General features: G+C 61.0%; 47 protein-coding genes and 2 pseudogenes (2 of these 49 running past the window's edge). 27 read left to right on the top strand and 22 right to left on the bottom strand.

The features are described 5' to 3' along the window. The 5 genes from GN234_RS21805 to GN234_RS21825 form a co-directional block, all read right to left on the bottom strand. A protein-coding gene (locus GN234_RS21805; RefSeq protein ID WP_176689050.1) for a TonB-dependent receptor domain-containing protein crosses the window boundary here: on the bottom strand, positions 1-133 show its beginning. It extends 1,748 nt beyond the left edge of the window; 133 of the gene's 1,881 nt are visible here — the first part of the coding sequence; the start codon lies at positions 131-133; the stop codon falls past the left edge of the window. Positions 134-282: 149 nt separating this feature from the next. Next, the gene (gene dxs / locus GN234_RS21810) at positions 283-2,181 is read right to left on the bottom strand and encodes a 1-deoxy-D-xylulose-5-phosphate synthase (RefSeq protein WP_176689051.1); all 1,899 of its coding nucleotides are present in this window, start codon (positions 2,179-2,181) and stop codon (positions 283-285) included. Positions 2,182-2,295: 114 nt separating this feature from the next. Then, entirely contained in the window at positions 2,296-3,183 is an 888-nt protein-coding gene (ispA, locus tag GN234_RS21815) for a (2E,6E)-farnesyl diphosphate synthase (protein ID WP_116833566.1), read from the bottom strand. After that, positions 3,180-3,422, bottom strand: a complete 243-nt coding sequence (locus tag GN234_RS21820) for an exodeoxyribonuclease VII small subunit (protein ID WP_047229733.1) — start codon at positions 3,420-3,422, stop codon at positions 3,180-3,182. The genes ispA and GN234_RS21820 overlap by 4 nt, the downstream gene beginning before the upstream one ends. A 255-nt stretch (positions 3,423-3,677) precedes the next feature. After that, positions 3,678-4,814, bottom strand: coding sequence for a Fic family protein (locus tag GN234_RS21825; RefSeq protein WP_176689052.1), 1,137 nt, complete (start codon positions 4,812-4,814; stop codon positions 3,678-3,680). Between the two features lie 268 nt (positions 4,815-5,082). Here GN234_RS21825 and GN234_RS21830 point away from each other — a divergent pair, with 268 nt between their 5' ends. The 13 genes from GN234_RS21830 (at position 5,083) to GN234_RS21890 (ending at position 21,296) form a co-directional block, all read left to right on the top strand. Next, positions 5,083-5,871 (top strand): YfaP family protein, encoded by a 789-nt coding sequence (locus GN234_RS21830; protein WP_109756448.1) that lies wholly within the window; start codon positions 5,083-5,085, stop codon positions 5,869-5,871. A gap of 35 nt (positions 5,872-5,906) precedes the next feature. Beyond that, positions 5,907-7,616 carry a DUF2138 domain-containing protein gene (locus GN234_RS21835; protein WP_176689053.1) on the top strand — a complete coding sequence of 570 codons (1,710 nt, stop codon included), beginning with the start codon at positions 5,907-5,909 and terminating at the stop codon, positions 7,614-7,616. Continuing rightward, on the top strand, positions 7,601-8,260 hold the full coding sequence (locus GN234_RS21840) for a DUF1175 domain-containing protein (RefSeq protein WP_109756450.1): 660 nt from the start codon (positions 7,601-7,603) through the stop codon (positions 8,258-8,260). Before GN234_RS21835 ends, GN234_RS21840 begins: the two co-directional genes overlap by 16 nt. After that, positions 8,257-12,825 carry an alpha-2-macroglobulin family protein gene (locus GN234_RS21845; protein WP_176689617.1) on the top strand — a complete coding sequence of 1,523 codons (4,569 nt, stop codon included), beginning with the start codon at positions 8,257-8,259 and terminating at the stop codon, positions 12,823-12,825. Before GN234_RS21840 ends, GN234_RS21845 begins: the two co-directional genes overlap by 4 nt. A gap of 1 nt (position 12,826) precedes the next feature. Then, complete coding sequence (locus GN234_RS21850; RefSeq protein WP_176689054.1) at positions 12,827-14,446, top strand: DUF2300 domain-containing protein; 1,620 nt, start codon at positions 12,827-12,829, stop codon at positions 14,444-14,446. A 3-nt stretch (positions 14,447-14,449) separates the two neighbouring features. Continuing rightward, positions 14,450-15,283 carry a YfaP family protein gene (locus GN234_RS21855; protein ID WP_176689055.1) on the top strand — a complete coding sequence of 278 codons (834 nt, stop codon included), beginning with the start codon at positions 14,450-14,452 and terminating at the stop codon, positions 15,281-15,283. Positions 15,284-15,708: 425 nt separating this feature from the next. After that, positions 15,709-16,290: a YjfI family protein gene (locus GN234_RS21860; protein WP_092258175.1), complete on the top strand. Its 582-nt coding sequence runs from the start codon at positions 15,709-15,711 to the stop codon at positions 16,288-16,290. Between the two features lie 22 nt (positions 16,291-16,312). Continuing rightward, entirely contained in the window at positions 16,313-17,011 is a 699-nt protein-coding gene (locus GN234_RS21865; RefSeq protein WP_003185899.1) for a PspA/IM30 family protein, read from the top strand. Positions 17,012-17,277: 266 nt separating this feature from the next. After that, positions 17,278-18,312, top strand: coding sequence for an ion channel (locus GN234_RS21870; RefSeq protein WP_176689056.1), 1,035 nt, complete (start codon positions 17,278-17,280; stop codon positions 18,310-18,312). After that, positions 18,299-18,961, top strand: coding sequence for a DUF2491 family protein (locus GN234_RS21875; protein WP_176689057.1), 663 nt, complete (start codon positions 18,299-18,301; stop codon positions 18,959-18,961). The genes GN234_RS21870 and GN234_RS21875 overlap by 14 nt, the downstream gene beginning before the upstream one ends. Before the next feature lie 15 nt (positions 18,962-18,976). Continuing rightward, on the top strand, positions 18,977-19,405 hold the full coding sequence (locus GN234_RS21880; RefSeq protein WP_046064802.1) for a DUF350 domain-containing protein: 429 nt from the start codon (positions 18,977-18,979) through the stop codon (positions 19,403-19,405). A gap of 19 nt (positions 19,406-19,424) precedes the next feature. Continuing rightward, positions 19,425-20,126, top strand: a complete 702-nt coding sequence (locus tag GN234_RS21885) for a DUF1190 domain-containing protein (RefSeq protein WP_109756458.1) — start codon at positions 19,425-19,427, stop codon at positions 20,124-20,126. Positions 20,127-20,138: 12 nt separating this feature from the next. Then, positions 20,139-21,296 (top strand): glutathionylspermidine synthase family protein, encoded by a 1,158-nt coding sequence (locus GN234_RS21890; RefSeq protein ID WP_109756459.1) that lies wholly within the window; start codon positions 20,139-20,141, stop codon positions 21,294-21,296. A 141-nt stretch (positions 21,297-21,437) separates the two neighbouring features. Here GN234_RS21890 and GN234_RS21895 read toward each other — a convergent pair whose 3' ends face one another. The 6 genes from GN234_RS21895 to GN234_RS21920 are packed head-to-tail and all read right to left on the bottom strand — an operon-like array spanning position 21,438 to position 27,182. After that, complete coding sequence (locus GN234_RS21895) at positions 21,438-22,370, bottom strand: phosphatidate cytidylyltransferase (protein ID WP_109756460.1); 933 nt, start codon at positions 22,368-22,370, stop codon at positions 21,438-21,440. 1 nt (position 22,371) lies between these two features. Further along, on the bottom strand, positions 22,372-22,992 hold the full coding sequence (locus GN234_RS21900; RefSeq protein ID WP_176689058.1) for a lysophospholipid acyltransferase family protein: 621 nt from the start codon (positions 22,990-22,992) through the stop codon (positions 22,372-22,374). Between the two features lie 9 nt (positions 22,993-23,001). Further along, positions 23,002-23,457 carry a hypothetical protein gene (locus tag GN234_RS21905; protein WP_116833559.1) on the bottom strand — a complete coding sequence of 152 codons (456 nt, stop codon included), beginning with the start codon at positions 23,455-23,457 and terminating at the stop codon, positions 23,002-23,004. After that, positions 23,447-24,790 (bottom strand): phosphatase PAP2/dual specificity phosphatase family protein, encoded by a 1,344-nt coding sequence (locus GN234_RS21910; protein WP_109756463.1) that lies wholly within the window; start codon positions 24,788-24,790, stop codon positions 23,447-23,449. Before GN234_RS21910 ends, GN234_RS21905 begins: the two co-directional genes overlap by 11 nt. Continuing rightward, the gene (locus GN234_RS21915; protein ID WP_116833558.1) at positions 24,790-26,547 is read right to left on the bottom strand and encodes a bifunctional alpha/beta hydrolase/class I SAM-dependent methyltransferase; all 1,758 of its coding nucleotides are present in this window, start codon (positions 26,545-26,547) and stop codon (positions 24,790-24,792) included. Before GN234_RS21915 ends, GN234_RS21910 begins: the two co-directional genes overlap by 1 nt. An 11-nt stretch (positions 26,548-26,558) precedes the next feature. Continuing rightward, positions 26,559-27,182 (bottom strand): CDP-alcohol phosphatidyltransferase family protein, encoded by a 624-nt coding sequence (locus tag GN234_RS21920; protein WP_109756465.1) that lies wholly within the window; start codon positions 27,180-27,182, stop codon positions 26,559-26,561. A 419-nt stretch (positions 27,183-27,601) separates the two neighbouring features. Between GN234_RS21920 and GN234_RS21925 the strand changes: the two genes are divergently transcribed. From GN234_RS21925 to GN234_RS21990, 14 genes and pseudogenes are all read left to right on the top strand, one after another. Next, positions 27,602-28,060, top strand: coding sequence for a GNAT family N-acetyltransferase (locus GN234_RS21925; protein WP_116833557.1), 459 nt, complete (start codon positions 27,602-27,604; stop codon positions 28,058-28,060). 135 nt (positions 28,061-28,195) lie between these two features. Further along, the gene (locus GN234_RS21930; protein WP_176689059.1) at positions 28,196-32,989 is read left to right on the top strand and encodes an RHS repeat protein; all 4,794 of its coding nucleotides are present in this window, start codon (positions 28,196-28,198) and stop codon (positions 32,987-32,989) included. Continuing rightward, positions 32,979-33,296, top strand: coding sequence for a contact-dependent growth inhibition system immunity protein (locus GN234_RS21935; protein ID WP_162893871.1), 318 nt, complete (start codon positions 32,979-32,981; stop codon positions 33,294-33,296). The genes GN234_RS21930 and GN234_RS21935 overlap by 11 nt, the downstream gene beginning before the upstream one ends. Positions 33,297-33,744: 448 nt before the next feature. After that, complete coding sequence (locus tag GN234_RS21940) at positions 33,745-34,998, top strand: cystathionine gamma-synthase family protein (RefSeq protein ID WP_176689060.1); 1,254 nt, start codon at positions 33,745-33,747, stop codon at positions 34,996-34,998. A gap of 134 nt (positions 34,999-35,132) precedes the next feature. Next, positions 35,133-36,563, top strand: a complete 1,431-nt coding sequence (locus tag GN234_RS21945) for an amino acid permease (protein ID WP_176689061.1) — start codon at positions 35,133-35,135, stop codon at positions 36,561-36,563. 57 nt (positions 36,564-36,620) lie between these two features. Then, positions 36,621-37,511: a LysR substrate-binding domain-containing protein gene (locus GN234_RS21950; protein WP_176689062.1), complete on the top strand. Its 891-nt coding sequence runs from the start codon at positions 36,621-36,623 to the stop codon at positions 37,509-37,511. A 16-nt stretch (positions 37,512-37,527) separates the two neighbouring features. Further along, a complete protein-coding gene (thrC, locus tag GN234_RS21955) occupies positions 37,528-38,907 on the top strand; it encodes a threonine synthase (RefSeq protein ID WP_176689063.1) in 1,380 nt (459 codons plus the stop codon). A 12-nt stretch (positions 38,908-38,919) separates the two neighbouring features. After that, positions 38,920-39,358: pseudogene (locus GN234_RS21960) on the top strand (Lrp/AsnC family transcriptional regulator). A 517-nt stretch (positions 39,359-39,875) separates the two neighbouring features. After that, entirely contained in the window at positions 39,876-40,934 is a 1,059-nt protein-coding gene (locus GN234_RS21965; RefSeq protein ID WP_176689064.1) for a homoserine dehydrogenase, read from the top strand. Beyond that, complete coding sequence (locus GN234_RS21970) at positions 40,931-42,343, top strand: aldehyde dehydrogenase family protein (RefSeq protein WP_176689065.1); 1,413 nt, start codon at positions 40,931-40,933, stop codon at positions 42,341-42,343. Before GN234_RS21965 ends, GN234_RS21970 begins: the two co-directional genes overlap by 4 nt. A 688-nt stretch (positions 42,344-43,031) precedes the next feature. Next, positions 43,032-44,306 (top strand): glycoside hydrolase family 68 protein, encoded by a 1,275-nt coding sequence (locus GN234_RS21975; RefSeq protein ID WP_134925988.1) that lies wholly within the window; start codon positions 43,032-43,034, stop codon positions 44,304-44,306. A gap of 595 nt (positions 44,307-44,901) precedes the next feature. Further along, a complete protein-coding gene (locus tag GN234_RS21980) occupies positions 44,902-45,261 on the top strand; it encodes a DUF6124 family protein (RefSeq protein WP_176689066.1) in 360 nt (119 codons plus the stop codon). A gap of 188 nt (positions 45,262-45,449) precedes the next feature. After that, positions 45,450-46,025 carry a hypothetical protein gene (locus tag GN234_RS21985; protein WP_163856478.1) on the top strand — a complete coding sequence of 192 codons (576 nt, stop codon included), beginning with the start codon at positions 45,450-45,452 and terminating at the stop codon, positions 46,023-46,025. Between the two features lie 412 nt (positions 46,026-46,437). Further along, positions 46,438-46,797, top strand: a complete 360-nt coding sequence (locus GN234_RS21990) for a DUF6124 family protein (RefSeq protein ID WP_176689067.1) — start codon at positions 46,438-46,440, stop codon at positions 46,795-46,797. Between the two features lie 131 nt (positions 46,798-46,928). Here the strand turns inward: GN234_RS21990 and GN234_RS21995 are convergent, their stop codons facing one another. The 11 genes and pseudogenes from GN234_RS21995 to eat form a co-directional block, all read right to left on the bottom strand. Continuing rightward, positions 46,929-48,800, bottom strand: coding sequence for a DUF2075 domain-containing protein (locus GN234_RS21995; RefSeq protein WP_176689068.1), 1,872 nt, complete (start codon positions 48,798-48,800; stop codon positions 46,929-46,931). Positions 48,801-48,824: 24 nt separating this feature from the next. After that, the gene (locus tag GN234_RS22000) at positions 48,825-49,208 is read right to left on the bottom strand and encodes a nucleotide pyrophosphohydrolase (RefSeq protein WP_176689069.1); all 384 of its coding nucleotides are present in this window, start codon (positions 49,206-49,208) and stop codon (positions 48,825-48,827) included. A gap of 125 nt (positions 49,209-49,333) precedes the next feature. Continuing rightward, positions 49,334-50,104, bottom strand: a complete 771-nt coding sequence (locus tag GN234_RS22005) for an HNH endonuclease (RefSeq protein WP_176689070.1) — start codon at positions 50,102-50,104, stop codon at positions 49,334-49,336. Positions 50,105-50,661: 557 nt separating this feature from the next. Next, a complete protein-coding gene (locus GN234_RS22010) occupies positions 50,662-51,393 on the bottom strand; it encodes a LexA family transcriptional regulator (protein ID WP_176689071.1) in 732 nt (243 codons plus the stop codon). Positions 51,394-51,589: 196 nt separating this feature from the next. After that, positions 51,590-52,117 carry an inorganic diphosphatase gene (gene ppa, locus GN234_RS22015; protein WP_003205933.1) on the bottom strand — a complete coding sequence of 176 codons (528 nt, stop codon included), beginning with the start codon at positions 52,115-52,117 and terminating at the stop codon, positions 51,590-51,592. 111 nt (positions 52,118-52,228) lie between these two features. Continuing rightward, positions 52,229-53,041 carry a M90 family metallopeptidase gene (locus GN234_RS22020; protein WP_176689072.1) on the bottom strand — a complete coding sequence of 271 codons (813 nt, stop codon included), beginning with the start codon at positions 53,039-53,041 and terminating at the stop codon, positions 52,229-52,231. 6 nt (positions 53,042-53,047) lie between these two features. Then, positions 53,048-53,695, bottom strand: a complete 648-nt coding sequence (locus tag GN234_RS22025) for a DedA family protein (protein WP_109756307.1) — start codon at positions 53,693-53,695, stop codon at positions 53,048-53,050. Between the two features lie 474 nt (positions 53,696-54,169). After that, positions 54,170-54,632, bottom strand: a pseudogene (locus GN234_RS22030) (GNAT family N-acetyltransferase). Between the two features lie 106 nt (positions 54,633-54,738). Continuing rightward, a complete protein-coding gene (gene eutC, locus GN234_RS22035) occupies positions 54,739-55,563 on the bottom strand; it encodes an ethanolamine ammonia-lyase subunit EutC (RefSeq protein WP_176689073.1) in 825 nt (274 codons plus the stop codon). Between the two features lie 11 nt (positions 55,564-55,574). Further along, positions 55,575-56,969, bottom strand: coding sequence for an ethanolamine ammonia-lyase subunit EutB (locus GN234_RS22040; protein WP_109756305.1), 1,395 nt, complete (start codon positions 56,967-56,969; stop codon positions 55,575-55,577). Positions 56,970-57,161: 192 nt separating this feature from the next. Then, positions 57,162-57,671, bottom strand: the final stretch of a protein-coding gene (gene eat, locus GN234_RS22045; protein ID WP_176689074.1) for an ethanolamine permease. It continues 861 nt past the right edge of the window; 510 of the gene's 1,371 nt are visible here — the last part of the coding sequence; its start codon lies off the right edge, out of view; the stop codon is at positions 57,162-57,164.

Below are 57,671 nucleotides of genomic sequence, written 5' to 3' on the forward strand. Positions count from 1 at the left end.
TGCGGGCCTCGACCTGGCGGTTGGCGCTGATCACGATGTCGGGCAGCTTCAGGGCTTGGTCGCGTTCGAAGGTGTCGGCCAGCAGATCAGGGGTGGGGAGCAGGGAAAGAGTGAGGGCTAGGCGCAGTTTCATGGGTGTTCCGTGACTACTTGGTCCGCACAAAACCAATGTGGGAGCGAGCCTGCTCACGATAGCAGTGTGTCAGGCAATACGGATGCCGACTGGTCTACCGCTATCGCGAGCAGGCTCGCTCCCACAGGAGGATATGTGTGGTCTGAAAATTACAGGCCCAGCAGTTGCAACCGCTGGCGCACCGACGTTTCGATCCCGGCCTCATCCAGCCCGCACTCAGCCAGCATCTGTGCCGGCTTGGCATGTTCGACATAGCTGTCCGGCAAGCCCAGGTGCAGCACCGACTTGAGGATGTTCTCCCGGGCCAGGAATTCGCTGACCGCCGCACCGGCGCCGCCCATGATGGCGTTTTCCTCGATGGTCACCAGCAGCTCATGACTGGCAGCGATCTTGCGCACCAAGGCTTCGTCCAGAGGTTTGACGAAACGCATGTCCACCACGGTGGCGTCCAGGGCTTGTGCAACTTTCAAGGCTTCGGCCAGTTGTACGCCGAACACCAGCAGCGCGGTTTGCTTACCTTGGCGGCGGATCACGCCCTTGCCGATCTCGATCGGCTCCAGGTCGGCTTCGATCGTTGCGTTCGGGCCGGTGCCACGAGGGTAGCGCACTGCCGCCGGGCCATTGAACAGGTGCCCGGTGGTGAGCATCTTGCGCAGCTCGTTTTCATCGCTCGGGGTCATCACCAGCATGCCGGGGATGCAGCGCAGGAACGACAGGTCGAAACTGCCAGCATGGGTCGGGCCGTCTTCGCCCACCAGGCCGGCGCGGTCGATGGCGAACAGCACGTCGAGGTTCTGCACCGCGACGTCATGGATCAACTGGTCATAGGCGCGTTGCAGGAACGTCGAATAGATCGCCACCACCGGTTTGGCGCCTTCGCACGCCATGCCGGCGGCGAGGGTCACGGCGTGCTGCTCGGCAATCGCCACGTCGAAATAGCGCTGTGGATAGCGTTCGCTGAACGCCACCAGGTCCGAGCCTTCCTTCATCGCCGGGGTGATGCCCACCAGGCGCGGGTCGGCGGCGGCCATGTCGCACAGCCATTGGCCGAACACGCCGGAATACTTCGGTCCGCCGGCCTTTTTCGGCGCGGCCGCCGGGGCGTCCAGGGGTTCGAGCTTGGTGATGGCGTGGTAACCGATCGGGTCGACTTCCGCCGGGGCGAAGCCTTTGCCTTTCTTGGTGACCACGTGCAGGAATTGCGGGCCCTTGAGGTCGCGCATGTTGCGCAGGGTGGCGATCAACGTGGGCAGGTCGTGGCCGTCGATGGGGCCGATGTAGTTCCAGCCCAGCTCTTCGAACAGCGTGCCGGGAACCAGCATGCCCTTGGCGTATTCTTCGGTACGGCGGGCGATTTCCCAGGCACCGGGCAGGCGTGACAGTACTTTCTTGCTGCCTTCGCGCATGCTGGCGTAAGTGCGGCTGGAGAGGATCTTCGCCAGGTAGTTGGACAGCCCGCCGACATTGCGCGAGATCGACATGTCGTTGTCGTTGAGGATCACCAGCATGTTGGCGTTGACTTCCGGCGCGTGGTTCAGCGCTTCGAAGGCCATGCCCGCCGTCAGAGCGCCGTCGCCGATCACGGCAATGGCCTTGCGCTCGCTGTTTTGCAGGCGGGCGGCAATCGCCATGCCCAGGGCGGCGCTGATGGACGTGCTGGAGTGGCCGACGCCAAAGGTGTCGTATTCGCTCTCGGAGCGACGCGGGAAGGCGGCGATGCCGTCCTTCTGGCGCAGGGTGCCCATGCGCTGGCGACGCCCGGTGAGGATCTTGTGCGGGTAGGCCTGGTGCCCGACGTCCCATACCAGCCGGTCGTCCGGGGTATCGAACACGTAATGCAATGCGATCGTCAGCTCGATGACGCCCAGGCCCGCGCCGAAGTGCCCACCGGTCTGGCCGACCGTGTAGAGCAATTCCAGGCGCAACTCATCGGCCAGGGTTTCCAGCTCGGCTTCACCCAGGCGACGCAGGCCGTCCGGCGTGTTGGCGCGGTCCAGCAGGGGCGTGGTCGGGCGCTTGCGGGGAATCTCTTGGAACGTCGTGGGCATCAGGCGAATCGTTATAGGTATAGAAAGAGGCGGCAGTTTACCTTATGCATCGCAAGCTGCCCACGCGTTGGCCGGAACTTGGCCGATACGCAGTCTAAAGGGGTTGACCCCGTATCAACTGCGGCGTTCGACGATATATCGCGCCAAGTCACGCAACGGTTCGGCCGCCGCGTCAAAGGGTCGCAGCGCGGCCAGGGCCTGGTCACGCAACTCCAGGGCATAGGCCTTGGCGGCGTCGAGGCCGAGCAGGGCCGGGTAGGTCGGCTTGTCGCGGGCGATGTCGGCGCCCTGGCGTTTGCCCAGGGTCTGGGTATCGCTTTCGACGTCGAGGATGTCGTCCTGCACCTGGAACGCCAGGCCAATGGCCCGGGCGTAGGTCTGCAAGGCTTGTAGCTGTGCGGGTGCGGCTCGACCGCTGGCGAGGGCGCCGAGTTTGACGCTGGCCTCGATCAAGGCACCGGTCTTGTGCCGGTGCATGTATTCCAGCGCGCTCTGGTCCAGCTTCAAGCCCACCGAGCCGAGGTCGATGGCCTGGCCGCCGACCATTCCGGCGGGGCCGGCCGCCAGCGCCAGGGCAGTGACCATGTCCAGGCGAGTCTGCGCCGGGCAATCGCTCAGGGCCGGGTCCAGCAGGGCGCTGAAGGCCAGGCTCTGCAAGCCGTCGCCAGCCAGGATCGCGCAGGCTTCGTCGAATTTTTTGTGGGTGGTTGGCTGGCCGCGACGCAGGTCATCGTCGTCCATGGCCGGCAAGTCATCGTGAACCAGCGAATACGCGTGGATCAGCTCCACCGCGCAGGCCGCGCCATTGGCCTGCTCGGCCTGGCCGCCCAGGGCTTCGCACGCGGCATAGGCCAACAATGGACGCACGCGCTTGCCGCCGTTCATCACGCTGTAGCGCATGGCTTCGTACAGGCGCGCCAGTTCCGGGCTTGGAGCGCTGAACAAACTATCCAGTGCAGCATTGACCCGGGCCTGGCTGCTGGCTTGATAGGCGCCGATCATTCAGGCTGGTCCGCGTCGAAAGGCTCTTCGGTCAGCTCGCCATCGCGCTCGAGCAGCAACTGCACCTTCTGCTCGGCCTGGGCCAGCGCCGCCTGGCAGTCGCGAGTCAAGCCGATGCCTTGCTCGAAGGCGGTCAGCGAGTCTTCCAGCGACAATTCGCCGTTCTCCAGGCGCTCGACCAGCGTTTGCAGGTCGGCCAGGGATTGTTCGAAATCCAGTGCAGCTTTTTTGCGGGCCATGGCGGCTATTCCGGTTGACTGTTAAACCGGCGCGACACTAGCAGACATGGGGTTTTGGGGCAAATCAGGGCGGGGTGAATCGAAGCGCAACGGATGAGCTGATACAGGCTACGGCCGACCGGCTTTTGTGGCGAGGGAGCTTGCTCCCGCTGGGCTGCGAAGCAGACCCAAACCTGCAAAGACTTTGCGACTGCTGCGCAGTCGAGCGGGAGCAAGCTCCCTCGCCACAAGGTGTTCCGTCGGCTTGTCGGGTATTCAGTTGGCTGGATAGTTGATTCGGTACCGCGTGCTGCGCCCTCCGCCAGGCATTCGCTCCAGGCAGCCTTTCTCCAGCAGTTCCGTCAGATGCCGGGTGGCCGTCGCCTTGGAGACCTTGGTCACGGCCTGGTATTGAGCAGCGCTGATCCCGTGCTCAAAGCCTTTTTCACCGCCATCGAGCAACCGATTCAGCACTTTGGTCTGTTCAGGCGTGAGTGCCGAAGCGCGATGGGCTTGCCAGAACCGCGTCTTACCCAACACGCTTTCGATCTGCGTCATCGCTTTGTGCAGGCTGCGTAACAGGGTCTGCAGGAACCAGGTCAACCAGGCCGTGATATCCAGTGTGGCTTTCTGACTGCTTTCGAGGATTCGGTAATAGCCGGCGCGGTCTTCCAGGATACTCACCGACATGGCATAGAAACGGATCGCTTGGGCTTCGCCCTGGGCCAGTGCGAGGTCGGTCAGGGTACGGGTGAGGCGACCATTGCCATCGTCGAACGGATGCAGGGTGACAAACCAGAAGTGAGCAATACCGGCACGCAACAACGGATCGAGCTCGGCCTGATGACGACTGGCCTCGAACCAGTCGACGAACGTTTGCAATTGCTGTTCAAGGCCCTGACGAGGCGGCGCCTCGAAGTGAACGGTAGGTCGGTCCAGTCGGCCTGAGACCACTTGCATCGGTTCGGCACCGCGCAACGCACCTACGCGGATCTGCCTATGGGCAAGGTCGCTCGCTTGATCAGGAAACAACCACTCGTGCCATTCCAGCAAGCGCTCGATGGTCAGGGGCTGGTTGAAGTGCCGGGTCGCGTCCAGCAACAGGTTCGCCAAGCCTTCGCTGCGGTGGCTGACCGGCGTGTCATCGACTTGTTCGAGGCCCAGGCGCCGGGCCAGGGAAGAGCGCACCGAGCCGACATTCAATTGCTCTCCTTCGATAGCCGAGGAGGTCACGATGTTTTGCAGCAAGGCATCCAGTTCGTTCTGGACGCTGATCGAAGTCGTGACCGCGCCGGTCATGCCGAGCAATTGACCCTGGGCCTGCACGCATTCGCGCAGCAGCGGTGCCAATGCTTCAGCTTGCCAGTGAAAACCGGGCCAGTCGGGCTGTTGCCAGATCCAATGGAATGCCATGCGCCTGTCCAAAGATGAATGAGCTGAATAATAACGCTATTCGGCTCATTTTGTGAGCCGAATAGATCTTCTATTCGGCTCTCGCAACCCTCAGTACGTGATTTCCCACACAGAATCGCGCGTTCCCCGATTGTTAATAATCCGCCGAATCGCTAACCTTCGCGCCATCTACGGCCCCCTTGCGACGGGGCCTTCAGACGAAACCTGAATAATGACAAGCGCGCTGAGGATTGGCGCCGGGTTGCGTCGTGCATGGCAGGAGGCATACGTGCGTTTTCTTTCTTTATTGATCGTGTTGCTCGGCGCGCCGCTGGCGTGGGCGCAGCCTTCTGCCGAGATGTCGGAGCCGGTGGGCGGCTGGCGCTACAGCGGCTTGCTCGATCGCACTGAAAACCCCCAGGTCGCCTATCCCACGCCGCCCATCGATCGGGGCGTGCAGCGTAATCGCACGATGATCGAGGGCCGGCTCAAGGCCATGGGCACGGCTCGCCAGCCCCACAGCCTGGCGGTCAACGGCAACCCACTGAATCTCTATACCGACGACGAGGGGCGTTTCGCCCGGCCGTATGCGTTCGGCGCCGGCTCCAACAGCGTCGAGGTGCGCAGCTCCGAAGGCCAGTCCCTCAAGCGCGTGCAATTCTATGAAGCCAACAACCTGCGCACCCCGGCGCAGATCCGCGTGGTGCTCGGCTGGGACGATCCCAAGGCCGAACTCGACCTGCATATCGTCACACCCGACGGCCAACATGCGTTCTTCGGCCAGCCGGCGCTGAGCAACGGCGGCGGCCTCGACCCCGATGGCGTCGACGGCCCCGGCCCGGAAATGTTCACCATGACCGCGCCGATGCACGGCACCTACCTGGTCTACGTGAACTATTGGGGCAACTACGGCAGCGGCGGCTACAACTTCGATGAGACCAGCAACCAGAACGAGGTGATCACCTCGCAAATCAACCTGGTGCTCAACGAAAACACCGTCAATGAAAAACGCGAAACCTTTGTCGTGCCCCTGCGTGCCATTGGCGATCTGTTGCTGGTCAAGACTTTCAACTACTAAGTATCCGCTCCACGGATGAACAGGCCCTTGTGAATATGAGCGACAACACTGCTTCCCCGACCACGCCGACACCTGTCGCCAAACCTGGACGCCGCTGGCCGGCGCTGCTGATCGGGCTGTGCCTGGTGGCGGGTGTCGTCGCCGGGATGGGCTGGTTCATGACCAAGCCCAAGGCGCCGCCCATGGAGCTGGCGTTGGAAAAACTCGGACTGAGCCGCCCCGACGGCTTGCTCGAGGCCCATTCCCTGAGCCAGTTGCCCAAGGACCTGTTGGCGGTGCCGTTCCTCAAGGCCACGCTCACCGAGGACTTTGTCTTCTATTACGAGGCCCATGCCGACCGTCTCGGGCTGATCGGCAGCCTGCGCCGGATCATCTATGAGCATGACCTCAAGTTGCAGGACAGCCTGATCGAAGAGCTGTTCGACCAACCGGCCGATGTGGCGCTGTGGCGCGGTGCCGATGGTCGCCTCAAGGATTTCCTGTTGGTGATGGATCGCGGCGGGCTGGCCAAGGTGCTGGAACCGTTGGCCAAGGTCGCCTTGGACGATACGCAGTTGAGCAAGCTCAGCGACCTGAAAGTCGGTGGCGATGACGTCGCGCTCTACCAGCTCAGCTACAACGCCAGCAAATCCCTGCTTTTCGCCTCCCATGGCGACAAACTGGTGGTGCTGTCCAACCCGACCAAGCTGTATGACCCGGCCAGTGGCGCCGCGGTTGAACGGGGCAGCGTTTCGACCACCGCCCTGGCCGCCTTGCTCAATGGCGACAAACTGTTCCCCGAAGCCTTCGGCCTGCCGCCCAAGGCACCAGAGGTCAAGCAGCGCATCTCGGTCAACGCCAGCGTGCTCGCCATGGGCTACCAGCGTTTCATCCCGAACTTCGCCGGCTTGCGCTTCGACATGGATGACAAGGGCTGGCACAGCTTCCTGGCCATGGACGAACTGGAAAACCAACCGGACTTCGACTTCAAGCCGATCTGGCAAGCCATGCCCATGGGCGCCAGTGCCTGCGTAGCCTTGCCCCTGGCTGCCGAGCAGCAGAAACCGTTGCTGGTCAAACTCGGTGCCGACGAAAAAGCCGCCCAGGCCATGGTCGACCATGTGGCCGGCGCGGCGGGCCTGTGCTGGTACGCCGATTCGCGCCTGTACACGCCGCTGTTGGTGGCGAGCCTGAATGAAGACGACGGCAAGCTCGACGCCGACCTGGGCAGCCTGTTCGGTTCGATGGTGGGCGCCTATGAAAACAACGTCGCCGAACATGCCTTCCCGGTGGTCGAGAAGCAGCAGGGCTCGACGCACCAGTGGCTGCGTCAGGTCAGTTCCAATTTCGGCCCGTACCTGGCCAAGGAAGCCGAGCAACCCGACGCGATCACCGGCAAGGCTTTCCTGCGGGTGAGCCTGGCGCGCCACGGTTCGACCTTGCTGTTCTCCCTCGACGACAAGTTGGTGGACAAGGCCCTCGGTACTCTCGACAAACGCTTCCCGCCCATGGCCGACGTGGTACCCAAGGACCTGCTGATGCCGGTCTACTTCGGCCCGGATTCCATCGCACAACTGATGCAGCGCGAAACCCTCGACAGCTTGCCCCAGGACATGGAGCCGGTGTTCTACAACGCCGCGCAAACCTACCTGATCCCGAAACTGCGCACCCTCGGCGGCTATGGCAAATACGCCCTGACCTTGCCGGAAGGCAGCGAGCCGGACGGCCACTGGCAGTGGCTGCCGCTGGAATGGAAAGCGCTGTGACAGGACTGATCCGCACCCCTGCGTTGACGCTGCTGCTGGCCTTGCTGCTCGGTGGGCCCGCGCGTGCTGGCGAGACGCCGGCGCTGGATGTGCAGCAGTCCCAGGTCTTTCGCGCCTGGTTCGTGCGCATCGCCCAGGAACAGCTGACCAGAGGTCCGAGCCCGCGCTGGTATCAGCAGGACTGCGCCGGGCTGGTGCGCTTTGCCGCCAACGAAGCGCTCAAGGTCCATGATGAAAAATGGCTGCGCAGCAATGGCCTGTCCAATCGCTACCTGCCACCGGAACTGCCCCTCAGCGATGCGCAACGGCGCCTCGCCCAGCAATGGCAGCAGGGCGGCGGCAAGGTCGGGCCTTACGTCAACGCCATCAAGCTGATCCAGTTCAACAGTCACCTGGTGGGCCGCGATGTGGCCCAGGCCCGTCCCGGCGACCTGATGTTCTTCGATCAGGGCGACGACCAGCACCTGATGATCTGGATGGGCCGCTACATCGCCTATCACACCGGCACTACAACCCCTACCGACAACGGCATGCGCTCCGCAAGCCTGCAACAACTCATGAACTGGAAGGACACCCGATGGATACCCGACGCAGCCAACCCCAACTTCATCGGCGTCTATCGACTCAACTTTCTCTCCCAATGACCGGTGCCCGCATGCTGCGCTTGTGTTCAAAACTGCCCCTGCTGTTTGCCTTGTTGCTGGCACCCGTGGTTAATGCCGAAGACACCGTGGAACCCAGCGGCTACACGCCGGTGTCCGGTGAAAGCTTCTTCCTGCTGGCCGACAGCAGCTTTGCCAGCGACGAGCAGGCCATGGTTCGCCTCGAAGCGCCGGGCCGCGACTATCGCCGGTTCCGCATGGAGCCCTATGGCGGCGCCGATATCCGTGTCTATCGCATCGACAAGCCGTTGGATTTCCTCAAGCGCCAGAAAAACCTGCACCGCGTAGTCAGCGATGGGCAGTTCAAGGGCGAAGGCCTGTCGAACACCCTGGCGTACCTGTGGGACAACTGGTATCGCAAGTCCCGTCGGGTGATGCAGCGGGCGTTCTCCTACGAGTCCCGCCAGCAAGTGACCGAAGAAGTGCCGGAGCTGAAGATCGGCGACGCCCTGGTCGCGCCGACGCCGTACGACGCGCCGGCACAATTCGCCTTGATCCCGGGCCTGCCGGTGGTCAGCCAGTTCCGTTATCCGCTGTGGCAAGCCAAGCCGATCCAGCCGCCTGCGGGCGTCAACCTGGCCGGCTCGTCCAGTGAGTTCGTCAGCGTCGCGCCGGGCAACGTTTATGTGCCGCTGGGTCAGTTGAAACCGGGCCTGTACCTGGTGGAGGCGCTGATCGGTAAATACCGCGCGACCACCATGGTCTTCGTCTCCAACACTGTGGCGGTCAGCAAGATTGCCGGTGACGAGCTGCTGGTCTGGGCCGCACGCAAGCACGAAGGGCGTTCGGTGCCCAAGGTCAACGTGCTGTGGACCGATGGCCTGGGCGTGATGAGCAGCGGTGCCACCGATGAAGACGGTCTGTTGCGCCTCAAACACGTCAGCCCGGAGCGTTCGTTCGTCATCGGCGAGGACGAGGAGGGCGGGGTATTCGTCTCGGAAAACTTCTACTACGACAGCGAAATCTACGACACCAAGCTCTACGCCTTCACCGACCGGCCGCTGTACCGGCCGGGGGATTGGGTCTCGCTGAAAATCGTCGGCCGTGAATTCAAGAATGCCCGTGATTCGGTGCAACCGACCGCCGCCGACGTCAATGTCAGCGTGCTGGATGCCACCGGCACCGCCCTGCAAACCCTGGCCCTGAAACTCGATTCCAAGGCCGGTACCCAAGGCCGTTTCCAACTGCCGGAAAACGCCGTGGCCGGCGGCTATGAGTTGCGCTTCAGCTACAAGGACCAGCTCTACAGCAGCGCCTTCCGTGTGGCCGAGTACATCAAGCCGCACTTCGAAATCGCGCTCAACCTGGCCAAGCAGGATTACCGCACCGGCGAGCCGGTCAAGGGCAACCTGGTGTTGCTGTACCCGGATGGCAAGCCGGTGGTCAACGCCACGGTGAGCCTGAGCCTGCGCGCCCAGCAACTGTCGATGGTGGATAACGAGCTGCAATACCTGGGGCAATTCCCGGTGGAGCTGACCAGCAGCGAAGTGACCACCGACGACAAGGGCAACGCGTCCCTCGACCTGCCGGCCGCCGACAAGCCGAGTCGCTACACCCTCACGGTGTTCGCCAGCGATGGCGCGGCGTATCGGGTCAAGACCACCAAGGAAATCCTCATCGACCGTGGCGCGGCGAATTTCCGCCTGAGCGCGCCCCAGCGATTCAGCGCCGTCGGCCAGAAGGTCTCGTTCAGCTACGCCAACGAAGGCGGCAACGAACAAGCCAAGGCCGTGACGCCGGGCAGTTACGCCTGGGTGCGCCTGGAAGATCAGAGCACCGGCGAGGGCAAACTGGCGGCCAAGGACAAGGGTTTCAGCCTGACCTTCGACCGCCCCGGCACCTACAACCTGACGCTCAAGGATGACCACGGCCGGGTCATTGGCGCCGCCGCCCATGCGGTGACCGGCGAAGGCATCAAGGCCGTACCGGGCACCGTCGAGATCGTCCTCGATAAAACCGAATACAAGACAGGTGACGAAGCGCTGGCGCTGATCACCTTCCCGGAACCGGTCAGCGATGCGCTGCTGTCGCTGGAACGGGACAAGGTCGAAGCCACGGCGCTGCTATCCAAGGGCGGCGACTGGCTGAAGATGGAAAAACTCAGCGACACCCAGTACCGCGCGCGCATTGCCGTGAAGGATAACTTCGCGCCCAACCTGACCTTCTCGGTGCTGTACACCAAGGGCGGCCAGTACAGCTTCCAGAATGCCGGCATCAAGGTGGTGACGCCGCAGATCGACGTTGCTGTCGTTACGGACAAAGCCACCTATCGCCCTGGCGACACGGTGACCGTGGACCTGAGCACCCAGTTCGCCGGCAAGGCGATCCCGGCGCACCTGACGGTCAGCGTGGTGGACGAAATGGTCTACGCCCTGCAACCGGAAGTGGCGCCGACCATTGACCAGTTCTTCTATCACCCGCGCCGCAACAACGTGCGCACCAGTGCCAGCCTGTCGTTCATCAGTTACGACGTAGCACTGCCGGGCAGCCCCGGCGCGCCGGGCAAGGCCAACCGCAGCGAGCGTGGGGTCAAGGTGCTGGAGCGGCCGCGGCGTGAAGACGTCGACACCGCTGCATGGCAACCGGAACTGGTCACCGATACCAACGGCAAGGCGCGCTTCACCTTCAAGATGCCGGACTCCCTGACCCGCTGGCGCATCACTGCCAAGGCCATCGCCGACGATGGCCAAGTGGGCCAGAAGAAGCAGTTCATCGCTTCGGAAAAACCGCTGTACCTGAAATGGAGCGGCCCGACGCGCTTCCGCACGGGCGACAAGCCGCAACTGGGCCTGTTCGTGTTCAGCCAGTCGGAAAAACCACTGAAGGCCGAGCTGTTGATCCGTTACGCCGGCGCTGAACAGCGCGTGGTCGCGGACCTGAAAAACGGCATCAACTATGTGGCGCTGCCGGCCCTGGAACTGAGCAGTGGCGACTTGAACGTGCAGTTGCAATTGAATGGCGAAACCCAGGACGCCCTGGCGATGCGCTTGAACGCCAGCGGCAATGGCTGGCAAGTCACCCAGAACCAGCGCTTCGACGTGGCCAGCGGCGACACCCCGCTGACCCTGCCGGCCGACGCCAGCGATATTCGCCTGCGCCTGGATGACAGCCCGCAAGCGTTGTTCCGTTCGGCCCTGGATGACCTGCTGAGTTACCCCTACGGCGGCGTCGAGCAGACCGCCAGTCGCCTGCTGCCGTTGAGCATCGCCTACCCGACCCTGGCGTCGAACCCGCAAATCCGCGACCGCCTGCGGTTGATCATGCAAAACAGCCGCTTGCGCCTGGTGCAGATGGCCGGCCCGTCGGCGAGCTTCACCTGGTGGGGCCAGGACGGTGAGCCGGATGCATTCCTCACCGCCTATGCCTATTACGCCGACTGGCACGCCAGCAAGGCCCTGGACCTGAGCCTGCCACCGGAACACTGGCAGCGGGTGCTGGAGGTCTACGCCAAGCAGGCCGGTGATACGCCGCTGCTGCAACGGGCGCTGATCCTGTCGTTCGCCAAGCAGATGCAACTGCCGGTGAACACCTTGCTCAGCGGCCTGATGGATGATTTGGCGAAGGCCAGTGAAGACAGCACCGAGAGCGTTTTGGACAGCGGCGAAGACAGCCTGGTCATGAATGCGCCGGACTCTGCCCTGGGCTTGGCCAGCGCTCGCGTGCTGACCGCGTCCCTGGCGAAACAGGCGAAGGTGCCGCTGCCGGCGGCTTTCAGTCGTCAAGCGGAGGCCGCGCAACAGCAACTCGAACTGAGCTCGCAGCCGTTCGTCGAGGCCCTGGTGTTATCGTTGCAGAGCTTCGATCAAGCCCGCGCCACTGCATTGCTGGAACGCGTGTTGCCGCAGCAGTCCACCCTGGAACGGGCCTTGGCCCTGACCTGGTTGCAGCGCAGCATCGAACAGGCCGCGCCGGCTGTGGCGCTGGCGCCGGGTGAAGGCTGGGTCGCCAAGCAGGGTGCGACCGGTGAAACCTACTGGCAGTGGCAGGGCGCGCAGCTTCCGACCCAGCTGACTCTCAGCGGTGCCCAGGAGCGTCCATTGCAAGCGGCCCTGAGCTTCCAGAGCCAGCAACCGTCGCTGGCGCCGATGGCCGTGTCCATCACTCGTCGCCTGTCGCGTCTGGTGCCGGGCGACGAGGCCTTCACCTTCAAGCTCGAGGCCGTGGGTAACAAGCCGTTGTCCAGTGACAGCCTCTACCTGGATGAGGTGATCATCAACAGCAAGGCGTCGACGCCGCTGCGCTACGGCATGCTCGAAGTGCCGCTGCCGCCGGGCGCCGATGTGGAACGCACCACCTGGGGCATCCAACTGCAGGGCAAAGCCGACAGCGAACCGACTTCCCTGGAAAAAGCCCGCTTCGAGCCAGGCCAGATGGCCTACGCAGTGCCGGTGGACGCCCTCAGCGGCGAGCTGCGCCTGCGGCACTTGGTGCGCTTCTCCCAGAAGGGCCAGTTCACCTTGCCTCCCGTACGTTTCACCCAGGTCTACGCACCGCAGCATCAGGCGCGGGAACAGAAACCGGCGCTCGGTCAGGTGACGGTCAACTGACATGCGCAGGCGGTGGTTTGGCTGGCTGTTGTGCTTGATCCCTGCGCTGGCAACGGCGCAGGACGAGCCGTTGCGCCTGGCCTTCGATGGTCAGTTGCTGCGAGTGAGCCAGACCCAGGTGCTGGACCGCCAGCCGTTGCCCGATTCCTTGCAGGCGCCGCTGGGCAGCCTGTGGAAACTGTTCGTCTACGCCTGGCTGGTGGACACCGACGCCCGCGAGCCGGTTTACGAGTGTCGCGGTGAATCGAAGGAAGAGGTCTATTGCTGCAATGCCGGGCAGAGCATCGCTCGCGACCAGGCGCTGGTGAAATCCTGCGGCTTGTATTTCGAGCCGCAGCGGCTCGGGCTTTCGGCCTCGAACTGGCGCGATTACTGGCAGGCCCGTCAGGCGCCAGCGTGGCTGTTGAATTTGCCTGCGTTGCAACCGCAGACGCAGGTGCCGGTCGCGGAACTGCTCAAGGCCTTGGCTACCTTGCCGGCCCAGGACCAGGCGCGCCGGGTGCTGCTGGACGTGGTGCTCAGCGCGGCGGACGGGCGGCTGGTGGGTGAGTTGGGTAGTCGCCTACGGGTCAAGACCTGGAGCTGGCTGGGTGACCAGGGACCTTCCTCTCGACAGGGCGGTTTCGCCGGTTGGCTGGCCGATGGCACCCCGGTGTGGGCTGGCGGACGCGGTACCAGCCAGCAGGTATTGAAGGTGTACGGCGACGGGTTGGCGGCGGCATTGCCCTCGCGCTGGCCGGCGGAAACCGGGCGTTGCGTGGAGGTGGGGCTGTTTGCCCGTTATCCCTGGCAACGGGTGATGGCCGGCGACCGCCCGGCTACACCGGGCCAACTGCGCGGCGATTATCGCGTCGAGTTCAGCAACGGCAACCAGTTGGATATCCACAGCGACGGCGAGTTGTTCCTGATGCCCGGCAAGTTGGTGGCGCGGTTGGACCGGGAAGAGTACGTCGCCCGGGTTCTGCAGCGCGAAGCCAAGGCCGAACCCGCCGAAGCGGCCAAGGCCTTGGCCGTGGCGATCCGCACCTACCTGCTGCAAAACGCCCAACGCAACGGCGACTGCCTGAGCATCGACGACAGCAGCCATCGCCAGCGCGTCGCCCCGCGCCCGGCGGCGCCTGAAACCCGCGCCATTGCCGCCTGGACCAGCGACCTGGTGCTGGCCGGCACCGATGTCACCTACCACTCCGATCAGCCCGGCCCGGACAAACTGTCCTGGGCTCAAGCCGTGGAGCAAGCCAATGCCGGCCAACGCTACGACGCCATTCTGCTGCACGCCTACCCGCGTGCCAGCCTCAGCCGCTGGGACAATCCGGTGGCGTCCTGCGAAGCACTGCCGGCCGCCCAGGACTGGCTGCTGAAACAGCGGCGCGGCTGGCGTGAGCGGCTGGAAAGTGAAGTGGGCTACAACGAAATCAGCGCTTTCGCCGTCTGCCGCGTCGCCTTCGGCCGGCCTTACGTCGACCGCGAACGCCAGCGCATCTACGTGCGCGGCGTGCTGTCGCTGCAAGACCGCCTCGACCTGACTCATGAATATCTGCACCTGGCCTTCGAAGCTCATCCCAATGGCCAGGACGAAAACTATATCGAAGGGCTCGCCCGTCACCTCTTGCTGGAATAGACCATGACACTCCGTTATCCACAGGTCTTGCTGTTGCTCTGCGCCCTGACCGCGTTGCCACCGGCCATGGCCGCCGACTCCATCAGGCTCGACACCCCGGTCGGCGGCTGGCGCAGCGGTGCGCCGGGTGGCGAAGGCGAAAACTACAGCCAGACCGTCAACTACCCGGCCTCGTCAGTCAATACGCCCCCAGGCCAGGCCGACACCGCCCGCATCAGCGGCCAGATCAAAAGCGCGCCCAAGGATGGCAACGCGCCGGGCCAACTCATCGTCAACGGTGTGAGCCTGCCGCTGAAGCTGGATGACGAGGGACGCTTCGACCGGCCGTTCTCGTTCCCCAACGGCAGCAACAGCGTCGAAGTGCGCAGCGCCGACGGCCAGCAGCGCCACCGCACACAGTTCCTTAACACCAGCGGCGGCGCCACTCCGGCCAAGCTACGGGTGTTACTGAACTGGGACAGCGACGGCACCGACCTGGACCTGCACCTCGTCACCCCGGACGGCGCCCACATCTGGTACGGCGACCGCGTCGCCCCCAACGGCGCGGCCCTCGATGTCGACGTCACCACCGGCTACGGCCCGGAGATCTTCTCCATGCCCGCGCCGATCAAAGGCCAATACCTGGTGTACGTGAACTACTACGGCGGCGGTTATCGCAGTGAAGAAGACAGCGAGGAAGGCGAGGGCGGTGGTGAACAAGCGCAACAGGCCCTGACCACGGCACAAGTCACCGTGATCACCGAAGAAGGCACGCCAAACGAGAAAATGGAAACCTTCGTGGTGCCGATGCGGGCGGTGGGGGAACTGACGTTGGTCAAAAGCTTCAGCTATCCGTAAGGCATCGTCGCAGCCACAACTGAATTTACAGCCTGTGGAGATCCCCTGTGGGAGCCGAGCTTGCTCGCGATGACGGTCTAGCATCCAACATCAATGCAAGCTGACCCACCGCCATCGCGAGCAAGCTCAGCTCCCACAGAGGATCTATGGTGGATGCCTGATCTGTGAACGCTCGAAAACCCTGTGGGAGCGAGCAGGCTCGCTCCCACAGGGGTCGTCAATTGCTCCGAAGAAATCTCACGCGTGAGCTATTGTGAGGTTTGGAAACTACCTGTAGTGTTTCTCACGCGTGAGTTTTTCACAGTGGGGTCAGTACCATGCAAACCAGCTCTCCATCGGATCCGCCAGGCGGGCCTGATGACGATTCAATGAGCAGCACGGGAGAGCGCTCCAAGCCCGCCGCGAAAAAACCATCGAGCTTTTACATGAAGCAGATGCGCGCGGGCCTGAGTGCCGCCGGGTATGTGAAACACGAGACTTGGGTGCTTCCCGAAAACCGAAGCCTGCTCAAGCAAATGGAGAAACAGCTACGCCAACCGATTCTGGCTGGCTCATTCATGTCGGAGAATTACATGAGCGCAGGTAATAACTGGAACATCGATCGCCTCTACAGCGCCCTCCAGGCCCTGGATGAAGTGGTCGCGAACGACATCACTCTTTCCCTCGTCCAAGGCTCCGAGTCCAGCATCAAGCTGGAAATGAATGACTTCGGTGGCTTGCCGATCTACATCGCCGTGGTGGGTGATCAGATCATCGTCGATACCGTCCTGGTGGACGTTGAGTCGATCAGCGACGTCGCGGCCTTCAACGACGCCGTGCTGCGCAGCCGGGAAATGTTCCCGCTGTCGTCCATCGGCATCGAGACCATGCCCAACGGCCAGGTGGTCTACAACATGTTCGGCGCGTTGAGCTCCGATTCCAGCCTGACCAACGTCGTGACCGAGGTCAAAACCCTCGTCGACAACGTCCAGCGCGCCAGCGAAGCCTTCGAACGCTTCTTCATTTAATTCGCCGAATAGGAACCATCCAATGACTCAGTCCATCTGGAGCAAGTTGTTCACCGCACTGCGTGGCGGCGCCAACGAAGTCGGCGAATCGATCGTCGACCAACAGGCCCTGCGCATCCTCGACCAGGAAATTCGCGACGCCGACAGCGCGCTGGCCAATGCCAAGCGTGAGCTGGTCACCATCATGGCCAAGCACAAGCTGGCGACTGATCGCGTGGGTGAATACAACGCCAAGATCAAGGACCTGGAAGCCAAGGCCCTGGCCGCGATCCAGGCCAACCGCGAGGACCTGGCGCTGGAAGTGGCTGAAGCCATTTCGACCCTGACCAACGAACTGGACGCCGAGCAAAAGCACGCGACCGAATTCGGCGGTTACGCGGACAACATGCGTAAAGACATCACCAAGGCCGAAAGCCGCATCAAGAGCCTGCGTCAGCAAGTGGACATGGCCAAGGCGCGCGAAAGCGTGCAGAAGGCCCAGGTCAGTGCTTCGATCGCCAGTGGTGGCGCCAATGGCAAGCTGGAAACCGCCGTCGGTACGCTCAACCGTCTGCAAGCCAAGCAACAGCAACGCGCCGCTGAGCTGCAAGCCCAGGACGAACTGGCCGAGGCTTCGACCGGCTCCGACCTGGAGCGCAAGCTGCGCGATGCCGGCATCACGCCGAACGAAGGCAGCGCCAATGCGATCCTGGAACGCTTGAAGAAAAAATCGGCTGAGTAATCGCTGAGCGCACCGAACCCGTGGCGAGGGAGCTTGCTCCCGCTGAGACGCGAAGCGGCTCCAGAAATGGGGCCTGCTGCGCAGTCCAGCGGGAGCAAGCTCCCTCGCCACAATAGTGTCCGGCACGCCATGGATTTAATTGTGGTTCAGGTACTTTTATCCAAGCGCCGCAACAGGTTTAATGCTGTCCGGCCACTACGCTCGAGCCCTCAGACGCCAGAGCGATGAGCCCGCCAGGAACCAAGCCCCACGGAGTCAGGGACGAAATGTCGATTTTCCTTTTGTTGCGCTCGTACGCTTCGTCCTTCTTCCATCGGTTCGGCTGGGCGGGACTGGCCATTGCGTTGGGCGTGCACCTGTCTACGGCCTGGATCGGGCTGGTGCTGATAGGCGAGCAACACCTGATCGCCGCCGCCACGTTTACCTACTTCTATCTCACCACCACGCTCACCGTCGGCTATGGCGATCTCGCGCCACAGACAGCAGCGGGACGGGTGTTCGTGGCTACCTGGGTCATGCTCGGGGGTATCGCGCTGCTGACGGCAGCCATCGGCAAAACCACCAGCAGCGTCATCGATGTATGGAGAAAAGGCATGAAGGGAAAGGGCGATTTCACCGGCAAGGTCGGCCACACGGTTCTCATCGGTTGGGAGGGCGCCTCCAGCGAGCGGGTCATTGAATTGCTGCTGCAGGACGAAACCTCCAATGACAACCTGATCGTCATCTGCGATTGCGATCTCGAAGAAAACCCCATGCCCGGCAAGACCTCGTTCATCAAGGGCGACAGCTTGTCCTCCGTCGCACTGCTACAGCGTGCCGGCGTGCCTGGCGCCGAACGCGTGCTGGTGCGAACCCATTCCGACGACCTGACCTTGGCCACCGTACTGGCGGTCAATCAATTGGGCCCCGTCGGGCATGTGGTCGCCCACTTCAATGACAGCGAAATCGCCGCCCTCGCCAGCGCCTACGCGCCGAGCCTGGAATGCACCTCCAGCATGGCCATCGAAATGTTGGTGCGTGCCTCCCAGGATCCGGGCTCGTCAGTGGTCATCAATGAATTGCTCTGCGTAGGTCAAGGCGCTACCCAGTACCTGATGAAGCTGCCCGAGGCGTTCGAGGCGACGTTCGGCGAGCTCTATAACCGGATGAAAGAGCAGCACAACGCTACGCTTATCGGCTACCGCGCCAAGGGCGCCCGACACCCGTCGATCAACCCGCCCGGCGCTACGCGTGTCGTGGGCGGAGAACTCTTCTACATCGCCTCCACGCGTCTGAAGGAAATTTCCCATGGGGTGGTTTAAACAATTGATGGGGCTCGAGGCCCCGAACGCGAACACGACAGCTAGCCATGGCGCGCCGATCAGCGGGCCGCTGGGCCTGGCCTCCGGCAAACAGGTCATGTTCGATTCCACACTCAAGTTGTTGCTCGATGGCAACAGCACCGTGGTCATTCCCGGTTCTCAACAGATCTGGAGCCTGGGCATCGTCGACCTCGGGCAATCGAACTGGTTGACACGCTGTTACATGAACGACGAAGACTACTGGCTGCAAGTGCACACCAGCGGCGACATCGCCGGGCAGGTCGAGTCGGTGATCCTGTTCAACTACCTCAGCTACGTCACCCTCAACAGTGAAGCGGAATTGCGCCGGCTGGCCGGCCCTGAAAGCCTGATCGGCCTGCCGACCTACACCCACAACGGCGTCGAGTACACCCGCGAATGGGGCACCGAGGCGGGCCAGACCGAACTGGTGGGGTTGAGCGAACGCGTGAGCAATCCGGACGAGTCCTACAGTGTCGAGCACCGTTCGATGCTGTACGCCCGCGATACCGGCCTGACGGATCGCCGGGAGTTCCTGCTGTTCTCCGTCGAAGAGGACGCCGAAGGCTCCGTCAGTCTGAGCACTTCGCTGGGTATTTCGCTGTACACCACTGACCTGAACACTCTTTGAATAAGGAAGAAGTCCATGCTTGAAGCGCTCTCCATTTCCCTGAACAAGGCCGCCGTGTTCGGCTTCGTTTTGTATATCCTCGGCGCCGCCGTGCTGTTCGCACTGTTTCAGTTCATCTACATCCATGTCACGCCGCACAAAGAGTTCGAACTGATCCGCTCGGGCAACGTGGCTGCGGCCATCGCCCTGAGCGGTGCCCTCATCGGTTTTGCCATCCCGGCCAGCAACGTGATTGCCTACTCGATCAGCATGCTGGACTTCGTCGTCTGGGCGGTGATCGCCGCTGTCGTTCAGTTGTTGGCGTTCCTGGTGACCAGCCTGGTGCTCAAGGGCGCTTCGGCGCGCATCAAGAACGGTGAAATCGCCGCCGGTATCTACATCGCCGCCGTGGCCATCAGCGTCGGCATGTTGAACGCCGCGTGCATGACGCCTTCCACGAACTGATCGCGCCACGGAGAACCCGATGAAACGAAGCAAGTACGTTCAGCTTTCGCTGGCCGCGTCGGTCGCCCTGGCGATATCCGGCTGCGGGCCGACGGAAAAAACCTACAAGTTGCAGAAGAAGTACAACTTCCAGTCCGTGCAGCAATGTGTCGATGAAAAGCTGCCGGTGGACATTTGCGCCGACGCCTACATGACCGCCATGAGCGAGCATCGTCGCATCGCGCCGACGTACGCCAGCCAGGCTGATTGCGATGCCGACTTTGTCCCCGATTGGTGCCAGCAGGACTCGGCCGGCCAGTTCATCCCCAAGCTGGGTGGATTTGAGCTGAGCGCCGATGGCGAGGTCACGCAATCCCAGGTCGACGCCGCCCGGGCCCAATTGCCGGCTTCGGAAGCGAACGTCGGTGGTTCGGGCTTCAGCAACCTGCTGACCGGGCTGTTGATCGGCAACATGCTGAGCGGCAACCGCAACAGCTATTACTCCGAACCGGTCTACCGTTACCGCGATGATCGTGGCGACTACGGTTCCTCGACGCTCAGCCAGCGGGTTTCCAGCGGCTCGACCTTCACCAAGTCCAACCAGGCGCGGTATGGCAGCTATACCGATTCCATCAAGAGCAGCAAAGCGATGTCCGTCGCTTCCTCCACGTCTCGCGGTGGCTTCGGTAGCAAGTCCAGCGCCCGCAGCGGTTGGGGTGGTTCGAGCAGCTCCGGCGGTTGAGGAACCAGCGCCATGAAGAAGATCCATTGCGCCGAACGTCATGACTGGAAACAGACCGCCGAACAGCTCGGCTTTCTGTTCCACACCATCGATAACGAACCCTATTGGGACGAAAGCGCGTACTACCAGTTCACCCTCAGGCAGATCGAGGACGACCTGGAAGACCCGACCACCGAGATCCATGACATGTGCATGGACCTCGTGGCCCGCGTGGTACAAAGCGAAGAGCTGTTGGAGCGCCTGAGCATTCCCGCGCCGTTCTTCGACCTGGTGCGCACTTCATGGCTCGAAGGCCACCCGCACCTGTATGGGCGCATGGATTTCTCCTACAACGGCAGCGGCCCGGCCAAGTTGCTGGAGCTCAACTACGACACGCCGACCAGCCTCTATGAAGCCGCGGCGTTTCAGTGGGGCTGGCTGGAGCAATGCATCGAGCGCGGCTTGCTGCCCAAGCATGCCGACCAGTTCAACAGCATCGACACCAAGCTGCACCAGGCCTTTGCCCAGTTGCAGCTCAAGGAACCGTTTTACTTCGCTTCGATGAAAGGCTCGGTGGAGGACAAAGGCACCACGGATTACTTGCGGCTGATCGCGGAGAAAGTCGGTATCGAATCGCGGCACATCGATATCGAAGACATCGGCCTCAACAGTGACGGGCGTTTCGTCGACCTGGAGGAACGCTGGATTCCGCACCTGTTCAAGCTGCACGCCTGGGAGTTCATCTTCCACGAGCCGTTTGGTGAAGCGATTGCCCACTGTGATACGCAGTTTTTCGAGCCGGCCTGGAAGTCGATCATCTCCAACAAAGGCATCCTGCCGTTGCTGTGGGAATTCAACAAAGGCCACCCGAACCTGCTCGCGGCCCACCTGGATACCGACACCAGCAAAGCCGTGCCCAAGGGCTGGGTGCGCAAGCCGTTCTTTTCCCGGGAAGGCGCCAACATCGAGCTGCAAACAGCGGATGGCCTGATCGTCAAAGAAGACGGGCCCTACACCGACGCGCCGTTCATTCTCCAGGAATTCGCGCCGCTGCCGAAGTTCGACGACAGCTACACGCTGATCGGTTCCTGGGTCATCGGCGACCAGGCGGCGGGCATTGGCGTGCGGGAAGACAACAGCTTGATCACCAAGGATTCGAGCCGGTTCTTGCCGCATCTGATCCTCGACTGATTGTCTGACACTAAGCACTGAACCCCTGTGGGAGCGAGCCTGCTCGCGATAGGGGCATGTCAGTCAACATCGATGTTGGCTGATTCACCGCTATCGCGAGCAGGCTCGCTCTCACAGGTTGGGTGTTCGCCGCAGACTTTTTCAGGTCCACCAGTACCGAACCAGATGGAAGAAGATCGGCGCGGCGAAGCACACCGAGTCCAACCGGTCGAGCATGCCACCGTGGCCTTCGATCATGTGGCCCCAGTCCTTCACACCGCGGTCGCGTTTGATCGCTGACATGACGATGCCGCCGGCAAAGCCCAGCAGGTTGATCAGCAAGGCGATGAGGAACGACTGCCACGGATTGAACGGCGTGATCCACCACAGCGCGCCACCGATCAGCGAGGCCAGGAAAATGCCGCCGGCAAACCCCTCCACGGTTTTCGAGGGCGACAGGTTCGGCGCGATCTTGTGTTTGCCGAACAGCTTGCCGCACACGTACTGCAACACATCCGACAGCTGCACCACGATCACCAGGTACGCGATCAGCAACAGGTTGCGCCCTTCGAAACCGGCGATGTCCAGCGTCAGCAGGGCGGGCACGAAGGAGATGCAGAACACCGCGATCATCAGCCCCCACTGGACCTTGGAAGCGCGCTCCAGGAAGTGCGTACTGTCGCCACCCAAGGACGCCAGGATCGGCAGCAGCAGGAACACGTACACCGGGATGAAGATCGAAAACAGCCCGTACCAGTCGTAGTAGATCAGCAGGTATTGCAGCGGCAGCGCCAGGTAGAACGCTGCCACCAGGGCCGGATAATCACTGCGCCGGGTCGGCGTCAGGGTGAGGAACTCGCGCAGGGCGTAGAACGACACCGCGTAGAACAACAGAATCACCGCCGCGTTGCCGAGCCAGAACGCAATGCCGATCACCAGCACCATGATCCACCAGGCGTTGATCCGCGCGTTGAGGTTGTCGATGACCGAGTTTGGCGCGCCTTTGGTGCGCAGCTTGAGAATGAAACCAATCAGCGAAGCCAGCACCAGAATCGCGCCGATCCCGCCAAATAACATCAGGGTATATCGATCCATGTCAGACGTGCTCCGGGGCCAGTGCCAGCAGCGCGGCGCGGCTGCGTTCAAGAAATTGCTCTTTGCTTTCACCTTCTTCGATGCACAGCGGCGCGCCGAAACTGGTGGTGCATAACAGCGGCAGAGGCAAGACCCGGCCTTTGGGCATGACGCGGTTGAGGTTGGCGATCCACACCGGGATCACCTCGACCTCGGGATGAGCCTTCATCAAGTGATAGATCCCGCTCTTGAACGGCAGCAAGCCTTCGTCGGGGTTGCGCGTGCCCTCGGGGAAGATGATCAGCGAGTCGCCGTTCTCCAGGGCTTCGAGCATTGGCTGCAATGGGTTGTACGAAGGATCCTTGCGTTCGCGGTCCACCAGCACACCGTTGAACACTCGGTTGATGATGTAGCGCCGCACCGGGCTGGTCTGCCAATAGTCGGCACCGGCGACCGGCCGGGTCAGCTTGCGCAACGCCGGCGGCAGCGAGGCCCAGAGCAACACGAAGTCACCGTGGCTGCTGTGGTTGGCGAAGTAGATCCGCTGCACCTGCGTCGGCGCACAGCCGAGCCACAGGCTGCGAGCACCGGTGACCATGCGGGCGGCGGAGGTGATGAGGTTGGCGACCACGGATTCGAACATGAGGATTCCTTATCCTGAAAAGGCTAGCCAGGGACTGGCCAGGATGAAGCCCAGCGTCAAGACAACTTGTGCGGCCAGCAATCGCGACTGTCGACGCAGCAGCAACAACGCGCCGTGCCGGCGTTCGGTCCAGAGACGGCCGGCGCGTTCGGCCGGTTGCAGGCCCAGGGAGGTGAGGGCCTGATCCAAGGTGTAGGTGCGCTCGGCCAGGGATTGAGTGCTGTCAGCCATGCGCTGAAACAGATCGGCATCAAATGCCACGCGCAACGCCCAGTATTTTTCCAGCACACCGAGCACGATCAGTACGGCGCTCAACAGCAGCAACCACGGATCGATGACCCCCACCAACCACTGCCCCAACCCCAGCAGCACCGCCAGCAGCGTCAGCCCGGTGGACAACTGATCCAGCGATTGACCGCGGCGCAACAGACTTGCCACGGTGTGCAGTTCCATATCAGTGATCATGGACATTCTCCCGGCTTGTGGATAACGGCTCCAACGCCCGACGATGCGCCGCATGCAAGACAATGCGCGGGCGAACGCGCTGGATTTGCACGATAGCCGCATCAACATTCGCTGCCCGACCACTGTGCAACAACCAGGCGACCACGGCAGTTGCGCTACGGGAATAGCCCAAGGCGCAGCAGACCAGCACCGGCCCGCGCTGACGAAGGCTTTCGATGGCCTCCGCCGCTTTCAGGCATTGCTCGGTGGTCGGCGCCGTCAGGTCGAGCACCGGTAGCGAGCGATAGGCAACCCCCGTGCTGTCCATGGACAGTTCTGCGCAGAGGTCGAGCACCCCGCTAAACGCGCTGTCCTTCAGCTCCATCGGCGTGGGAATGCGCCCGAGCCAGACGTTATCCGCTACTTGATCCGGTTGCGGATGTTGGCGCGTCCACCAGCGGGAATTGATCCACGCCGCCGCCAGATAAGGCGCCAGCAACCAGCGCGCCGCCGGGCTCAAGCGGCCATCGACACGCTTCTGGAAACCGTCGGCACCGAACACCAGGTAATTCAGCGCCACCATGAGCACCGCCACCGCCGGCCAGATCAACCAGAGCCACGCGCCGCCCAAGGCAAACGCCGGGATGAACAGCGCCGCCGCGCCCAAGCCATAACGCAGCGCCAATCGCCGGCGGGCAGGGTCTGTCGCCAGACGCGCACTCAGCAGCGGGCTCGGCCGATCCAACGGCCATAACCACACACACAACCAACCGGCCAACGCCCCCGTGGGCAGGTCAATGAAGTGATGTTGATAAGTGGTCAGCACCGACACACCAATCAGTGCGAACCACCCGTGCATCAGCCAGCGCCAGAACCCCTGTAGATGCCGCTGATAACAGACCCACAGCACCACCAGCAACGCGATGTGCAGCGATGGCGCCTGGTTGAACGGCTTGTCGAACCCCGCCAGCACCTCGAACAACCAACCGAACACCCCGTCCATTTCCGGCCGGGGGAAGGTAAAGCGCAGCGGCCAGAGCAGAAAGCAGCTGACCGCAATCACCTGGGCCGTGAGCAGGCGCAAGGCGTGGCGCTTGAGTTCGACACGGCTGGTGGGCAACAGCAGGGACAGGCCGTACAGCAGATCGATCGACCAGTACGGCACGATGGTCCAGGCCATGAACGGCATGTGGCTTTCCCAGGCGAACACCAGCGTGCCGACGTCGTCACGCTGGGAGGTGACCCAGGTGGCGAAGCCATAGGTGCTGAAGAACAGCGGCGCCAGCAACAGCAGCCACAGCACTGCCGGTTTCAGCAGTGCGGGCTCGCGGGCCGGAGCGATGACGGCGCTCATTACTGCACTCGCTGGGCCAGCGAAACGCTGAAGATGCCCCATTCATCGACCCGCAGGGTGATCTTGCGAAAGCCCGCCGCCTCGACCAGTTGATCCATTTCCGCCTGCGTACGCCGACGCATCACCCAAGCCTGCCCGGCACGGTGGCTGGTGAGGGCGCGGGCGATCAGTTCCAGTTGCGGGTGCCACGGCTGGCCGGTGTAGACCAGGAAACCGCCAGGCTCTACCGCTTCGGCCAATCCGGCGAGGGAGCCGCCGACCATCTGGTTATCGGCAAACAGCTCATACAAGCCGGACACCACGGCCAGGGTCGGTTTTGGCTGCAGCGCCGCCAGGTCCTGGCGATCAAACGCGTCGCCTTTGACGAACCGGGCGATATCACCCAAGCCCTTTTCGAGGATCAAGGCGCTGCCATCGCGCACGTTGATGTCGCTGTAGTCGCGCAGCAGGATCGACTCCGGCAACGGGCTGACGCCTTGCAGCGCTTCGAGAATGTAGCGGCCATGACCGGCGGCGATATCGACGATGCGCACTTCGCGGTCTTGGGCGCGCAACTCGCCCATGGCCAGGCGCAGCAGTTCTTCAACGTGCACTTTGCGCTGACGAATGCCGCGCCAGCCGATGGAGTTCAGGTAGTTCTGGTCAATCATCTTGCCCACGGCCGAGGTGCCGGTGGGGCGATTGCGGTAGACGTAGTCCAGGGTACTGCCGGAGTCGAACCCGGTGTCGAAGCCCAATTTCACGCCCGCAGACAATTTGCTGCCAAAGCGCATGCTGGCGCGGGTCATGCGCCAGTACAGGTCGCGCAACGAGTTGTGCGGCAGCGGCGTCGCCAGGGTTTCGGCTTCGGCGCAGGTCACGCCCAGGCGATCGGCGTCCAGCAGGGAAGGGCGCTCCAGCGGGCGGGCGAAGTTTTGCAGGATGAAGCGGCGGGCACTGGCGATGGCCGGCGCGCGGTTCTTCTCGCCGAGGGTGTCGTGGAAGAACCCCGGCAGGATGTGCTTCTCCTTGTGCAAACTGCCCAGGCGATCGAAGAACTGTTCCTGGGGTTTGCGGTGCACGACAAAGTCCGAGCCGGAGATCAACAGCTGCGTCGGCACCTGGATCGCCTGGGCGTCGGCCACCACGCGGTCGGCGGCTTCGTACAGGCCCAGCAGTACGTTCACCGAAATCGCCTTGGTGATCAGCGGATCGCTGTCGTAGGACGCCACCCGTTCCGGGTCATGGCTGAGGAACTTCGCCTTGACGTAACTGTTGACGAAAAAATTGCCGCGAAACTTGCGCATCAGTGCCAGGCCCGGACGAGCGAACGGCACGTAGAGCTTGACCTTGAACGCCGGCGAGGCCAGCACCAGCGAACGGATGCGCGGTGCGTAATCGTGGACCCAGGTCGATGCGATCACCGCCCCGACGCTTTGCGCGACCACGGCGATGTTCGACTCGTCGATCTGATGCGTGGCGCCGATGTGATCGCAGAAGGTCTGCACATCCCGCGCACTGGTGGCAAAGCTCGGGCTGTCGCCGCGCGCGCCCGGCGACTGGCCATGGCCCCGTGCGTCCCAGGCAAAAAAGTCGAAGCCGGGCAAATCCAGCTCATCCACCAGGTGCGCAATGCGCCCGGAGTGTTCATGCCCGCGGTGAAACAACAACACGGCCTGGCGGGGTTCACCCGCAGAGGCATTGACAGCCGGCCAGTGCCGGTAGAACAACTCCACGCCATCGTGGGTGGTGAACGTCAGTTCCTGGGCTTCGCGCATTGCAAGTTCCTTTATGCTGAGGGAGCGTTTTCCTTCACTTGGCTCAGGCCATGACGGACCCGATTGACCAAGGTATAAACCAGCAGGGCGGCAACCACCGCCATCACACCATCAACCCACAGCGCCCCGAGCCAACCCAGGGCAATACCGGTCGCCAACACGCCCAACACGAAGGCGCGATCACTTTTGCCCATCGGCCCGTCATAGCGCCGCGAAGCCCCGACCATCGCCCCCAGCACGCCTGCGTATTCGCTGAACAGCGCCAACAGCGTGACCAACAACACGAGCAACAGACTGGCATCGGGAATCAGGGCAAAAGGCAGGATCAGGGCAGCGTCGGCGATGATATCGCATAGCTCATTGAGGTAGGCGCCCAGATGCGATTGCTGACCAAACTCCCGCGCCAACATACCATCTACCGCATTCAACGCCATGCGCAGGAACATCCAGATCGGCACCAGGACGAAGATCCACGGATGGCTGGCGAACCACGCGATCACCGCACCGACCAAGACTGAAACGATGCCTGCGAGCACCGTGATCTGGTTGGCGGTGACGCCGTTGTTGTAAAGGCGTTGAACCATGGGGCGCAGCAGGTTTTGAAAGGCGGGCTTGAGTTGGTAGATGGAGGGCATCGGGGTGAGATCTCGGCCGGTTGCGGGGCTAGGGCTTATACAGGTGCGAGATTACGATAGGTTGAGGGGTTGCTGGCGGGTATTTCTTGAGAATGAGCGCGGGTAGGCATCTAAAACGAAATTGCCTGAACAAAAAAACAACCAATGTGGGAGCGGGCTTGCTCGCGAATGCGGGGTTTCAGTCAACATCCATGGTGGCTGGTCTACCGCATTCGCGAGCAAGCCCGCTCCCACAGGTTCTGTGTTTCAACTGATTCACATTGGCCGATACCACAGGAGTGGTTGGTGGTGTGTCCATTCAGGATCAAACTACGAAAATCCTGTGGGAGCGAGCCTGCTCGCGATAGCGGCACACCAGAACAGGCCAGCAGCCTGCTGATCCCCCAACCCTCCCCCAGGACAAATAAGGAGTGTTTCAAATGCCACAAATGGATTGGCTCGCCAACCACATGGATAAATGCGACCAGATGGCCGAGTGGCTCCATCGTGAATTCAGCTATGAATTTGCCCAGCAATCCCTCGCCAGTTGGCAGCAGGAGTTCGCCGCAGGGCAGCGCGATGGGCGCTGGAAGTGCCTGATCGCCATGGAACACGGCCAGTTGCTCGGTGGTGCTTCACTGGCCAGTCACGACCTGCCGGATCGGCCAGAGCTGGGGCCGTGGCTGGCTTGCGTGCTCGTCGCCCCCAGTGCCCGACGCAGAGGGATTGCAGCGCAGTTGATCGAAGGTGTCTGCAGCCATGCGCGGGAGGTGGGAATCATCACCTTGTTCCTGCACACCCACAGCCAGCGTGATTATTACGCAAGGCTGGGTTGGGACGTGTTGGAGCGTTTTGAGGCTTGGGGGAAAGAGCAATGGCTGATGGCGCGGTGTTTATAGTCATCGACGGGGTTCCCACGCCAAGCGTTTAAATTTAGCGAATCGCCCTACATGCTTTATCCCCTTTCCCTGACTTAATTCCCCTGTCATCCCCGGCAGAGTCTCGCGTTCGTCCCCGCATCGCGAGATTCCTGCATGTTTGCCCCCGACAAGCTCCTGGCCCTGAACAACACCATTGGCTTGCTGGTGGTGGCGGCCATGGACCCCGAACAGCCGGATGTCGATGCGGTTTTCCAGGATTTTCGGGCCTGCCTGAACGACTACGACGCCTGGGCTGAAAGCTTCTGGGCCGGTTGGGCGCTGGATCTTGAGCAAGTGTTCAAGGTTGGTAACGAGGTGTCTCTCGCGGCACCGAAAAACCAGCACACACCCGTCAGCGCCACGGTGGTGACCTGCCCGGCGGGTGGGCCGCTGACGCTGGTGCACATGTTCCAGGCGGTGCGCTTTGTGCCGATCGGCGATACACCGGTGATGCTGGAGCCGGTCATCGAAGGCGCGCCGGGGCAGGAAACCTTCGGCGAGCCGATCCACCACGTGATCGGCCCCAGCGGCATCCTGGAAGTTCCTGAGTGTTGGCGGGGCCAGCGTTATCGCATCACCTTTTTTCCCCATGTAACGGCCGATCACGTCAAGGCGTTGTACGCGTCTTACCAAGGCGTGATCGATGAACTCGAGGGTTGGCTGAAAGCGGAGTGGGAGCAATTTCAACCGCTGTGGGCGGAGTTTTCCGACGCCGGCTTTCTTGAACGCTACGGCGTATTGCAGCGAGCCGATTGGCGCGGCTTCGAAAACGCCCTGCATCAGCTGTGGGACGACGTTAAACAGGTTTTCGAGCTGCTGGCCGATCTGCAGGCCAACAGCGAAAAGCTGTTGGAGTACCTGACCCGCGTCGAGCTTGAACAATTACTGAAGGCTTCCTCTGAGGCAATCGCCAGAGGGTTGATGGTGTTGAGCGACGAGCCGTTGCTCTTCATCCACATGGCGGCGTTCGCCAGTTGGCTACGGATGTTGCCACCCCAGTACCTGGCTGAAATCGTCGGGGAGCTGCGCGCTTCGGTATTGATCAATTTCCTGCTGATGCGTTTGACCGGGGGGCTGGGCCTGGGTCTTCGCATGAGCGGTAAAGTCTTGGGCCAGGTTCGCTCGGAGCGGGCCCGGGAGTGGTTGCTGGCGTCGAGCCTGAGATTGGGTCAACTCAGCCCCGACCGGCTCAATCAACATGCCGATGTGCTCAAACCATTGGTGGTCAGCCAGCGTGCGCCTTTAAAACCGACACCTGTCGGACCCTTGCACATCACCCCTGAACATTCTGCACCACTGTCCGTCAGCAACCCGGCCGCTGTAGCGCGGGAAAAGTCTCAAGGGGCCACCCGGCTAAGCAAATACGAACCCCACGACGACGCCCCAACCCAATCGAAAAACCCCAATGGCGACAGCGCCGATACCGCGGCCCAGACCCAGACCAGCGGCTGCCCGGTGTCGATGGTCACCGGCGAAGAACTGCTGACCCTCGACGACGGTACCCTCGATGGCCGCTTGCCGTTCGTCTTCACCCGTTTGTACCGCACCAGCGCCGCCGACCTGGACGTCGGGCTCGGGCGCGGCTGGAGCCATGCCCTGGCCCATCGCCTGGAGCTCGACGGCGAGCAGGTCATCTGGGTCGACCAGGAGAACCGGCGCACCACCTTTCCACTGCCCAACGCCCAGCGTCCGGCGATCCACAACAGCCTGGCCCGGGCGGCGATCTACCTCGGTACCGAGCCGGACGAACTGATCGTTGCCCAAGCCGGTGCGGACGCCGCGTTCCTGCACTTTCGCGACGGCCACCTGGTGGCCCTCAGCGACCGCCACGACAACCGCCTGACGGTCCAGCGCAACATCCATGGCGACATCAGCCGCCTGGACAACGGCGCCGGCCGCGCCCTGCGCCTGCGTTACGAGCAGCGTCACCTGGTCGCCGTCGACTACCAGAGCTTCCACCCGGCCATCACCCTCGACGAAGCCTGGCGGACCGAGCAGACGCTGGTGACCTACCGCTACGACGGACGTTTCCGACTGATCGAAGCGACCAATGCCGCCGGCGAAAGCGAACGCTACGACTACGACGACCGACACGTCATCCTCCAGCGGCAACTGGCCGGCGGGGCGAGTTTCTACTGGGAATGGCAAGGCCTCGGGGCGGCGTCCCGCTGTGTCCGGCATTGGGCCTCGTTTGCGCAGATGGACAGCCGCTACACCTGGGGCAAGGACGGCAGCGTCACGGTCCGGCACCTGGATGGCAGCCAGGAAGTTTACGTCCACGACGACCGGGCGCGGCTGCTGCGCAAGGTCGAGCCCGACGGTGGCGAGCACCTCAAGGCCTATGACGAACAGGGCCGGTTGATCGCCGAACAGGACCCGCTGGGGGCGGTCAGCGAATACCGCTACGACGAAGTCGGACGGCTAGTGGCGCTGATGCCGGCGGACGAAGTGCCGACGTCCTACGAATACCGCAACGGTTTCCTGCACGCCCGTTCCCGTGGCCAGGCCGTGTGGACCTACCGGCGCAATGCCCGGGGCGATGTGATCGTGAGCATCGATCCGGATGGCCGACGCACGGAATATGCCTACGACGGCCACGGGCAACTGCTGGCGAGGTATGACCCGGACGGCGGCGAACATCGGTTCGCCTGGAGTCGCCTGGGCCAACTGACCGAAGAGATCCTGCCCGATGGCGGGCGTCGGTGTTTTTCCTACGACGCCCTGGGACGTTTGCTCAGCCGCAAGGACGAACACGGCGCCCTCACGCATTACCGATGGGACGCCGTCGGCCGACTGCTGCAAGTGACCTTGCCCAGCGGCGCCACCCGGACCTGGAGCTACAACGCCTACGGCAAGGTCACCGCCGAGCGCGATGAACAGGGCCGCCTCACTCGCTACGAATACGCCGACGACCTGCACCTGGTCAGCCGTCGCCTGAACCCCGATGGCAGCGAACTGAAATACCGCTACGACTCGGCGCGGCTGCTGCTGACCGAGATCGAAAACGAATCCGGCGAAAAATATCAGCTGGACTACACGCCCAACGGCTTGATCCGACAGCAAGTCGGCTTCGACGGCCAACGCACCACCTACGCTTACGACCTCAACGGCCACTTGCGGGAGAAAACCGAACACGGCGAGGACGGTTCGCAGTGGGTCACCCGCTACCAGCGTGACGCGGCCGGGCGGTTGCGGGTCAAGACCTTGCCCGACGGCCAGGCCATCGAGTACCGCTACGACGAACTGGGCCGGTTGGTCCACGTCAACGACGGCAGCAATCGTCCGCTGGCCTTCGAGTACGACGCCCAGGACCGGCTGGTCGGCGAGCATCAGGGCTGGGGCACCCTGCGTTATCGCTACGACGCCTGCGGGCGCCTCAACCACCTGCGCTTGCCGGACGACAGCCAGCTCGACTACCACCATGCCCCCGGTGGCGCGCTGACCGCCATCGACCTCAACGGTTCGCGCTTGACCGAACACCGATTTGACGGCGGTCGCGAACGGCAACGCCAGCAGGGCCGGCTGCTCAGTGACTACGCGTACGACGAACAGGGCCGCCTCAAGGCCCAGACCGTGTGGCAGAACCCACAGCAGCAACTGTTCTGGCGCGATTATGCCTACAGCCCCCGGGGCAACCTGCAAACCCTTTCCGACAACCGCAGCCGGCGTTGCTACCAGTACGACCCGCTGGATCGCCTGACCCGCATCGACTTTTCCCACAGCGAGCCGCCGGAACACTTCTGCCATGACCCGGCCGGCAACCTGATGATGCAGGACCGCCCCGGCCCGACCACCCTCAAGGGCAACCGCCTGCTCAAGGAAGGCGACCGCCACTACGACTACGACGCCTTCGGCAACCTGATTCGCGAGCGCCGCGGCCAGGCCCTGGTCAGCGCCTACCGCTACGACAGCCAACACCGCCTGATCGGCGTCACCACGGCGGACGGCCGCGAAACGTCCTACCGCTACGACGCCTTCGGCCGACGCATCAGCAAAACCGTGGACGGCCTGACCACGGAGTTTTTCTGGCAGGGCGATCAGTTGGTCGCCGAAAACAGCCCGCGCCACCACCGCAGCTACGTCTACGAACCAGGCACCTTCCGCCCACTGGCGATGCTCGACGGCGAAGGCCTGAACGCCTGCCCGTTCTACTACCACCTCGACCACCTGGGCACGCCCCAGGAACTGACCAGTTACAGCGGACAGATCGTCTGGTCGGCGCGCTACAACGGCTACGGCAAACTCACTGAACTCAAGCACGGCGGCGGCGAACAACTGGAGCAACCCCTGCGCTTCCAGGGCCAGTACTTCGACCCGGAAAGCGGCCTGCACTACAACCGCCACCGCTACTACAATCCCGAGACCGGCCGCTACCTCACACCCGACCCGAGCAAACTGGCGGGAGGGCTCAATGGGTATCGGTACACCCTGAACCCGACGGGGTGGGTGGATCCGTTGGGGTTGGCCTGTCAGTGTCCTGGTGATATTGAGGCTGATGGGCCGTTCAGCGAGATTGTGCCGGGAGGAGGTTTGGCTGCGCATGAGGCTCGCGGTGGGCATTTGATAGAAAAGCATATAGGTCGCTCTGAAGCTCAGTTAAGAAAGCGCCTTCATTCAGAGCCTCATGTGCCTACCGCGTCGACATTCCCAGATAGAGCAGCGGCAGAATCAACGGTCTCCAGCGTACTAAGAGCAAAAGCAAAAGACATTGATGAGTTTCTTGCGGAAAAAAATGAAAAGAGACTTCTTTTACAACAAACCTTTCCTTCTCCAGTGGGAGTCGGGGTTATCCGGAAAAGTGGGAAGTTAGAGCCTCTATCGGTCGTGACGTTGGTGCTTAGAAAATCCAAGGAATCACCTGTTGGATACAATTTGCTTACGGGGTATGTTGAAAAAAATGGAAAATAAGTATCCAGAACTCTTTCAGTTTTTTGGCTGTTACTTTCATCAAGATTGGATGTGTGAGTCAACGGAGCCTGATGGGGTGGTAAGGGCTTTTGTTTCAGACTCGGTACCGCAAACTATTGAGGCGGTAAAAAAAGAAATTTCAACATTATTAACGATGAATTTTAGTGAGGACGCGTTTCGGGAGTTTCTTATGGATGAGATGCCTTGCAACTATTGTTATTGGATGGAATGGGAGTCCGCTGAAGCTTGGCTGAACCATATTCTTAAAATCCTTAATAGCGATAATGTTGACTTTGACGAGCGCTAGATTGATCGTTCCCACGCTCTGCGTGGGAATGCATCCCGTGACGCTCTGCATCACCTTCCAGAAGCGGAACGCGGAGCGTCCCTGGCGACATTCCCACGCAGGAGCGTGGGAACGATCGACACACCCAGGCGCTGTTCAGAAGGGGCTGCTGGACCCTCGCGCCCGCCCGCACAGCAAAAAATCAACGCCGCCCCCAGTGTGTGCGAGCTTGCTCGCGATAGCGGAGTGTCAGTCACCATCAATGGCAGCCGATCCACCGCCATCGCGAGCAAACTCGCTCCCACAGGTTCATCACTGACTTACACGTCGCTACTTCGTACTCAGCCATTAAAAAAACCACCCCTTTGGCACCGATAACATCGTTTCTCGGGCCGGCGGCTTTTCCCTATATTGGCCCCCAGATCCGGTGAATGGCTCAACGTTCACCCCTTGAGTGCGAGTAGTCCCAATGAACAATAAACCTGACAACACAGGGCTTGAAAATGCGGGTGCGGCAACCCGGGCGGTGTGGGGCGGGGAGCAAGTCAGGCATCCCTATAACGCCACGCAAACCCCAATCGTGGTCAGCGCCGCGTATGGCTATGACGACATCGACGTCTGGTACGACGTCGCGCTGGGCAAGGCACCAGGCTTTATCTACAGCCGCATGAGCAACCCCACCGTCGAGACCCTCGAAGCCAAGATCTGCGAGTTGGAAATGGCCGAGTCCGCCGTGGCGTTCAGCAGTGGCATGGCGGCGATCAGCAGCGTGCTTTATACCTTCCTGGCCCACGGCGATCGAGTGGTGTCGACCAAGGACAGTTACGGCGGCACCAACAAGATTTTCGAAGAATTCCTGCCGCGCATGGGCGTGGACGTGACCTTGTGCGAGACGTTCGATCACGAAGAAATCGAGCGGGAAATCGCCAAGGGTTGCCAGTTGGTGTACCTGGAAACGCCGACCAACCCGACCCTGAAAATCCTCGACATCCCACGCTTGGTGGCAGCAGCCAAGCGCGTTGGTGCCGTGGTGGTGGCGGACAATACCTTCGCCACGCCTCTCAACCAGAACCCGCTGGCCTTGGGCGTGGACGTGGTGATCCACAGCGCGACCAAATTCCTCAGCGGCCATGGCGATGTGCTCGGCGGCCTGGTCTGCGGCAGCGCCGCCTTGATGGCCAAGGTTCGGCACTATCGGGAAATCAACGGCGCATCGCTCGACCCGTTCTCGGCCTACATGATCATTCGCGGCATGAAAACCCTGGTGCTGCGCATGCGTCAGCAGCAATGCAGTGCCCGGGCCCTGGCGGAATACCTCGGCACCGAACCCTTGGTGGAATCGGTGAATTATCCCGGCCTGCCCAGCCATCCGAACCACGCGGTGGCCTGCGCGCAAATGTCCGGCTTCGGCGCCATTGTCAGCTTTGTCCTGGTCGGTGGCATGGACACGGTCAAGCTGCTCTTGCCGCGCCTGCGCTTCGCCCATTGCGCGGGCAACCTGGGCGCGGTGGAAACCATCTACGGCCCGGCCCGCACCACCAGCCATGTCGAAAACACCCTGGAGGAACGCCTGGCCCTGGGCATCTCCGAAGGCTTGGTGCGGGTTTCGGTGGGCATCGAAGACACCGACGATCTATTGGACGATCTGAAACAGGCATTCGCCTTCGTCAAAAAGACCCTCAATCCGCACCTCAATGAAGTCCACATCGAAGCCGCAAACTGAAGTTTGAAAGTTGGTACCCCATAACAAGGCTGTGAATGGGGCGTTCATGAATAGGAATAATAATAAAAGCTCAGTGGCGCTTGTCTTACTCGCGCAGACGTAGATGCGCGCCCTGACATTTCATGAGAACAACCATGTCCATAACAGAACAACACACTCATACGCGGGCCGGCTTCAAGCAGGAAATGCAGACGCGCCATATCGTCATGCTGGCCTTGGGCGGCGTGATCGGTACCGGGCTGTTCCTGACCTCCGGCTACACCGTCAACCAGGCCGGCCCCTTGGGCGCGGTGATCGCCTACATCATCGGCGCGCTCATGGTCTACATGGTGATGATGTGCCTGGGGGAACTGGCGGTGCAGATGCCGGAAACCGGTTCGTTCAGCACCTACGCCACACGGTTTCTCGGCCCGGGCACCGGCTACACCGTGGCCTGGCTGTACTGGCTGACCTGGACCGTGGCAATCGGTTCTGAATTCACCGCCGCCGGTATCTTGATGACGCGCTGGTTTCCGGACACGCCCGTGTGGATCTGGAGTGCGCTGTTCGCCGGCGTGGTGTTCCTCACCAACGTGATCTCGGTGCGTCTGTTCGCCGAGACCGAGTTCTGGTTATCGTTGATCAAAGTGGTCACGGTGGTGGTGTTCCTGCTGATTGGCGGCGGTGCGATTCTCGGCCTGTTGAACATCGACCAGGCGCACAGCATCGGGCTGAGCAACTTCACTCGCGAAGGGCTGTTCCCCACCGGTTTCATGCCGATTGCGATGACGCTGCTGGCGGTCGCCTTCGCGTTCTCCGGCACGGAACTGATCGGCATCGCCGCCGGTGAAACCAAGGATCCGCAACGCAATGTGCCGCGCGCCATTCGCACCACCGTGCTGCGCCTGGCGGTGTTTTTCGTCGGGACCATTTTTGTCCTGGCGACCTTGTTGCCCCGCGACCAGGCCGGTCTGGTTGAAAGCCCCTTCGTCACCGTCTTCACCTACATCGGCATTCCGTATTCAGCCGACATCATGAACTTCGTGATCATCAGCGCCTTGCTCTCGGCGGCCAACTCCGGGCTGTACGCCGCCTCACGGATGCTGTGGACCCTCAGTGACCAAGGGCACTTGCCCAAGCAGTTCTCGGCCCTGACCCGCATGGGCACGCCGCTCAACGCGATCATCGTGAGCATGGCCGGTGGCGCCGCTTCGTTGCTCAGCAGCGTGTTTGCCGCCGACACCATCTACCTGGCGCTGGTGTCGATCTCCGGCCTGGCCGTGGTGGTGGTGTGGATGAGCATTGCCGCCAGCCAGATTGCCTTCCGCCGTCACTACGTAGCCAATGGCGGCGACATTCGCCACCTCAAGTTCCGCGTTCGGGGTTATCCGTGGGTGCCGCTGGGGGCGCTGGTATGCTGCAGCCTGGCGTGTGTCGGGATCGCGTTCGATCCTGAACAGCGGGTGGCCCTGTACTTCGGCTTGCCCTTCATTGCCTGGTGCTATTTCGTGTATTTCATTACCCGCAAAAGCCGCGAGCAACGCTTGTCGGTCGCCCCCTTGGCACAGCCGTCCGACGCGTTCTAGCCAGCGCTGAGGCGTGGCCGGTGCGCTCGGTGGAAGGGGTGTCAGCGAGGTCCGATCATGAAGCAAAAGCCGTTACCCCCATTGAACTGGCTGCGGGCATTCGAGGTGTCTGCCCGTTGCCTGAACTTCACCCACGCGGCCGAAGAGTTGTGCTTGACCCAAGGCGCGGTCAGCCAGCAGATCCGTCAATTGGAGAGTCATCTGGGAGTGGCGCTGTTCAAGCGCTTGCCCCGTGGCCTGGGCTTGACCGAGGAAGGCCAGGCCTACCTGCCGGTGGTGCAGGATGCGATTACCCGGCTGGCGGTCGGCACCAACGAGATTTTTGGTCAGCACAAACGCCGGCCGATCAAGGTGCGCGGCAGCCTGGCGTTTTTCGTGCACTGGCTGGCGCCCAAGTTGGTGAGTTTTCGCCAGGCCCATCCCCAGGTCGATATCCGCTACATCAGCAACATCTGGGTCAAGGAGCTGGACGGCGAAGACGACATGGAAATCCGCTGGGGCCACGGTCAATGGCCAGGCCTGGTATCGCAACGACTGACCTGGGACACCTTGTTTCCGGTGTGCTCGCCAGCGCTGATGGCGCGTTCGCCACTGCAGGTGCCGGCGGACGTGGCCAAGCATCCGCTGCTGCACGTGCTGGGTTACGAAGAAGGTTGGGGCTATTGGTTGAACATGGTCGGCGCGGACGGCGTCGATTCTTCGACCGGCATGCAGTTCGACACGCTGGTTTGCACCTTGCGCATGGCCGAACTGGGGCAGGGCATTGCCCTGGCTCGCTCGTCGATGGTGGCTGACCTGCTTGAAGAAGGGCGGCTGGTCGAGCCCTTCACCCAGCGCATCGAAGCCAGCGAGTCGTTCTACCTGGTACGCAGTTCCGGGGCCGACCAGCACCCCGACGCGGTGATGTTTTCCACCTGGCTGGTCGAGCAGGCACATCGTTTTAAATAAATGGCCGGAGCCAACCATGCGCTATGTAAGTACCCGGAATGCAGCCGTGCAGGTCGATTTCGAAAAGGTCGTGTTGTCGGGCATCGCTGAAGACGGCGGGCTGTTCGTCCCGCTTGAGCTGCCGCAGTTCGAACCCCAGGACATCGCCAATTGGTCGACCCTGGCCTATGACGAACTGGCCTATCGAGTGATGCGTCCGTTCGTGGGCGAGGCCATCCCCGAGGCCGACTTCAAGCGCGTGCTCAAGGACGCCGGCAGCCCGTTCAGCCATCGCTCCCTGGCGCCGTTGCATCAGGTGGATCGCAACGAATGGGTCCTGGAACTGTTCCATGGCCCGACCCATTCCTCGAAGGATTTTGCCGCGCAGTTACAGGCGCAACTGGTGCAATACTTCCTGCGCAAACGCCAGCGCCGCGCCGTGGTGATTGGCGCCACCAATGGCGACACCGGGTTGGCCGCCATCGAAGCCTTCAAGCACTGCGACGAAACCGACGTGGTGGTGATTTACCCGGAGGCAGGCGTCCCGCAGGAACAACTTCAACAGCTGCAAGCGGCGGCCCATCCGCGGGTTCATCAGTTCGCCGTCAATGGCAGCTTCGACGAATGCCAGACCCTCGTCACCCGCTTGTTCCGGCAGTGGCCGTGCACCGGGCGCGAGGCGATCAGTTTCAACTCCAGCAACTGGGTCAGCGTCATGGCGCAGTTGGTGTTTTACTTCCACGCCGTGCTGCAACTGGGCGGAGGTCAGCGCCCGATTGGTTTCAGCGTGCCGGCGGCGAGTTTTGCCGAGGTCTACGCCGGCTACATCGCGCAGAAAATGGGCCTGCCGATCACGCAGATGATCGTCGCGACCAACCAGAATGACGCGCTGCACCAGTTGTTCCTGAAGAACCACTACTCCCGCTTGCGCGCCAACAAGACCTTGTCGCCAGCCATGGACCTGTCGATCTTTTCCAACCTGGAGCGGTTTCTCTGGGAGCTCTACGGCCACGACGACCAGGCGGTGAGCGCGCTGATGGCAACCTTCGAAACCACTGGCGAGATGACCATCGCCAACGAGTTCTGGCTGCAGGCGCGGATGATCATCGACTCCTACGCGGTCACGGATGAACAGACCTTGGAGGAAATCACTTCGCTGTATCGCGACACCGGCTACGTCATTGATCCGCATACCGCCACGGGCGTGCTCGCGGCGCGCTTGTACCGCCGCAGCCTGGTGGCGCCGATGGTGACCTTGGGCGAGATTTCACCGGCCAAGTCGGCGGTGCTGCTCGGCGAGTTGGGGATCAACATTGCGGCGCAACCGCGTCCCATGTCCGACCATCGCCCGGCGCAGATCCAGCGCATCCAGCCCGACGACCTCGGTGCCCTCCAACAACTGCTCGCTGCTCTCTAACAGGAGGCTCCCGTGAAGCGAATTCTCGACCCCCTCGACGAACGCATCATCGCCGAACTACGCCTCAACGCCCGGGCCGCCCACGCCGAACTAGCGGCCAAGGTCAACCTCTCACGCAACGCCGTGCGCCAACGCATCGAACGCCTCGAACGCGACGGCGCGATCCAGGGCTACACCGTACGCACCGGCGAGGGCGGGCAAGCCTCCTCGAACATCAACGCCGTGATCTTCGTCTACCGCTACGACCGCATGCGCGGCGCGGAAGTGTTGCAAGCCCTGCGCGCGATGCCGGAAGTGCAGCAGTGCGATGTGATGAGTGGCGAGTTTGATTTGATGCTGCGGGTGGGGGGCGGCGAATCCGGAGCGGGTGCACAAGGTTTGGAAGGAGATATCTGCGTTGCCGGGGGTGGAGAACACGGTGACGTCGTTTGTGTTGTCGTCGGTGGTCTAGGCACGCAGCCTGCCTAAAGTGTAAATCCTGTGGGAGCGGGCTTGCTCGCGAAGGCGGTGTATCAAGCAACATCAATGTTGACTGTGCCGCCGCCTTCGCGAGCAAGCCCGCTCCCACAGGGTCATGTGTCCTGCCAGTGGGGCCCAGCATGCTTGCCACCGCTGAGGGTGCCCGCAGATGCTCCAGCCACCCCAAACCCTGTGGCGAGGGGATTTATCCCCGCTGGGCTGCGCAGCAGCCCCAAGCAGATCGAACTCAATCAACCTGACACACCGTGCCGGATGGTTTCGGGGCTGCTTCGCAGCCCAACGGGGATAAATCCCCTCGCCACAAATCAATCTCACTAGCCTGAGATGTCAGCCAAGCTGTTGGCTTTTTTCCATGCCTGCCGCTTCGCCCACCTCTCTGGTCAAAACGCCCAGAAAATAGAGCAAATTGGCATATTTCACTGCCCAGCCCACCCCCCCCTAACCTAGATCCCAACAACCTCATCACCCGGATCAAGGACATAACAAAAATGACTGAATACAAACTGGCGCTGGTCGGCTTCGGCGGTGTGAATCGGGCATTGGCTCAACTGATTGCCGAGCGCAACCCACAGTGGAAAACCGAACTCGGCTTCACCCTGAAAATCGTCGGCGTGACCGATCTGTTCCTCGGTTCGGTGATGGACCGCCACGGCCTCGACGCCGCCTCACTGGCCAAACTACCGGCCGTCAAAGGTGCCATGGCCCAACTCCCCGGCGGCACCGTCGACGCCCTCAACGAAGCGGTGATCAAAGACTGCGGCGCCGACATCATCGCCGAAGCCACCTTCACCAACCCGGTGGACGGCGAGCCCGCCACTTCGTTCTGCCGCTGGGCGCTGGAGCGCGGCAAGCACGTGGTCACCACCAACAAAGGCCCCATCGCCCTGCACGGCGCCGAGCTCAAGGCCCTGGCCCAGCGCAACAACGTCGCCTTCGAATACGAAGGCTCAGTGATGAGCGGCACCCCGGTCATTCGCCTCGCCAAACAATCTCTGGCCGGCAGCTCGATCAGCGGTTTCGAAGGCATCCTCAACGGCACCTCCAACTTCGTCCTCACCTCCATGGAAGGCGGCCTCGGGTTCGCCGAAGCCGTCAGCCAGGCCCAAGCCCTGGGCTACGCCGAAGCCGACCCCACGGCAGACGTCGAAGGCCATGACGTGCGCCTGAAAGTGGTGATCCTCGCCAACGAACTGCTCGACGCCAAACTCACCGTCAACGACGTCACCTGCCGCGGCATCTCCTCCCTCGGCCTCGACGACATCGAAAAAGCCCGGCAAAACGGCGCACGTTGGAAACTCATCGGCGCCGCCACCCGCAAAGCCGACGGCTCCATCAGCGCCAGCGTCGAACCGCGCCTGCTGAGCAACGACCACCCACTGGCGAGCATCAGCGGCGCCACCAACGCCGTGTCCTTCACCAGCGAACTGCTCGGCGCCGTCACCGTCTCCGGTCCGGGCGCAGGCCGCACCGAAACCGCCTTCGCATTGCTCTCGGACATCATCCACATCCACCAATCGGCAACCCGCAAACAGGAGCACAACCTGTGAACGTATCGCGCCTGGCCCTGGCGGTCGTCGAGCCGCACATCGAAGTCCTCAACCCGTTTGACGGCAGCGTCGTCGGCACCGTCGCCGATGTGTGCGCCTCAGAAGTCCCACACCTTCTGGAGACCGGACGCAGCGGCGTACAAGCCTGCGCCGCACTGCCGCGTCATCGCCGCGCAAGCATCCTCGAACAGGCTGCCTTGAACATCGAGCGCGACGCCAAAGCCTTCGCCCGCCTGATCGTCGACGAAGCCGGCAAGACCCTCAAACAGGCCGAAAAAGAAGTCAAACGCTGCGTCAACACCCTCAAGCTCTCCGCCGAAGAAGCCAAGCGCAACGCCGGCGAAATCGTGCCGTTCGACGCCTACGAAGGCGCCGAATCACGCCAGGGCTGGTTCACCCGCGAACCCCTGGGCCTGATCGTCGCGATCACCCCCTACAACGACCCGTTGAACCTGGTGGCGCACAAACTCGGCCCGGCCATCGCCGGCGGCAACGCGGTGATCCTCAAACCGTCCGAGCTGGCGCCGTTGTCGGCCCTCAAACTGGTCTCGTACCTGGTCGCCGCCGGCCTGCCACAAACCGTGGTCACCGTCGCCACCGGCGGCGCCGAACTGGGCAAAGCCCTGGTCGCCGCCCGCGACGTACGCATGATCTCCTTCACCGGCGGCTTCGTCACCGGCGAACAAATCGCCCGCAGCGCCGGCCTGAAAAAACTCGCCATGGACCTCGGCGGCAATGCCCCGGTTATCGTCATGGCCGACTGCAACCTCGACGCCGCTGTCGAAAGCTGCGTCTCCGGCGCCTTCTGGGCCGCCGGGCAAAACTGCATCGGCACCCAACGCCTGCTCATCCACGCACCGATCTACGCCGCCTTCCGCGAACGCTTCGTCAACCAGGCCCAAGCCCTCGTCGTCGGCAACCCTCTGCTCGCAGGCACCGACATCGGCCCTATGATCACCCAACAGGCCGCGCAGAACGCCGAGCAAGTGGTGAACGAAGCCCTGCAACAAGGCGCCACCTTACTCTGCGGCCACCGCCGCCACGGCACCTGCTACGCCGCCACCGTCCTGGAAAACGTCGATCATTCCAGCCGACTCTGGCGCAACGAAGCCTTTGCGCCGGTGGTGGTGTTGCAGCCGTTCGACACGTTTGATGAGGCCATCGCGTTGGCGAACGAACCTGAATACGCGCTTCACGCCGGGATTTTCACCAACGACCTCAACACCGCGATGAGCGCTGCACGACGGATCGAAGCAGGGGGCGTGATGATCAATGACTCCTCGGATTTCCGGTTCGATGCAATGCCGTTTGGCGGTTCCAAATACGGCAGTTTGGGCAGGGAAGGGGTGCGGTTTGCCTATGAGGAAATGACCCAGCCGAAGGTGGTTTGTTTGAATACGTTGGGGTGAGGGGCGAGTCAGTCCGAAGGAGTCGCTTTACCTTTCATGTCGCTAAAACGCCATTTTGACGATACGTTCTCTTCTCATGTCGCCGACAGCAACATGAGAAGAGAACGTGTCGCAGAAATCAAAAAACAGCGACACGTTGTGTCAGCCCTCTGTGGAAGCGAGCTTGTTCACGAAAAGGCCAGTAAACCCAACCCCGTAACCAAGTCAAACCCTTGTGGGAGCAAGGCTTGCCCGCGATGGCGGCGCACCGGTCAACATCACTACCGCTGACTCTCCACCTCACGAATAGCTCACGACGACCCGCTTCCTTTCTTATCGCCGACGGCGACAAATCAAAGCTTTTTTCGGCTCCCCACCTTGCATTGGCCTTTGCGCAAAACGCGCAGCTCAGTTGCCCCATCCTTCTATGCACTGCTTCCGCCCGTTGCCCCGTTACGCGCGCTTTCCACCGAGTAACGTTCCGTGCGCCGAGCGTGCAGCCAACGTCGGCGATCTCCTCATGAATAAACTTCTGCAAACGTCCGAAGCTGAAACGTATCAGCTACAACAAAAAACCAAATTATGCACAAATGCATTTTTTTGCTTGACCCGCATGCATGAGCCTCTATAAGGTGGCTTCACTGTATGTACGTACAGTGTTTCTAAAGCGTCATTTATTTGAATCCATTCATGGACGAGGCAATAACTCATGAAAACCAACCCTGAAAAATTCGGTGCAACCCCCCATCAACCCAGCCTTTGGACCCGCGCTGATGCGTTGAAAGTCCGGGCGGATGATCCCACCACCACGCAGCCGCTGGTCCGCGCTGATTTCCCGGTACTGAACAACGACGTATTCATCTGGGACACCATGCCCCTGCGCGACTTGGACGGTAACGTGACGTCCGTCGATGGCTGGTCGGTGATCTTCACCCTGACGGCCGATCGTCATCCAAACGACCCGCAGTACCTCGACGAGGACGGTAACTACGACATCCTCCGCGATTGGAACGATCGTCACGGTCGAGCAAAGATGTACTACTGGTTTTCTCGTACCGGCAAGAACTGGGAATTCGGTGGCCGTGTGATGGCCGAAGGCGTTTCGCCGACCGCTCGCGAATGGGCCGGTACGCCGATCCTGTTGAACGACCGAGGCGAAGTGGACCTGTATTACACCGCCGTCACTCCGGGCGCGACCATCGTCAAGGTGCGCGGTCGGGTGGTGACCACTGAACACGGTGTCAGCATGGTCGGCTTCGAGAAGGTCAAGCCGCTGTTCGAGGCCGACGGCAACATGTACCAGACCGAAGCACAAAACGCTTTCTGGGGTTTCCGCGACCCATGGCCTTTCCGCGACCCGAAAGATGGCAAGCTGTACATGCTGTTCGAGGGCAACGTGGCCGGTGAGCGCGGCTCGCACAAAGTGGGAGAGGCAGAAATCGGCGATGTGCCGCCAGGTTATGAAGATGTCGGCAACTCGCGCTACCAGACCGCCTGTGTCGGCATCGCCGTGGCCCGCGACGCGGACGGTGACGACTGGGAAATGTTGCCGCCACTGCTGACCGCCGTGGGCGTAAACGACCAGACCGAACGCCCGCACTTCGTGTTCCAGGATGGCAAGTACTACCTGTTCACGATCAGCCATACCTTCACCTATGCCGACGGTGTAACCGGGCCGGACGGCGTGTACGGTTTCGTCGCGGACTCGCTCTTCGGCCCTTACGTGCCGCTGAACGGATCCGGCCTGGTGCTGGGCAACCCGTCCTCCCAGCCATTCCAGACCTACTCGCACTATGTAATGCCAAACGGCCTGGTGACCTCCTTCATCGACAGCGTACCGACCGACGAAACCGGCACGCAGATTCGTGTGGGCGGCACTGAAGCACCCACGGTGGGCATGAAAATCAAAGGGCAGCAGACCTTCGTAGTGGCCGAGTACGACTACGGCTACATCCCGCCGATGCTCGACGTCACACTCAAGTAATAGCGACGCAGGGGGTTCAGGTAGCGGGTTTGAGGTCGATGACAAAACCGTCGTGGATATGATCGAGATATCCCGCCTGATTCATTGCGATGTTGCTCGCAAGCCCCACTGAATAACGAGTCGTAACCCTCTTCGCGACTGGCTGCAAGGATGCAGTCGGTTGCGAATGCATTTCCCCGCGACGTATGTACACAAGCTCCTCTGTGGGAGCGAACTTGCTCGCGATAGCGGTGCATCAGCCACATTCCGGCCCGCTGTTTATCGTGACTCCACGAGACTAGCCACGACCGACATCGCCTTGCGCCATTGCCTACAACTACGCCAGAATCCGCCGGCTTGTGCGTCTTGGAGGGCGTCGGTAGTTTGAGTCCTGTCACTGAGCATCAGTGATCGGGTTTAGTCGCCCGTCTCAACCTAAGGCGTACCAAGTCCCGTCGGACAGGCTGTGCTGTTCCTGTATTGATGGTGGCTGTGCGCAGGGCGCCCCCGGGCGCGCCGGGATTCTTAGGTTCACCGGTCGACTAACCTGCGCACAGCTGCCGCCCTCTCGTTTAGTCGCGAGGTGGTTGCAGCATCACTTAAGGAACCTAAGTCGATGGCAAAAATTACACCGAACCCTCCGACCACAGATGAGCATGTGTCTCGCGCTCAGTCTGCTCGTAACAATAAGCTTGATGATGCTGCCAACCGGGCGTTGGATTACTACCTGAAGCCTACGCCGAAGAGCGAAACGTCTGACAAACCCAACACCATCTTCCGTATCGCACCGGATGTTGATTCGGAATGCCTGCTTGCCAATCTCAGTGAAAACCTGGCTTCGGCGAATGCCATGATCAGTGATTTGGCGTTTGGTCTTGAGGGATCACGACGGCATTTTGCGTTGGGGATCTTGCAGGTAATTGAGGTGAGTGAGCTGTTGGCGAATCGGGCTTTGGATATTGTTGAGGTGAGGTAACAAGGGGCCGCGCTTACCCCGGATTGTGAAAAAAAGGTCTTGCATGGCAAGGCCTTTTTTGTGGCCGTTCGCCCGGCAGCGGCCAGCCACGAAACATGATTGATTGTGATGATGACACTCAATTTTTCGCTCAACATTTCGCCCAGCAGGTCGTTAGCCTTCTGTCCTCTCTTATCAAGGAAGTAGCCGTGTCCGAAAATGTTTACGCACCGCCTTTGGCTCAACTGGAGACCATCGCTGAACAGCCATCCGAGTTTTATGTGGTGTCGCCAGCAAAGCTTCTGACACTGGCGATTCTGACGTTTGGCTTCTATTTCTATTACTGGTCATACAAAAACTGGAGCCTCTACAAGCAATCTACCCAGGCCGATATCTGGCCGTGGGCCCGCGGCCTGCTATGCATATTTTTCATTCACCAACTGTATCGCCGAGCGAATGAGAAAATTCGCAGCAGTGGTCGTACATTTGAGTGGGATTATGAACAGTGGGCAACCGTATTCGTTGTGCTGACGGTCGGTGCCAATCTGTTGGATGCAGTGGCGAAGCGCGTCGATGGCTTTGCATTCCTGGCCGGTTGGTTACTGCTGGCGATTCCACTGCGGGCCTATGTGGTGAGCCGGAGTCAACCGATGATCAACTTCGCCGCCAATGATCCTCAAGCGTCGAGCAATTCGCGTTTCACCGCATGGAATTACCTCTTCATGGTGGCTGGAGTTTTGCTCTGGGCTCTGACATTGCTTGGTGCCTGGACCCTTTATCGTTGAACCGAATGAAGATGGAGGCGACTCAGGCGAAGGTGGTTTGTTTGAATACGGGTGAGGCGACGCGGTGTTTATTGGGGTGGGCGGGATTTAGGAGGGGCTGACGTCGCCTTGCGCCATTGCCTACAACTACGCCAGAATCCGCCGGCTTGTGCGTCTTGGGGCCCCTCGGTAGTTTGAATCCGTCACTGCTCATCAGTGATCGGGTTTCGCAGCCCGGACTCTATAGGCGCACAACGTCACCTTCGAAAGCAGATCGCCCATGTCTGTGATTTCGTCAGAGGTGGCTGTGCGTGGGAGACCTTCGGGTCTGCCGGTCCCTAGAGTCCCGGTCTGCGAACCCGCGTACAGCTGCCACCCCAACTTCGTTTCGCAGCGAATGGTGGCAGCTCCAACAGACTCTAGGAGCTTTACCATGGTCAAAATTACACCGAACCCGCCAGCTACCGACGAAACCGTGTCCCGCGTTCAGTCGGCTCGTAACAAGAAACTTGATGCTGCGGCCAACCGAGCGTTGGATTTCTATCTGAAGCCTACGCCGAAGAAAGAAACGTCTGACAATCCCAACAGCATCTTTCGTATCGCGCCTGATGTTGATTCGGAATGTTTGCTCGCCAGTCTCAGTGAAAAACTGGCTGCAGCCAATGCCATGATCAGTGATTTGGCGTTTGATCTTGAGGGATCGCGAAGGCGTGTTGCGATGGGGATTTTGCAGGTGATTGAGGTGAGTGAACTGTTGGCTAATCGGGCTTTGGATATTGTTGAGGTGAGATAGGGCGGGGCGTTGGCTGCCTTTCTGGCGAAAAAAGGTCTTGCTTGGCAAGACCTTTCATATAAAAAGCTCCGAAACGACGAATGCCCAAATTGTCCAACAACCTGTTGGATAATTGTCCAATCAGCAGGGCATCAGCGGGGGCGGTACTCGGCAAGCCGACTCTCAAAGTACTGTGCCGTTTCCTGATCAGTACAGTACAGGTAGCACCCTTTCATTCCACGGGTCATCAGTGTTCGGTACGTGTTTTTGATGATCAGGTCCGTCTCTTTCTGCGCGAAATCAGGTTGCTCTTTCATCAGTTTCTTCCAGCCACGAATCGATTTGTCGTGCTTGTCACGCTTGTGCGGCGATGTCAGCACTTTCCCATCACGGACGATCAAATCCGGGCCGATGATCACCCCTATATAGTCAACTTCCAGCCCTTGGCAGGTATGAATGCAACCAACCTGTTCGATGGAGTTTTCCGCGATGATCCACAAACTGCCGTCCTGATCCAGGTTCCATTGGCGCGCATAGTCATCGCCGATCACGATATCGGAAGCCTTGGAGTCTTTTTTGCTGAGCCAAGGCCAGCAGTAACCCGCGACTACGCGAGCTTTGTTTCCGTGGTTTTTCTGCTCAATGGCCGCGTGCATTGCCTGCGGAGTGTTGAACACTTTAAATTCGTACTCGCTAGTATCGAGTAGCTGATTGGCGGTCAGTCGAATAGCCAATACGTCATCCAGCCACGCTAGATAACCATCAGACCCGCTGCAACGAAACTGAGAGGACAGTGTGTATTCCTCCACGGTTGCGCCTTTGGATTTCGCAAAGGTACGAATAGCCTGTTTGCTGCCAATGTCGCTCAAGGTCACGCGCTGATCTTCGTCGATGAAGAAAATCGAGCATTTCGAAGAGTTGATCAGTTCCTTAATTTGGTTCTCGCCCAGGTTTCCATACAGACCGCTTTTTTCATTGAGCCGGTGAGCTTCGTCAACGATCAGAGCGTCGAACGTGTTGGGCTCAGTTTCAATAAACGCACCCGAGCCAGAAAAGAAATTGGAAAAATGGCTGCGTTTGATCGTACCAACGAGCTTGCTTTCATACACCTTGCGAGGCGCTGCGTTTTTCGAGACGTATTTGCTAAGCAGCTTTAACGCGGTGAGTCTTACCAGCAAGTTGATCGCCAGAACGGTTTTTCCGGTCCCTGGACCGCCCTCAATGATCAGTACCTTTGGCGCTGCTATAGACGCTTCACCTGCCGCAACAAGTGCTGACTCGAAGACTTCTTTCTGGTCATCGATCAACACAAACTCAGGTTTGCCATCCATGAGCCCGGTAAGCGCTTCGGCTAGTGCTTTGGATGGCCGAATTTTTCCGTTGGAGAGTTCGTAAAGCACCTCTTTGTTGTCACCGTGAGTGATGTGCTTTTTCAGGAAACTTCGTAGTTTCGTCAGTTCCTCAGGGCCTTTGAGGAACAACGGAGCTTTACTGGTATGGGCTTGGTAGTGAGCGGAGTCGATGACGCCATCGCTGACATAGTTATGCAGATAGGCACAGGGGCGAATTTCGATGCTTTTGTCGTAGACCGCTTCGTTGAAGCCTTCTAACAGTGCCGCGTATGACCATACCTGATAGGACGGGTGAATGGTTTCAACGAGACCGCCACCTAAGGCAGTTTTGACAATTGCGTCCTTGGTGGTTGCGCTCGCCTTGCTCCATTGCTTCAGCTCGATCAATACGGCTTTTTTGGCTTGGTTCTCATCACGACCTGTGAGCAAAAAGTCGATACGCTTCGAGGACTGAGGGATGTGCAGCTCAATAGCCAGGCCAGCATTGCTAGGCAGGTCATCATCTCGAAGCACCTTGGCCATGTAGGTCAAGGATCCCTGCCACGACCTGATCTCTGATACGCCCACCTTCTTACCGGTGGCCTCTTTGAAGTGCCGCAGGATCACTTCTTCAATGTCGTCGTTATCATTGTCTTTCAGGAATTGCTGTTTGGTCGCCGCGTAAACGATCACAAGAGATCCTTAGAGCACTGAAGGTCAGAGTTGGTCGTACTTTTTGCTGGTGCTTTTGGCTTTGTCGACGGGGTATTTCTGGCCGTTCAGAGCAAGCTTGCTTGTAACCGCTTCGTTGAGATCGACGCCAAGCACGCTACTCAGGCGAACCAAGTACATGAGTACGTCGGCTAACTCGTCCCTCACTGATTGGGCGGTCGTCGGATGGTTAGCAGCAGCCAGTGAATCGGCTTCGCTCATCCACTGGAAAACTTCGCAAAGCTCACCCACCTCGCCTGTCAGCGCTAGCAGAAGGTTTTTGGGCGAGTGGAATTGATGCCAGTCGCGATCATCTGCAAAGCGCTGGAGCGAAGCTGCAAGATTTTCCACGTCGATTAATTGTTTGGATGTGCCATCTGCCTTGCTCACAGATTTGCCTCTTGTTTGCCGACAGAAACGTGACCAACAGCCACGTCAGAAATTTAGGGATGGATTGTAAGAGTTTTCTTTTGGGGTAGTGGGCTTTTCACTGACCCTTCGACAGTAGATCCAGCTCAGGCTTTGTTTTTGGCTGCTTGATAGCGATCCTTGACCTCTGCAACGCTTAGCCATTTGCGGCGTGAATGCACCACACGATGACAATTGGCACATAACAATGCGAGGTCCGCGAGCTTGGTTTTATCGCCAGGTTGGAGCGTATGCAGTGGCTTAGTGTGGTGCACATCGATAACGCCATCGACGTCTGGGCCGTATGTTTTGCTGAAGTTGAAGCCACAGGCTTCGCACTGGAGAACACCGTGGTTCTTGAGGGCTTCGTCCTTTTTTCGTTTGACGAGTTTTTTGTCCCTTTCCCGTACACGGTGTACGTGGGTTAACACTTTTCCTTCCTCTGCTTCGAAGAAGCCCGGCTCTTCCTCCGCGCTTAGATCTATTGGCGTAGCAGAAGAAGTGGTTCCGACGTTCGCCTTGATGGCGGCTACGACTTCGGCTAGACGCTCGGGGTTATCCGCGAATTCCAGCCATACCAACTCCTCGTCTTTATTGCCTTTTGCAAGACCTGTGCGACCAGTGTTGGTATAGCTCGGATCCCAACGACGGAAATTGTTGAGCTTCATGCAGACACCATTGGTGTTACGAAAACTCTGGTTCTTGCTCGCACCGGTGGCGTTGCCAATGAGATTGAGGCTCTGTGATAGGGCTCGGACTTCTGGATGGTTAACGCCAGGTAAGCCATTGCGGTAAAGCAGGTACAGGTTCAGAGCTAGGACGAGTTCGTCACGGCTCCAAGGCGGATTGGATTGATTGCTGGTAGGTGAAGAGGACATGGCGGGGGCTATCCGTAGGTTTCCCGTTTCGCTGTAGGACGCAGCGCAATATGTCGTCAGAATATTCTCTTCTGATGGCGTTTGGGAATCATACGAGGTTCGATGGGCTTCGCTGTCGAGCACAGGGGATGCTCACGCGCAGCGTTGTTTGGCCATCAGGCGGAATTTTGCATGGGGATGGGATAAATTCAGACATTAAAAAGCCGGCTTATGGCCGGCTTCTCGTTGACTAACTCAGTTCGTTTTTGACAAACCTCACCAGCCTTCAAAACGTACATCCGGCTCTTGCGGCCGGCTGTGGGACTTGGTCAGAAAGTGATCTGCCTTGTCGGTGCGAGGCGTGGGCTCGCAAATGTGGGGCGGAGGATACGCGGGTTTGGTTCAGAATCCCAGTGGTAAGTGGTGTGGAATCATTGGGTTATCGGTGATTCAGGGGGAAAGCAGGGGGCTGCTGCGCAGCCCAGCGGGAGCAAGCTCCCTCGCCACAAAAGCTTCTGCCACAGCCTCTGCCGCAGCTCCTGCCACAATTCCCGCCACGGTTTCTGGTCTTGGGTGGGTCAATCGAATACCGGCGGTCTCTGTTTGTTGAGGGTGGACCACCAGAACACCCAGCCGATCACGTGGATGTGTTGCGCGTCGATTTGTTCAGCACTGAACACCTCATCAGGATACGCAGCGCTGTTGTGGCTGCGCAGGCGCAGTCGGTTGCCGGGAATTCGGTGCAGGTATTTGATACGCAGCATCCCATCATGCTCAAGCGCATAGATCTGGCCATCAACGATTTGCGTCAGGCCGCGGTCGATGGCGAGGGTGGAGCCGTCTTCGATGCGTTCGGCCATGCTGTCGCCGACCATGGTGATGCAGATGGCGTCGCTGGGGTCGATTTCCAGGGATTCGAGGTGGCTGCGGGGCAGGCGGATGGATTGGTCGGGGACTTCGACGATGTGGGTTTTGGTTTCGCCGGGGGCGATGGGGACTTCCTTGTAGAAAGGCAGTTCGATGTCCGTGGGTTCCACCACGCTGTAGACGCCGTCGTTTTCGGCCGCCTCATAGGTGGTGCCGGGGCCGAGGCCCAATGGGGTCTGCGGGCCTTCGCCGTGGGCGAGCCACTCCGGGCTGACCGTCAGCAGGCTGGCGATGGAGTGGATGCGCCCGGGCGGGATGCCACGGTTGAACCAGTTGTTCACGTGCTGGGATTTCACGCCGTATAACTTCGCGAAGTCGGCGGAACGGATATGGGCTTCTTTTAGAAGGGCTCTGAAGCGGTCGCCACTGGAGATCTTTTTCATAAACGGAAAGTTTAGGGGCGACTGTGTTTTCGGCAATAAACATGTCGTTCAAATATATAAGACGATCTTTCCGTTTGCAGGATCTGAAAGGGGCGGGCTAAACGCTGTTAAACAGTATTAATACAAGTTGGTATTAAGCGCCATTAAGGCATAAAAAAACCCCGGTGCAAACCGGGGTTCTTCTGCAAATTCAGTTTCAGCCTTTGTAGGCGGCAACCGATTTGGTGATCGCTTCGCGGGCGGCGTCTGCACCGGCCCAGCCTTCGATCTTGACCCACTTGCCTTTTTCGAGGTCTTTGTAGTTCGCGAAGAAGTGCTCGATCTGCTGGATCAGCAGCGGTGGCAGGTCGGTGTATTCCTTCACGTCGACGTACAGTTGCGACAGTTTGTCGTGTGGCACTGCGATGACTTTGGCATCGCCGCCGCCGTCGTCGGTCATGTTCAGGATGCCGACCGGACGGGCGCGGATGACCGAGCCTGGGGCCACTGGGTATGGGGTCACGACCAGCACGTCGAGGGGGTCGCCGTCGTCGGCCAGGGTGTTGGGGATGTAACCGTAGTTGGCCGGGTAGAACATCGGGGTGGCCATGAAACGGTCAACGAACAGGCAGTCGCTGTCTTTGTCGATTTCGTATTTGATCGGGGCGTGGTTGGCCGGGATTTCGATCGCGACGTAGATGTCGTTCGGCAGGTCTTTGCCAGCCGGAATCTTGCTGTAGCTCATTGGGCGGTGCCCCCGTTAGTTGACCAAATGACTGGTCGGATTGACCAAAAAGTGGCGGCGATTATAGGCATATTCGGCCGCTGTTGCCACGTTGGCAGGGTCTTAGAGACCTTAGTATGACGCCTGATAGACCGGATCTTCGGCTTGAAGTTGCCGCAGCCGGGCCAAAGGATCCTGGCGGTAGAACGCCTGGAGCTGTTCATAGACCTTGGGATAGGCCTGGTGCAGCAGGTCCGGGGCGCTGAAGAAGTATTCGCTGGTGACGGCGAAGAATTCCGCCGGGTTTTCGGCGGCGTAGGGGTCGATGATGGTTTCTGCGTCGGGGTTGTGGTCCAGTTGCCGGTTGAGGTCATCGAAGGCCTGTTGCATGGCGTCGGCCCAATCCTGGACGCGCATGTCGGCGTGCAGCGGCGGCAGGCCGTTGGCGTCGCCGTTGAGCATGTCGAGTTTGTGTGCCAGTTCGTGGATCACCAGGTTGTAGCCGTCCCAACCGCCGCTGGCGAGCACGCCGTCCCAGGCCAGGATGATCGGGCCCTGGGGCCAGGCTTCGCCGCTGTGTTCGCCGTCCCATTCGTGCTCGATGCCGCTGGCGTCGCGGTAGCGCTGGGGGCTGAGGAAGTCGTCGGGGTAGAGGACGATTTCGTGGAAGCCCTGGTACCAGTTCAGTTCGCCGAGGTGCATCAGTGGTAGTTGCGCCTGGGCGGCGAGCAGCAGGCGTTGTTCCTGGTGCAGTTCGACGCCGGGCAGGGCGGTGAGGTGTTTGTCATGCAGGAACAGCACGCAGGCTTCGCGCAGCCACTGGTCCTCGGCGGCGCTGATGCCGTCGAGGAAACTCAACTGATGACGCACGCGCTGCCAGGTTTCCTCGGTGACAGGGTGTTTGGCGAGGGTGCGTTGGCGGCGCCAGTTGCTCAGGGACCACATGGGCGATCAGGCTTTCGAGGCGCGCTGGCTCATTTTGCTGCGCACCAGGCTGATGATCATCGGCAGCAGCGACACCAGGATGATGCCCACCACCAGCAGTGACAGGTTCTGCTTGATGAACGGCACGTTGCCGAAGAAGTAGCCGAGGGTGACCAGGCCGCCGACCCAGAGGACGGTACCGAGGACGCTGAAGCCGAAGAAGCGCAGGTAGTTCATTTTGCCCACGCCGGCGACGAAGGGGGCGAAGGTGCGGATGATCGGCAGGAAGCGCGCCAGGGTCACGGTTTTGCCGCCGTGTTTGTCGTAGAAGTCGTGGGTTTGCTGCAGGTAGTCGCGGCGGAAGATTTTCGAGTCGGGGTTGCTGAACAGTTTTTCGCCGGCGGTGCGGCCGATCAGGTAGTTGGTGCTGTCGCCGAGGATCGCCGCCAGCATCAACAGGCCGGCCAACAGCAGTGGGTCCATGGCACCACCCGCGGCTACGGCGCCGGCGATGAACAGCAGGGAGTCGCCCGGCAGGAAGGGCGTCACCACCAGGCCGGTTTCACAGAAGATCACCAGGAACAGGATGGCGTAGACCCAGGTGCCGTAGTTGGTCACCAGCATGTCGAGGTAGACGTCGAGATGCAGAATGAGGTCGAGGGGGTTGAAATCCATGCAAAACACCTGTGGTGGCGGCCCGACTCGGCAGGCTGGTGGGGCTGGCTTTGAGTATGGCTACAGAGTGTGTAGCTTTTTCTTACAAGCTGGGAAGAGCGGCATTATACGGTGAGGATTGTGAAGCGCGTGTTGAGTTTGTAGCTGGGGATTTCTGAGGGGGGCGGTTGGATGAGGCATCGGCTCGGACCGCTTTTGTGGCGAGGGAGCTTGCTCCCGCTGGAGCGCGAAGCGGTCCCCTAAAGGCTGACTAGGTCAGTCTGGTGTACCGCGTGCTCAGGTTTTGGGTCTGCTGTGCAGCCCAGCGGGGATAAATCCCCTCGCCACAAGGTTTCACCTAGCCACACAGGGTTGGTGGTGTGTCATTGGGATTTGGTTGGCTGGGTTGTGGGTGCTGCGCACCCAAGCGGGAGCAAGCTCCCTCGCCACAAGGGGTGCACTCAGCCACAGAGGTTTCACCCAGCCACCAGGGGGTCAGATCCCGTCGCTGATCGGCAACACGTAGTTCTTGAACTCGGTGTCTTCCTTGAAGCCGATCGATTCGTAGGTTTTCTGCGCCACTTCGTTGTTGCTGCTGGTGGAGACGCGCATGCGTACGGCGTTGGTTTCCTTGGCCATTTTTTTTCGCGGTGCGGATCAGGTTGTCGGCCACCAGTTGGCGGCGAGCGTCTTCGGCGACGTAGATGTCGTTGAGGATCCACACGCGCTTGAGCGACAGCGACGAGAAGCTTGGGTAGAGCTGGCAGAAGCCCAGCAGTTTGTTGTCGTCGTCATCGGGCAAGGCCAGGTAGATCACCGATTCCTTGCGGCGCAGGCGTTTTTCGAGGAAGGCTCGGGACGAGTCCGGGTAGGGCAGTGAGCCGTAGAATTCCCGATACTTGACGAACAATGGGGTCAGCAGGTCCAGGTGTTCCAGGGTCGCTTGGATAATCCGCATGGTAGGTCTCGTCTGCAAGGGTCGACAGATATTCAGACAACAACTTCGCGCTGCCGTGCTTTTGATGCTGCCTGAAAGCGGATCAAAAACGCAACGGATAAACGGATCAGCTTTGGGGCGGCATGAGTAGGAAGTTACCTTTCATATCGGCGGTATTTTCCGAGTCTAGAGTTTGAACCTGGGCTTCGTCCTTCAGATTGACCCCCGAGAGCTGGCGGCGACAGGCCTCGCGCATCAGGTAGATCAGGCGGTGGGCGGCCATGCCGTAGCTCAAGCCTTCGAGGCGGACGTTGGAGATGCAGTTGCGATAGGCATCGGTCAGGCCGACCTTGGGGTTGTAGGTGAAATACAGCCCCAGGCTGTCGGGGGAGCTGAGGCCGGGGCGTTCGCCGATCAGGATCACCGACATTTTTGCGCCGAGCCGCTGGGCTACTTCATCGGCCACCGCGACCCGGCCTTGCTCCACCAGGATCACGGGTGACACCGACCAGCCGTCAGCGGCGATCTGTTCTTCCAATCGTGCGAGGAACGGCAGCGTATGCCGATGCACCGCCAGCGCCGACAAGCCATCAGCGACGACGATGGCCAGGTCCACGCCGCCGGGGTGAGCCGCTGCGTAGTCATCCAGGATTTTTGCAGAGGCCTCGTCGAGCCGTCGGCCCAGGTCCGGGCGTTGCAGGTAGCTATGGCGGTCGGCGGCGGCGCTATGGAGCAGCAGGCTTTCGCGGCCGCGCTCGGCCAGTTGTGCACGAATCCCTTGGTGATCGAACGCCAGGTGCACCGCATCGCGGGCCTGGGCGTGGGCGTATTGGAAGTCCAGTTGCGCCTGGGTCGGCAGGCTGGTGCCGGTGCGACCCAGGGCGATGCGCGCCGGGGTCAGGCGGCGCAGTTCCAGCCAAGGGTTTTGTGGATCGACAGGTTTGTTATCCATCGGCAGCTCACTTATCCCAAATGCGCCAGGGCGTGACGGAACGCCGGTGGCAGGTTGTCGCCGAACCGCACCCGGCCATCGGCCTGGGTGAAGATGCCCATGTTCGCCAGCCAAGTCTCGAATTCCGGCGCCGGCTTCAGGCCCAGGGTCTGGCGGGCGTAGAGGGCGTCGTGGAACGAGGTGGTCTGGTAGTTGAGCATGATGTCGTCGGAGCCGGGGATGCCCATGATGAAGTTGATCCCGGCCACGCCCAGCAGGGTCAGCAGGGTGTCCATGTCGTCCTGGTCGGCTTCGGCGTGGTTGGTGTAGCAGATGTCGCAGCCCATCGGCACGCCCAAGAGCTTGCCGCAGAAGTGGTCTTCGAGGCCGGCGCGGATGATCTGTTTGCCGTTGTACAGGTATTCCGGGCCGATGAAACCTACAACCGTGTTCACCAAAAACGGCTTGAAATGGCGTGCCACGGCGTAGGCTCGGGTTTCGCAGGTCTGTTGATCGACGCCGTGGTGGGCGTTGGCCGACAGCGCGCTGCCCTGGCCGGTTTCGAAGTACATCAGGTTGTTGCCCAAGGTGCCGCGATTCAGGCTGAGCCCGGCGTCGTAGCCTTCCTTCAACACGTTGAGGTTGATGCCGAAACTGGCGTTGGCCGCTTCGGTGCCGGCGATGGACTGGAACACCAGGTCCAGGGGCACGCCACGGTTCGCCGCTTCGATGGAGGTAGTGACGTGGGTCAGCACGCAGCCTTGGGTGGGGATGTCGTAGCGCTGGATGATGGCGTCGAGCATTTCCAGCATCGCGCAGATCGACGCGGTGCTGTCGGTGGCCGGGTTGATGCCGATCATGGCGTCGCCGTTGCCGTAGAGCAGGCCGTCGAGGATGCTCGCCGCGATCCCGGCCGGTTCGTCGGTGGGGTGGTTGGGTTGCAGGCGGGTGGACAGGCGCCCGCGCAGGCCGAGGGTGCCGCGGAACTTGGTCACCACGCGGATTTTCTGTGCCACCAGCACCAGATCCTGCACGCGCATGATCTTCGACACGGCGGCGACCATTTCCGGCGTCAGCCCCGGAGCCAGTGCCCGCAGGCTCTGTTCATCGGCGGCGTCGCTGAGCAGCCAGTCGCGAAAACCGCCGACGGTGAGGTGGCTGACAACGGCGAAGGCCTGTTTGTCGTGAGTGTCGACGATCAGCCGGGTGACTTCGTCGGCCTCGTAAGGAATCAGCATTTCTTGCAGGAAATGGCTGAGGGGCAGGTCAGCCAGGGCCATTTGCGCGGCTACCCGCTCACCATCGTTGAGCGCCGCGACTTCGGCCAAAAAATCCCCGGAACGCGCCGGGCTGGCCTTGGCCATCAGCTCTTTGAGACTGTCGAAGCGATAGGTCTGGGCGCCGACGGAATGGGCGAATGCGGCCATGGGGCGGTGTCCTCCTGAATCTCTAAATAATTCAACTACAGCGCAGACCCAACCCCTGTGGAGTAGCCCTGCTCCCACAGAGTTTCCCCACACAGGGCTAACCCTAAAAACAGGGCTCTCCCGCACAGGGAGGAAACTGCGTGCACTTCTATAAGGCAGGCACCGGGCCCTCAGCCCGGCACCGGTGCAACTTCAGATACCTGTGAGCATAGCGTCCGCCGGGGCATCGGAGCGTTGCTTGGCGGTCAGTTGGAAATACAGGTAGCCGACAACCATGAACGCCAGGAACACCAGGCCGATCAGCATGTTGAACCACGCCATCGCCACCAGGCACACCACCGCCAGGAACAACGCGATGCCCGGCACGATCGGGTAGCCCGGGGCACGGAAGGTGCGTTCCAGGTTCGGTTCGGTCTTACGCAATCTGAACAGGCTGAGCATGCTGATGATGTACATCACGATGGCGCCGAACACCGACATGGTGATCATCGCGGCGGTCAGGCTCATGCCTTGCAGGTTGACCAGGCCATCGCTGTAGATCGCCGCGATGCCGATCACGCCGCCGGCCAGGATTGCCCGGTGCGGGGTCTGGAAGCGCGAGAGTTTCGCCAGGCCACGGGGCAGGTAGCCGGCCCGGGCCAGGGCGAAGAACTGCCGCGAGTAGCCGAGGATGATCCCGTGGAAACTCGCCACCAGGCCGAA

Source organism: Pseudomonas bijieensis, assembly GCF_013347965.1.
In the GTDB taxonomy this organism is placed as follows: domain Bacteria; phylum Pseudomonadota; class Gammaproteobacteria; order Pseudomonadales; family Pseudomonadaceae; genus Aquipseudomonas; species Aquipseudomonas bijieensis.

What these genes read in the sequence shown, in the direction of transcription:
- thrC (WP_176689063.1), top strand. Translation starts at nt 37,528, where the DNA reads ATGCGCTATGTAAGTACCCGGAATGCAGCCGTGCAGGTCGATTTCGAA.
- GN234_RS21930 (WP_176689059.1), top strand. Translation starts at nt 28,196, where the DNA reads ATGTTTGCCCCCGACAAGCTCCTGGCCCTGAACAACACCATTGGCTTG.
- GN234_RS21895 (WP_109756460.1), bottom strand. Translation starts at nt 22,370, where the DNA reads ATGGATCGATATACCCTGATGTTATTTGGCGGGATCGGCGCGATTCTG.
- GN234_RS21935 (WP_162893871.1), top strand. Translation starts at nt 32,979, where the DNA reads ATGGAAAATAAGTATCCAGAACTCTTTCAGTTTTTTGGCTGTTACTTT.
- ppa (WP_003205933.1), bottom strand. Translation starts at nt 52,117, where the DNA reads ATGAGCTACAGCAAGATTCCGGCTGGCAAAGACCTGCCGAACGACATC.
- GN234_RS21950 (WP_176689062.1), top strand. Translation starts at nt 36,621, where the DNA reads ATGAAGCAAAAGCCGTTACCCCCATTGAACTGGCTGCGGGCATTCGAG.
- GN234_RS22010 (WP_176689071.1), bottom strand. Translation starts at nt 51,393, where the DNA reads ATGAAAAAGATCTCCAGTGGCGACCGCTTCAGAGCCCTTCTAAAAGAA.
- GN234_RS21875 (WP_176689057.1), top strand. Translation starts at nt 18,299, where the DNA reads ATGGGGTGGTTTAAACAATTGATGGGGCTCGAGGCCCCGAACGCGAAC.
- GN234_RS21905 (WP_116833559.1), bottom strand. Translation starts at nt 23,457, where the DNA reads ATGATCACTGATATGGAACTGCACACCGTGGCAAGTCTGTTGCGCCGC.
- GN234_RS21870 (WP_176689056.1), top strand. Translation starts at nt 17,278, where the DNA reads ATGTCGATTTTCCTTTTGTTGCGCTCGTACGCTTCGTCCTTCTTCCAT.
- ispA (WP_116833566.1), bottom strand. Translation starts at nt 3,183, where the DNA reads ATGATCGGCGCCTATCAAGCCAGCAGCCAGGCCCGGGTCAATGCTGCA.
- GN234_RS21890 (WP_109756459.1), top strand. Translation starts at nt 20,139, where the DNA reads ATGAAGAAGATCCATTGCGCCGAACGTCATGACTGGAAACAGACCGCC.
- GN234_RS21925 (WP_116833557.1), top strand. Translation starts at nt 27,602, where the DNA reads ATGCCACAAATGGATTGGCTCGCCAACCACATGGATAAATGCGACCAG.
- GN234_RS22020 (WP_176689072.1), bottom strand. Translation starts at nt 53,041, where the DNA reads ATGTGGTCCCTGAGCAACTGGCGCCGCCAACGCACCCTCGCCAAACAC.
- GN234_RS21820 (WP_047229733.1), bottom strand. Translation starts at nt 3,422, where the DNA reads ATGGCCCGCAAAAAAGCTGCACTGGATTTCGAACAATCCCTGGCCGAC.
- GN234_RS21900 (WP_176689058.1), bottom strand. Translation starts at nt 22,992, where the DNA reads ATGTTCGAATCCGTGGTCGCCAACCTCATCACCTCCGCCGCCCGCATG.
- dxs (WP_176689051.1), bottom strand. Translation starts at nt 2,181, where the DNA reads ATGCCCACGACGTTCCAAGAGATTCCCCGCAAGCGCCCGACCACGCCC.
- GN234_RS21920 (WP_109756465.1), bottom strand. Translation starts at nt 27,182, where the DNA reads ATGCCCTCCATCTACCAACTCAAGCCCGCCTTTCAAAACCTGCTGCGC.
- GN234_RS21975 (WP_134925988.1), top strand. Translation starts at nt 43,032, where the DNA reads ATGAAAACCAACCCTGAAAAATTCGGTGCAACCCCCCATCAACCCAGC.
- GN234_RS21880 (WP_046064802.1), top strand. Translation starts at nt 18,977, where the DNA reads ATGCTTGAAGCGCTCTCCATTTCCCTGAACAAGGCCGCCGTGTTCGGC.
- GN234_RS21850 (WP_176689054.1), top strand. Translation starts at nt 12,827, where the DNA reads ATGCGCAGGCGGTGGTTTGGCTGGCTGTTGTGCTTGATCCCTGCGCTG.
- GN234_RS21910 (WP_109756463.1), bottom strand. Translation starts at nt 24,790, where the DNA reads ATGAGCGCCGTCATCGCTCCGGCCCGCGAGCCCGCACTGCTGAAACCG.
- GN234_RS21835 (WP_176689053.1), top strand. Translation starts at nt 5,907, where the DNA reads ATGAGCGACAACACTGCTTCCCCGACCACGCCGACACCTGTCGCCAAA.
- GN234_RS22005 (WP_176689070.1), bottom strand. Translation starts at nt 50,104, where the DNA reads ATGTCCTCTTCACCTACCAGCAATCAATCCAATCCGCCTTGGAGCCGT.
- GN234_RS21865 (WP_003185899.1), top strand. Translation starts at nt 16,313, where the DNA reads ATGACTCAGTCCATCTGGAGCAAGTTGTTCACCGCACTGCGTGGCGGC.
- GN234_RS21915 (WP_116833558.1), bottom strand. Translation starts at nt 26,547, where the DNA reads ATGCGCGAAGCCCAGGAACTGACGTTCACCACCCACGATGGCGTGGAG.
- GN234_RS21840 (WP_109756450.1), top strand. Translation starts at nt 7,601, where the DNA reads ATGGAAAGCGCTGTGACAGGACTGATCCGCACCCCTGCGTTGACGCTG.
- GN234_RS21860 (WP_092258175.1), top strand. Translation starts at nt 15,709, where the DNA reads ATGAAGCAGATGCGCGCGGGCCTGAGTGCCGCCGGGTATGTGAAACAC.
- GN234_RS21980 (WP_176689066.1), top strand. Translation starts at nt 44,902, where the DNA reads ATGGCAAAAATTACACCGAACCCTCCGACCACAGATGAGCATGTGTCT.
- GN234_RS21885 (WP_109756458.1), top strand. Translation starts at nt 19,425, where the DNA reads ATGAAACGAAGCAAGTACGTTCAGCTTTCGCTGGCCGCGTCGGTCGCC.
- GN234_RS21855 (WP_176689055.1), top strand. Translation starts at nt 14,450, where the DNA reads ATGACACTCCGTTATCCACAGGTCTTGCTGTTGCTCTGCGCCCTGACC.
- GN234_RS21845 (WP_176689617.1), top strand. Translation starts at nt 8,257, where the DNA reads ATGACCGGTGCCCGCATGCTGCGCTTGTGTTCAAAACTGCCCCTGCTG.
- GN234_RS21965 (WP_176689064.1), top strand. Translation starts at nt 39,876, where the DNA reads ATGACTGAATACAAACTGGCGCTGGTCGGCTTCGGCGGTGTGAATCGG.
- GN234_RS21825 (WP_176689052.1), bottom strand. Translation starts at nt 4,814, where the DNA reads ATGGCATTCCATTGGATCTGGCAACAGCCCGACTGGCCCGGTTTTCAC.
- GN234_RS22025 (WP_109756307.1), bottom strand. Translation starts at nt 53,695, where the DNA reads ATGGATTTCAACCCCCTCGACCTCATTCTGCATCTCGACGTCTACCTC.
- eutC (WP_176689073.1), bottom strand. Translation starts at nt 55,563, where the DNA reads ATGGATAACAAACCTGTCGATCCACAAAACCCTTGGCTGGAACTGCGC.
- GN234_RS21945 (WP_176689061.1), top strand. Translation starts at nt 35,133, where the DNA reads ATGTCCATAACAGAACAACACACTCATACGCGGGCCGGCTTCAAGCAG.
- GN234_RS21940 (WP_176689060.1), top strand. Translation starts at nt 33,745, where the DNA reads ATGAACAATAAACCTGACAACACAGGGCTTGAAAATGCGGGTGCGGCA.
- GN234_RS21990 (WP_176689067.1), top strand. Translation starts at nt 46,438, where the DNA reads ATGGTCAAAATTACACCGAACCCGCCAGCTACCGACGAAACCGTGTCC.
- GN234_RS22040 (WP_109756305.1), bottom strand. Translation starts at nt 56,969, where the DNA reads ATGGCCGCATTCGCCCATTCCGTCGGCGCCCAGACCTATCGCTTCGAC.